The sequence below is a fragment of the Cognatundibacterium oligocarboniphilum genome, assembly GCF_013377855.1.
In the GTDB taxonomy this organism is placed as follows: Bacteria; Pseudomonadota; Gammaproteobacteria; order Burkholderiales; family Burkholderiaceae_D; genus Undibacterium; species Undibacterium oligocarboniphilum.
On the sequence record NZ_JABXYJ010000004.1, the window covers coordinates 173,014 to 230,684 of the forward strand.

Sequence of the window (57,671 nt, forward strand, 5' to 3'; positions counted from 1 at the left end):
GGGCATTGGTATTGCCGCCGATCAGCGTTGGCATGATGGAGGCATCCACCACCCGCAGTCCTTCGATGCCATGCACCTGCAATGCCGGATTCACCACCGCCATCGGATCATTGCCCATTTTGCAGGTGCCGACCGGGTGATACACCGTGTCGCTGGTGGCGCGGATCACGGCGCGGATTTCCTCATCGGTTGTTACCCCGGCGGTCTGGAAATCGCTGCTGCGGGCATTTTGCAGCGCCGGCGTATCCATTAACCGGCGCGTCAGTTTAAAACCCCTGACCATGTTGTCGATGTCATCGGGATGCTCCAGAAAGCGCGGATTAATCAACGGCGCGGCCAGCGGGTCGGGACTGGCCAGCGTGACCTCGCCCACGCTTTTTGGCCGCAGCAGACAGACGTGACAGGAATAACCGTGCCCCAGATGCAGCTTGCGCGCATGGTCGTCCAGCATCGCGGTGACGAAATGCAGCTGGATGTCCGGTGCTGCCAGCGCCGGGTCGGTTTTCAGAAAACCGCCGGCTTCGGCACCGTTGGACGTCAGCATGCCGCGCCGCTCGTTCTGGTAACGGCGGTATTCGCGCCACAGCCGCACGCTGCCGGCAGCGGAGACACCGAGCAGGTCGAGGCTTCTGGCGCGGTATTTGAAAACGAAATCCGGATGATCCTGCAGATTCTGGCCGACGCCGGGCAGATCGTGTACCACGCCGATGCCCATTGCCTGCAGGCGGCTGGCATCGCCCACGCCGGACAGCATCAGCAGTTGCGGGGTCTGGAATGCGCCGGCGGCCAGCAGTACCTCGCGTCCGGCACGCAGGGTTTTCTGCTGGCCGTTCTGGATCATCTGCACGCCGACTGCGCGTTTGCCTTCAAACAGGATGCGGGTGACCTGACAGCCGGTTTCCACCCGCAGATTCGGACGCTTTCCCATGTGTGGTCGCAGGTAGCCACGCGCCGCCGTCCAGCGTTCACCTTCATGCTGGGTGACCTGGTAAATGCCGATGCCTTCCTGGTCGGCGCCATTGAAATCCGGATTGATGCGGAACCCCGCCTGTCTGCCCGCTTCCAGAAAAATCTGCTGATAAGGGTTATCGGTGCGCAATTCGCTGACCCGCAGCGGACCGTTCTGACCGTGCAGCGCATCGTGATGGGTGGCGTTGTTTTCGGAGCGGATGAAATACGGCAGCACTTCCTGATACGACCAGCCGTGGTTACCGAGCGCCGCCCAGTGATCGTAATCGGACTGGTGACCGCGGATATACACCATCGCATTGATGCCGGATGAGCCGCCCAGCATCTTGCCGCGCGGCTGATAACCGCGTCGTCCGTTCAGACCGGGCTGCGGCACCGTTTCAAAGGCCCAGTTGTTGAGCCGGGTCGGCAGCATCGCCACCACCCCGGCAGGCGTGTTGACTACCCAGCTGTCACCGCCGCCGCCCGCTTCCAGCACCGTCACGCTGATTTGGGAATGTTCGCTGAGCCGGCCTGCCACAGCGCAGCCGCCAGCCCCGCCGCCCACTACAATGTAATCGCTGATTTGTTCCATCTGGTCTCCTGTCTGCTCGGTTGCGAACTGGCCTCGCCGGGCCATTGTTGTCGTTGTCGTCATCGTCATATCGAGGATGGTGCACGTGGTACCCGCATCCTGTATCCGGATGCTAGTCCCGGCGGCGGCAGAAAGTAAGGACATTTGCTGCCACGTTGCCGCTAAATCACAGTCGCTTGCCGAAAATCCCGGCTGACGGCATCATGCCTGACAGCCGCCCGTCCTGCGGGTGCCGGACTGACCAAGCGATTAACCCGGACCACCTGCCACCATGCCTGCCCTTGTCACTGTTGCCACGTCTGTTGCCCCGCTGCTGTCGGTGCGGGATGCCGTATTTCCTGCGCATCCGTTCAGCGGCGTGCTGGCGATCGGCCATGAGCAGCGCTGGCGCTGGCAGCAGATGTTTCCGGCATTCGCTGCCGACAGGCACAGCCGCATCAGTTATACACAGGCGCGCGAAGGTCTGCTGCAGGCTTGCCGGTATGGCGGCGCTGATCTGGGATTGCAGTCCGGCCAGCGTAAATCGCTGCCGCACCTGGGCCAGATGGCAGCGGGAATGTGCGCGCAGGCAACGTTGGAGGATGCCTTGCGTTTCGGGCTGGAATATCAGCTGATTGCCGGAGCCATGGTGCACCTGTCGCTGGAGCAGGATGCCGCGTCGCCGCACAGGGTGGCGTTGGTGGCGCATCCCTTGTTTGATGATCCGGAATTACGCGATTTTCTGGAAGCAGATCATCTGGTGACGGCGGTGAATGCGGCGCGCCAGCTGTGCGGCCAGCCGCTGCCGGTTCAGCAGGTGGAGCTGCGCGGCCAGCAAGGGCGCAGCCGGTCTTTGTATGAGGCATTTTTCGGTTGTCCTGTGCGGTTAGGTGCAGATCAGAGCCGCATCGTGATGACGCACAGCGTTTTGCAGCAGCGGTTGGCATCGCCTGATCTGGCGCAGGCGCAGGCTGCGCGCCTGGCCTGCGATGCCGAACTCAGCGCCGCCGGGCTGGCAGGACGGCAGACCTTGCTGCATCAGCTGATGGCATTGCGCTGCGAATTCCACAATGTCAGCCACATGGCGGCGGCGTTGCAGATGAGTCCGCGTACCTTGCAGCGTCTGCTGGCACGCGAAGGCATGTCGTATTTCGAGATCACGGAGCAGGTACGGATAGACCGTGCCCGGCGGCTGTTGCAGCAGGCCGGAGACCTGGAACAGATTGCGGAACAGCTTGGTTATTCCGACAGCCGCAGCTTTCGCCGCGCGTTCCGGCGCTGGACCGGCTTATCGCCCACCGAATACCGCCAGGCTGTGCAGACGGGGCTTGCGGACTGCGATCCGGTCAGCGCGACAGGCAACGCTTCAGCACTATTGATACACCGGTAATTCAAACCAGAAAGTCGAACCCTCACCGGGTGTGCTGACAAAATAAATCTGACCCTGCATTTTTTCCACCAGGGCCTTGGTGATTGCCAGCCCCAGTCCGGTACCGCCCTGCTGACGGGTATTGGTGCCATCGGCCTGGGTAAACGGCTCAAACAGCCGCGACTGGAAATCGAGCGGAATGCCGGAGCCGCGGTCGCTGACGGCAATGTGGTAATACTCGTCTTCCTGGAAAATCCGCACCACCACGCTTTCGCCTTCGGGTGAAAACTTGGCGGCATTCGACAGCAGATTGGCCATCACCTGCATCAGCCGGTCATGATCGCCCAGGCTCCAGGCGTGCATCACCTGCTGTTCCAGCACAAGCCCGACCTGCAGATTGCTGGTGTAAGCCGAATTGGCTTCGAGCGCATTTTGCAGCATGGCGATCAGGTTTACCGGTTCATTCCTGATCACCATTTTACCGTTGGCGAGTTTATCAATATCGAGGATATCGTTGACCAGGCCGATCAGTCGCTTGCTGTTATTGTGCGCAATCCGGATCAGGTGCCGGGCGGATTCCGGCAGCTCGCCGCCGATACCGGAATCAAGCAGGCCGAGCGCACCGCGGATTGAGGTCAGCGGAGTGCGCAGCTCGTGGCTGACGATGGACACGAATTCGGTTTTCAGCTGATTGATGCGCAGCCGGTCGCTGATGTCCATGACGAAGGCAACCCACTCACGCTGCGAATTTTCGACATGACTTAAGCCCACCAGTATCGGAATCGCATGGCCGTCGGCCTGCCGCAGCATGATTTCAAACGGGGCAGTGGCGCCATTATCCATCAGTTCGGTATAGGCCTGATGCATCAGGTACTGATCGGAACCGGACAGCAGTTTGCGCCACACATATTTGCCTGCCAGCAAGTCTTCCCGCGAGTAGCCGGACAGCTGGCAGAACATGCGGTTGACATCAGTTAGGCGCGGACTCTGGTTGCCGGTGAGTATGCCGATCAGACTGGAATTCATCAGTTTTTGCAGGCGGTTTTCGCTGCCGCGCAAAGCGGCCAGCATACGCTGCTGTTCGGTGATGTCTTCGATCATCCAGACGGTGCCGCGGTCATAGGTGCCTTTGGGCAGCGCGCGCCCAACCACACGCGCCATGAAAGGGCGGCCGTCAATCCGGCGCAGCCGCCACTCCAGCTCGACCAGCTTATCGGCGGTCAGCAGCGGAATGACCCGTTGGCCGAAGTCGGTGTAATCGTCCTCGTCCTGATACAGGAAAGTGGTGCGTTTGCCGATCATGGCCTGCGCATCTGGGAAATGACACAGCTCGGCCAGCGTGGCATTGGCGCGCACGATTACGCCATGGTTGACAAACATGATGCCGACCGGTGCGTTGGCGATCAGGATTTCGAGTTCCCGCGCCAGTTCTTTGTAGCGGTTGGTATTGGCGTTGAGCAGTTCCTGATTCAGCCTCAACTGCTCTTCGATACGTTTGCGCTCGGTGATGTCGATATGGGTGCCGACCATGCGCAGGGCACGCCGGTTGGCATCCCATTCCACTGCCGCGCCGATCGACATGATCCAGCGCCATTCGCCGGCTTGATTTTTTTGCCGGAATTCGGCGCGGTAATCGGTGGTGCCGCCGGAGGCGAAATGTTTTTGATAAGCCTGGCGGATCAGCGGTACATCGTCGGGATGCACGACATGCGTCCAGAAGTGCCGCCAGAAATCGAGCGGATTGGCAAAATCGTCAGGTGAGCACGCCACCATCTGCAGATACTCGGGGCTGAAGTTGCTTTCCCCGGTGACCAGGTTGATGTCGTATAAACCCTGATTCGATGCCGACAGCACCAGCCTGCGCTGCGCTTCGGCTGCCAGCAATTTCTGCTCGGTCAGCTTGCGATCGGTATGGTCGCTGAAAAAACCGTGCCACAGCACGCTGCCGTCGCTCTGGCGTTCCGGCGTCGATTCCCCGACCAGCCAGCGTGTGCTGCCGTCATTGCGCCGGATCCGGAATTCATAATGCCAGACTGTCAGCTGTTCGGCAGAAATGCGGATGCTTTGCCGCAAATCTTTCCAGTCTTCCGGGTCGATTTTGCGCAGCAGGATGCCGGCATCCTGATACAGCGTTTCGGCGCTGACCTCGAATAGCTGTTCGACGGCGGCACTGGCGTAGGGGAAGCAGAATTTTTCTGAGGAATGGCGCTGAAACTGAAAAAACATGCCCGGCAGACAGCGCGAAAAATTGTGCAGCAGCGCGTGGCTTTTCAGCAGGTCTTCCAGTTGAACGCCCGGAGGCAGGGCAGGGGGAGGCGCGCCGCTCATTGATTTGCCCGGCTGATAGTGCGCCGGCAACGCAGCCCGGCGCTACCGGTGCCAGACGCCAGTTTCTGTTCAGGATTACTGATGCCGGGTGATGATCTGATTAAAGAAATCATACACACCCTGTTCGCTCATTCTGCGCGCATTCGATAATTCACCGCCCTTGGTGGCATACAGCACGCTGTTGTCGGCCTGCAGCACCACTGCGGCCGGAATGCCTTTCTTGGTCGGATTGCCGTAACCGGCGGACAGATCCATGTTTTTGTCGAACTGACCGACATCGACTTTCACCACCACGAATTTACCGGCGATCAGCGCGGCGCTCTGGCCCTGCATGGATTTATTCAATTCCAGACAATCCTTGCACCAGTTCGCGCCGAAAATCACCAGCACTTTTTTCTTTTGCGCCTGTGCTTCCTGCAATGCCTGCTGGATAGCGGCATGGGCGTCGGCGCTTTCATCGTAAGGGCGGGCGACATCGGCCCTGGCATGGCCAGTCATCAGCCCCAGACAGACCGTCAGACCCAGGATGGTACTGAAAAAGACACTGCGCAAAGTGCTGCGCTGCGGGGAAGAGACGCTGGTAGTTAATGAAGGCATGATGAAAAATTAGTAAATATAAACGATTGAATTTTACGTCAAGCCGGAACACTCTGGGGACTCGTTGTGCGGATAGCCTAAACAGAGGTTACTGGCGTTGCCGATCATAAAATCAGCAGTGGAAGCCGGATTCCATTATACTGATATTGTGTACAGTATTTTCTTGGCGGACGGCTTGACCAACAGATGCGGCAAACATGGCAAATGCGCCCGGTTGACAGTCAGGACAGGGCGAAGTGCCTGCTGCTGGCAGCGCCAAGCCTGTCTGTGTCGGAATACCGGATACCGATGGTGCTGAGTGGGTGAAGAAGTGACGCTGCCCTTAAAAAAAATTATTCATTGCGATTGCGACTGTTTTTACGCATCTATCGAGATGCGGGACAATCCGTCCCTGCGCGGCAGGCCGCTGGCGGTAGGCGGCAGGCCGGACCAGCGCGGAGTCGTAGCGACCTGCAATTACGAAGCCCGGCATTTTGGCGTGCGCTCGGCCATGCCGATGTCGCAGGCGGTCAGGCGCTGTCCTGGGCTGATCATCCTGCCGCCGTCGATGGAAAAATACCGCACGGCTTCGCGCCAGATTCTGGCGATTTACCGCGATTACACCGATCTGGTGGAACCGCTGTCGCTGGATGAAGCCTTTCTCGATGTGAGCCGCGCCACGCAGCACCACGGCAGCGCCACCCTGATTGCACAGGATATCCGCGCCAGAATTGCGGCAACCGTCGGCATCACCGCATCGGCAGGAGTTGCGCCCAACAAGTTTCTGGCCAAAATCGCCAGCGACTGGAATAAGCCGGATGGCCTGCATGTGGTTTTGCCGGAGCAGGTAGCCGGCTTTGTCGCCGCATTACCGGTGAGCCGTTTATTTGGCGTCGGTAAAGTCACGGCCGCCAAACTGCACAGCATGGGCATCCATGAGTGCCGCGATTTACTGCCGTGGTCCTTGCCTGATCTGCTGCGCCACTTTGGCAAGCTGGGCAATAGCCTGTACCAGTTATGCCGTGGGATAGACCGGCGTGATGTGCATGCCAGCAGCGAACGCAAGTCGGTCAGCGTCGAGGAAACCTATGTGCGCGACCTGCCGGATCTCGATACCTGTCTGGCGGAGCTGCCGCCGCTGCTGGACGCGCTGACGCAGCGTACCGCGCGCGCCGGTGCGGGTGAACAGATCCATAAGCTGTACGTCAAAATCCGCTTTGCCGATTTTAAGGTCACGACCGCGGAATGCGTGGGCCATGCGCTGGATGCCGGGGTCTACCGGCAATTGCTGGAAACTGCTTTCCAGCGCCGCCGGATGCCGGTGCGCCTGCTTGGAGTCGGTATCCGGCTGGAAGATACGATTGCCGAACAGCAGCTGGGTTTGTTCTGAAACTGGCCAGCCTGCGTTACCGGCTTGACTGATCCGTTTTTATACTCCAGGGGAGTATTTTAAATGCCCTTTTATTTTCCTCGATATCCGGTCGATTTTTGAATAAACATGGGGGAGTATCTGGTTTTGGCGAAAAAATTTCCGATCACCGGTTGCCGGATATTGCGATAACTGGCCTGGTCCGTAATTGCCGTGTATGCCTCTCCTCAGTTTCAGCGCATGTATTTGAGCCGCAGTTTTTCCAGCAGCCCCGATTGCTGGACTTTGGCGAAAGCACGGCGGATACGCTGTACCAGCGCGGGGTCGCTCTGCTTCTGCATTGCCAGATAATAGCTGTTCGCGCCGTCCAGCAGCAGCACCGGCTCCAGCTCGTCCGGCTTGCGCCCTTCCATTTTCATCAGATACGCGGCGCTCCAGTCCTGCGACACAATCAGATCGACCCGCCCCACCAGGAATTTTTTGATATTGGATTCCACCGTCGGCGCATAATCAATGCCGCTTTCCGGGAAAGCAGTCGTACGCAGGAATTCCTTGGTGGACGCCATTTCCCGCACCAGCCCAACCTTGTAAGCGGCTGCGTCCGCCATGGTTTTAATCTGGATATCTTTGCGTGATTTCAGCTTATATAAAAAAATCTGGCGCGAACTGATCGGGCCGATCCACTCAAACAGCGCATCGCGGTCCGGCAGACGGGTGATGGAAAAAATTAAGGTGTTCGGCTGGGTCAGCGCCATCTGGTAAGCCCTGGCCCAGGGCATGACCTCAATCGGCGCCTGAATCCTGGCTTCCTGCAATACCGCTTCGACAATCTCCACCGAATAGCCGGTGGCGTTGCCGTTTTCTTTATAATTCAGCGGCGGCAGGCTTTCCGTGACCACTGTCAGTTCGGCCGCGCAAACAGCCCCCTGTGCCAGAGTCAGCGGCACACACAGATACAGAGACCGGGCAATGCCATACGCAACAGACAGAAAAGAGTTCGCAGAAAGATACATGCAAAAAATTTTACCTGCTAAATTTGCCGGTTTTATGACAATCGGGAGACAAAAACAGCGGATTAGGTACAACAACACCTGAAATCAGGTCAAGTTAACAGAAACAGGACGCAGGAAAAGCGTGATGCGGGAGTTTTGTGCGTCTATTCCGGGACAATATGCGGAAGTAAACAAGAAAAATCGGGGAAAGAATGGCGCGCCAGACACGAATCGAACGTGCGACCCCAGCCTTCGGAGGGCTGTACTCTATCCAACTGAGCTACTGGCGCGTGCAAATGACTGCAAAGCGCAATATTCTACCCTAAATTCTTGCCGGACTCGTGAAACCTGCATCACTTTTTGTCGCATCGACAGCGTGCAGCTACTGATACCGATCATAGAAACATCACGGAAACACCGCTTTTCGTGCCAAATATCAGCCTTTCGCTCTATAATCAGAAGCTTTGATGCCAGCTTGATAGCAGCGCTGGATGGCAACCGGAATCACTATTTCATTTGCAACGAGGAAAACATGAGCGACGCGCACGACGAACACGAATCAGCGATCAAGACACCGAAGCAACTCATCGTTGCAGTTCTTGCCGGATTTTTAGTCCCCATTATTGCGATTGTCTTATTGGTGCAATACGTGACCAATGACAAGAAAGTCGGCGCAGGTTCCAGCGCCCAGACGCCGGAAGCGATCGCCGCCCGCATCCACCCTGTTGCTGATGAAGGTTTCACGTTTAAAGATGTCAGCGGCCCGAAACAGCTGCAGGCAGGTGAAGCCGTGTACAAAATGGTCTGCTCTGCCTGCCACGATACCGGCGCTGCAGGCGCACCGAAATTCGGCGATGCCGGAGCCTGGAGTCCGCGCATTGCGCAAGGCTACGACAAAGTGGTCGAACACGCTCTCAAAGGTTTCAACGCCATGCCAGCCAAAGGCGGCAATCCTGACCTGGACGACGTCGAAGTTGCACGCGCTGTCGTTCACATGGCCAATGCCGGCGGCGCAAAGTTTAAAGAACCGGAAGTCAAGGCGGCTGCACCGGCTGAGGCGGCAAAATAATGCCGATACTTTGCTGAATAACAGAATAAATCCGCACGTTTAATCAACGACAGCGTTCCAACAAAAAAAACTCGACTGAATATCCGTCGAGTTTTTTTTGCCCTGATCGAGGCCCTGTCTATGTGATCAGTCAAATTGAAAGCGCCATTCATCTTTGGGAAAATTGAGCATCACATAAATTTACGCAGATTAAATCAAAATAGATCAGAGATCAGTAACGTTTTATATCTTACTTAAAGAGGATGTTTGAAGAGATATCCGGAAAAATAAAGTCTCTTTTCTACAACTATTTTTCATTTTTTTGTATTTTTTAAAAAGCAACCTTTTTTTTTAAAGTTTCGCTTTGTATCAAAATAGTTGATTTTTTATGCACCAAAATGATGCATTTGTTTTTTTGAGAGAAATTAATTCTTAGTAAAAAAAAGGATGTCTAAATTTTATATTCGATACAAATAAATTTAGACATTTGCACTAAGGATTCTCTTAAACATAATTTTGCATGAAAACTATTTTACGAAATTTTTCATGGAATAAATAAGAGGTCTTTATTTTTGCACTAAGATTGAGCGAAAAAAGAGATGGTTTTCTTTAATATGTATTCACGTTAATAAAAAATATTTGCTGTGGTTTTTTTGCTCGTACTCTTCAAGGAGCGGCTTGACACTCAAATGAGCAAGATGGTTCCATTGAGCATAAATATTTTTTCAAAAAACTTATGTAACTTACTGTAGTTTATATAAGCAAAAGTCATTAAGTTGTTTCTGACTAAATATTTGTAAAAATCATTTTTTATCAATCAGGGAAAAATCTGGTTGAGCGGAAATTGAAGATTGAGAAGTTAAAAAGAATCTCTTTGGAGGAATATCCGTCATGGTAGAAAAAATAATATCCAGATCCGTGCGTACAATTTTTGCAGGTAGCGTAGCTTTTGGAGCAATTGCGCATCCCGTAATGGCACAGGAAGTGCAACGTGTTGAAATCACAGGGTCTTCGATTAAACGTGTTGAGAGTGAAGGTGTTTTGCCTGTTACTGTCATGAAACGTGAAGACATTGAACGTACTGGTGCAACAACTGCACAAGACCTCGTGAATTTGATTCCGGGCAACTTTGGTGGTGGCGTTGTTGCGAACAACGTCGGCGCTACAGGTGCGCCATCTACAGCCAATTTAAGAGCGCTTGGTTCCAAATACACATTGGTACTGTTGAATGGCCGTCGTTTAGCGAACTACGCTATCGGTAGTAACCCAGTGGATTTGAATTCGATCCCATTGTCGGCTATCGAGCGGATTGAGGTGTTGAGGGATGGTGCTTCAGCGGTGTATGGTGCAGACGCTGTTGCCGGTGTGATTAACTTCATCCTGAAAAAAAATTACCAAGGCCTGGAAGCTTCGATTTACGGTACGAAAGTTGATCAGGGTGGCGGCGATACACGTAGCTTTAATGTGACAGGTGGCTATGGTGATTTAAGCCAGCAAGGCTTCAACGTCCTTTTCAGTGCTAATCATGAAAATGATGATGTCCTCAAGGCAAAGGATCGTGGATTTGCGACAACAGCAAATCGTCCAGACCTGGGAATTAACAAAGCTTCTCCACGTAACGGTATTCCTAACTTCAATTTTAGCGATACGCTTGGAAACAGCTATACGGGTGTTAATCCATTACGTTACAACGGCTGTAATAACACTGAGTTCTCGCTGGTTATTCGTAATGCGAAAGCTTGCGGTACCGATTATGTTAAATATATCGATTTGATTCCAAAACAGACACATGACAATGTGGTTGCACGCGGAACTTTGAAAATCAATGATGACCATGAATTGTTTGCCGAGGTTACTGGCACTCAAGACAAGATGACTGCAACCTATTCACCAGCTCCATATACGGTGAACATGACTTATCCTGTCAATGGACGCTTTTACCCAACAAGTTTTACAATTCCTAAGGGTTATACAGTACCAAAAGACTATAAGTTGGCAAATGGGACAGTATTACCTGCCGGGACAGTATTAACATCGGATATCGTTGTGACTCCGACAGGCCCAATGTCCGGTACCTGGCGTACTGTTGCTGGTGGCGGTCGTCAGGACGTTACCGATACCAAGAGCCAGCGTATTTTGATTGGCGCGAAAGGTGTGATTGCTGGTTGGGATTATGAAACAGCGTTCGCGTACTCTAAAAACGATGTCACGATTTCTTTTGGTAATGGTCAGTTCAGTTACGCTAAACTGACGCCATTAGTGAAGTCTGGGCAGATTAATGTGTTCGGTTCCCAAGATTCACAAAGTCTGGCGGCGTTACAGACCGCATTACTGACCGGGCAACTGGAGAATAACGGTACGTCAAAGGCAAAAGAATTTGATGTTCGCATTTCTAAAGAAATTACCCAGACAAGCTATGGTCCAGTAGGTCTTGCATTGGGAATGAGTTACCGCAAAGAAGATTTGAATCAGTTCTCTGCACCTGTTCTGGCAAGTGGTGACCAGGTTGGTGGCGCTGGTCCAATCCCAAGTGTGGTTGGTGATCGTAACGTGACTGGCTTATTTACAGAAGCGACAATCCCAGTTTATAAAGATTTAGAGGCTAACTTAGCTGCTCGTTACGATTCCTATAAAAATGGTTTTGGAACATCTTTCAGTAAAGTAAGTCCAAAACTCGGGTTGACATACAAACCGAATGCATCGATGCTGGTGCGTGGTTCTTGGGGAACTGGCTTCCGTGCTCCAACCTTGTATGAAAATCTTCGCCCATTCACAACAGGAAATAATACAAATAGTAACTTCAGTGATCCTGTTCGCTGCCCGAATGGTGTGCCGGTTAATAGCGTTAATCCGGTTGGTGCCTTGCAAGATGAATGTAATGTTCAGTTGAATACGGCAACGTCTGGTAATACTAATTTGAAACCTGAAAAGTCCAAGCAATACTCTTTAGGTTTGGTATTCCAGCCGACTTCCAGCTTTAGTGGTTCGATTGACTATTGGAATGTCAGGATTACTGATGCAATTCAGCAATTGTCTGAGAATTCTGCACTGGGTAACCCATCTGCATACTCTGCCAATTATTATCGTTATGACCCAGCTCAGTTCCCGAATGGTTGGGTAGATGACGGTAATCAGACTGGTGCAATTAAAGGCAGCACGAATCCGAACTTCCCATTAGCTTACATTAATTTGCCGTTGGTGAATGCGGGTGCGTTCTTTGCAGCGGGTATTGATGTTAACCTCAATTTCAAAACGAAATTGGAATCTATTGGTAACCTTTCCATCAATTTTGATGGTACTTATTACACAAAACACGGTTATCAGTATGAAGGAAGCCCAGAAGTCAGTGATGTTGGTACTTACCAAGATTTTGGTCCAGCACCAAGATGGCGTCACGCTTTGACATTCGCATTGAATCGTGGCGTGTGGACTGGGTCTTTGACTCAAAACTTTACTGCGGGTTATCATGACTTCACTGATCCAGCCGCTGTCGGTGGCACTAACTATCCTGCAGATAGAATGGTTGCTCCATATGAAACATTTGATGCAACACTGGGCTGGAAAGGCGTGAAAAATCTGGATATCGCACTGGGTATTAAGAATCTGATGGACAAAGATCCTCCATCTTCCCGTACAAGTGCCAACTTCCAAACAGGTTATGACGCTAGCTTCACTAACCCATTAGGAAGAACTTACTATTTGCGCGCGAAGTACAAATTCTGGTAATTTGACGTAAATAAGTAGTTTTTTGTTGAAGCCCCTTCTTTATAGAAGGGGCTTTTTCATTGATATATTGGGTTTAAGAAGTGGTTTAAGAAATATACTTTTTGCCACAGATATAGGTGGCTTCAACACACCGGTCATCCCCCAGCATCGCCAGTACGAATAATTGTTCTTCCAGTGAGTTCAGATGCTGGCTGCGGCGGGCGAGTAGTGGGGTTGCCTGCGGGTCGATCACGATAAAATCAGCTTCGTTGCCGGGAGTGAAGCTGCCTATTGTATTTTCCAGTTGCATGGCGCGTGCCGCGCCTAAAGTCGCCAGATAGAACATCGATGCAGCGGGCAGGTAATGGCCTCCCATGCGGGCAATTTTGTATGTTTCATTCATCGTCTGCAGCATGGAAAAGGAGGTTCCACCGCCGATGTCGGTGGCGATGGACAACGGGATTTTCGCAGCGATGGCGGGTTCAAAATGAAACAGGCCGCTGCCCAGAAACAGATTAGACGTCGGGCACAGTGCAATCGCTGATTGGGTTTCTGCCATCCGTCTGCGGTCGGTTTCATCCAGCCAGATGCAATGCGCATACATGGCTCTGGGTCGCATCAGGCCGCATTGGTCATAGATATCGAGATAGCTGCGCGCTTTGGGAAACAGCGAACGCGCCCAGTGACACTCATCCTTGTTTTCCGCCACGTGGGTCTGGATAAATGTGTCGGGATACTGGCTGGCCAGTTCACCGGTCAGTACCAGTTGCCGTTCGCTGGAGGTTGGTGCGAAGCGTGGGGTGATCGCGTACAGCTGGCGGCCGCGTCCGTGCCATTTCCGGATCAGCGCTTCGCTTTCGTGGGCGCCGGTTTCTGCCGTATCTCGTAAAAAATCCGGGCAATGCCGGTCCATCATCACTTTGCCTGCCACCATGCGCAGATTTCTTTGTTCGCTCTGGATAAATAAGGCATCGACAGATTCAGGGTGGACTGTGCAATACACCATAGCGGTGGTGGTGCCGTTGCGCAGCAGTTCATCCAGAAAAAAGTCGGCGACTTCATGCGCATGCTCGCTGTCCTGAAACCGGCGTTCGGTCGGAAAGGTGTAGGTCTCCAGCCACGGCAGCAGACCGGGCGCAGGGGAGGCGATCATGTCGGTTTGCGGGTAATGCACATGGGTGTCGATGAACCCCGGGCAGAGGATTTTTCCGGGCCAGTGGCTGACGGTCAGTTCAGGTGGCAACTGTGTTTTGAGCAGGTGGTAGTCGCCCGCAGCAGCGATCTTTTCACCGCTGAGCAGTAACAGGCCGTCGCTGTGCCAGTGCATGGCATCTGGATTACAGGCGGGGTCATCCGTGAAATACAGGATGCTGGCGCGGAAGGCGTCGGTAATGGTCATAAGGCATGTATTGTTTCAGAGTTCATTCGGAAGTGTGCATGGCATGGATTGCCCGCAGAATAGATTCCGCCGTGGCGGGTGCCGTCAGCGGCGGGCTGCGCCGGTGCACCGATACGCTGGCGATGGCATCACGGATGGCGAAAAATACCGAAAAGGGCAACAGTAATGGCGGTTCGCCGACCGCTTTTGAGCGGTGAATGCTGTCAGTGACATTACGATTGGCAAACAGTTTCACACGAAAATCGGCAGGGCAATCGGAGATGGCCGGAATTTTATAGGTTGACGGTGCGTGTGTGGTGAGTTTGCCCTGACTGTTCCACACCAGTTCTTCGGTAGTCAGCCAGCCCATGCCCTGTATGAAGGCTCCCTCGATCTGGCCCTGATCGATCGCCGGATTCAGCGATTGCCCGGCATCGTACAGAATATCGGCCCGCAGCAGCTTCCACTCGCCGGTCAGCGTGTCGACGATCACTTCGGATACCGCTGCACCGTAAGCATAATAAGAGAAGGGATGTCCGGTCATGGTATTGCCATTCCAGTGCAGATCCGGGGTGGCGTAAAAGCCGTCGGACCAGAGCTGCACCCGTGCCAGGTAGGCATGCTGTATCAGTTCCAGAAAGCTGCACCGCTGCTCATTGCACACCACTGTGCCGGCGTGAAAACGAACCTGATCCGGCATACCGCCAAACCGGCTCGCCGCCAGCTGCGCCAGTTTTTGCCTGATCTGGCGCGCGGCATCCTGCGCTGCCTTGCCATTCAGATCCGCACCGGTGGATGCGGCGGTGGCGGAAGTGTTGGCAATCTTGTCGGTATCGGTAGCGCTGACACGCACCGCAGACAAGGGGATACCCAACTCATGCGCCACGACCTGGGCAACTTTGGTGTGCAAACCTTGTCCCATTTCTGTACCGCCGTGGTTCACGCTGACCGAGCCATCCAGATACACATGCACCAGCGCGCCAGCCTGATTCAGATGCGTGACGTTAAACGCAATACCGAATTTGTGCGGTGTCAGCGCCAGACCTTTTTTGAGAACCGGGCTGGTAGCATTAAATGCCGCAATCGCCGTGCGCCGTTGCCGGTAATCACTGCTGCTTTCCAGTTCGGCGACCAGCTCATGGATTACGTTATCGGCCACTTTCTGACCATAATGCGTGATGTTGCGGCCTTCGTCATCATTGCGACCGTAGAAATTATGTGTGCGCACATCCAGCGGATCCATGTCAAGCTGACGGGCGATTTCATCGATCACATATTCAATCAGAATCGCACCCTGTGGCCCGCCGAAGCCGCGGAATGCGGTATTCGACTGCGTATTGGTCCGGGCGCAGACTGCACGGATATCGACATCGGATAAGTAATACGCATTGTCTACGTGGCACACCGCCCGCGTTGCAACCGGGCCGGATAAGTCGGCGGAAAAACCCGCCCGGGCAATCATGCCGATACGGGCGGCAAGAATGCGCCCGTCGGCATTGAAACCGATATCGTAATCGTAATGGAAGTCATGCCGCTTACCGGTGACCAGCATGTCGTCATCCCGGTCTGCCCGCAGTTTGACCGGACGGCGCAAATGATGCGCACACAGGGTGGCAACCCCGGCCCACAGGGCGGATTGCGATTCCTTGCCGCCAAAACCGCCGCCCATACGCCGGCATTCAACCCGCACCGCATGGGAAGCCAGTCCAAGCGCACGGGCGATCACATGCTGCATTTCGCTGGGATGCTGGGTCGAACATACGACATGCATCCCTTCGCCTTCCGCCGGAATGGCATAGGCAATCTGTCCTTCCAGATAAAATTGTTCCTGACCGCCGACCTGCCACTGACCGCGCAGCCGTAATGGCGCCTGTTCCAGTGCCGTCTCCGGGTTGCCACGTTGCAAGTGCATTGGCGGCAGCACATAGCTGCCGGCAGCATCGGCTTCCCGCGCATGTAACACGGCGGGCAAAGGATGATAGGTGATATCTGCCAGACGCGCCGCCCGGCGCGCCTGCTCGTGCGTCTGGGCCACCACCGCAAACAGGGGCTGTCCGGCGTAATGCACTTTTTCTGCTGCCAGAATCGGATCGTCCCGGATGATAGGACCGCACTGATTGTCGCCGGGAAAATCCGCCGCGGTGAATACGGCAACCACGCCCGGCACCTGCCGCACACGTTCCAGATTCATATTACCGATCACCGCATGCGCCTGAGCAGACAGCCCGAGTGCAGCGTGCAGCGTGCCTTGCAGTTCCGGCAGATCATCGGTGTAGTTGGCGTTGCCGCAGACATGCAGCACGGCGGATTCATGCGGATGCGGGCGGCCTGCTTCTGTCCATTCCAGCTCTGTTGTGGGAGAGAGATTGCTTGTCTGGCTCATACCGGCTGCTCCCTGATTTCTGTGCCCGATACCTGCAGGGCATGGGCTGGCAATGGATTCTCCGGCCTGGTTTCCAGCCAGAAGCGACGCAGCAGGTTTTGCGCTGCCTGCAGGCGGTATTCTGCAGAAGCACGCATGTCCGACAACGGCGTGTAATCAGCGGCCAGTGCCTGCATTGCCTGATGCACGCTATCCTCATTCCAGACTGCCTGATTCAGGACTGCTTCGGTTTTTGCGGCGCGCTTTGGTGTGGCTGCCATGCCGCCGAATGCAATCCGTACCTGATGCAGCCTGCCGTCTTCCAGCGTTGCGCAGAACGCGGCACAGACGGCAGAGATATCCTGATCAAACCGCTTCGCCAGTTTATAGGTGCGGAAAATCTGCTTGCTGACAGGTAAAGGTACCCGGATTGCCGCCACGATTTCGTCTGGCCGCAGGTCTTTCTGCTGATACGCCAGATAAAAATCTTCCAGCGCCAGTGCACGTTCGCCCTGCTGACCGCGCAGGATCACCTGACTACCGAGCGCAATCAGCCAGGGCATGGAATCCCCGATCGGCGAACCGTTGGCAACATTACCGCCCAGCGTTCCGGCATGACGGATCGGCAGCGAGGCAAAGCGCTGCTGCAGCTCACCGAGTTCTGCCGGGTAGTAGTGGCACAGCGCGCGATATGCCTCATCCAGCGTGACGGCTGCACCAATCGTCAGCCAGTACGCATCCGCTTTGAGCGACCGGAGTTCGGCCACCTGCCCCAGATAAATCAGGTGCCCGAGCTGGCGGAATTGCTTGGTGACCCATAAGCCGATATCGGTGCCTCCGGCCAGCAGACAGGCATCGGGATATTGCTGGCGCAGCGCGAGCAGCGCTTCGAGTGAATGCGGGGCAAAAAAATGTTGCCCCTGATGGGTATAGCAAAAGGTTTCGCCAAGTTCCAACTGGTGCAGCGCGGCTGCGACGGGTTGTGTATCAAAATGCTGACGCGGTAATTCTTCCATGCGGTAAGCCGCATCAATGATAGGCCGGTAGCCCGTGCAGCGGCACAGATTGCCTGACAGTGCCTGATTGATGTCCTGCCGTTGCAATGGAGCGCTGTCTTCCGCTCGCCGCAGATACAAATCCCATAAGGACATCACGAACCCCGGCGTGCAAAAACCGCATTGCGACGCATGGCATTCGACCATCGCCTGCTGCACTGGATGCAGTGACTGGCCCCGCCGCAGATCCTCAACGGTAAAAATGGCTTTACCGTTCAATGCTGGCAACAGTTGCAGGCAGGCATTGACTGATTTCATGCGGACCTGACCCTGATGCAATTCCGCCGTCACGACGGTGCAAGCCCCGCAATCTCCTTCCGCGCAGCCTTCCTTGGTGCCGGTGCAGTGCAGATCTTCCCGCAGATGCTGCAGCAGGGTGCGGGTAACCGGCAAATCCCGGATTTCGTGAATTTGATGTTTAAAAAAATAACGAATCGGGTCAGACATGGAAATTCCGAATAAAAATAATCATGAAATACCGTTGTGAAATCGCAGATGATGCGGATTTCCGATGATTTTTAAGATTAGCATCCCGATAAGCGCAATCTATATCAAAACCATGATGCCGCATATCAAAAGAAAAATGAAAGCCTGATGCGCACTGAAAAACACAGCGAAAAACAAAGAAAGTTCAGTGGACGGGAAAGATCGCAGGGGATAATTTATTTGCTTAAAAAACAGGCATTCATTTTTGAATACGACCCGGGATAATGATTACGTGTCACATTCGAAAAACGGGGTTCGTGAGAGTGAAATTCCATAAAAAAGCCATTGCTATGAAGCAAAATTACAGTATATTTGTCACTTGCAGTTACAAATTGATTGATTGCTCCGTCACGGTGTGGTGTTAAAGCCGGACAGTGGGCTCAGGTAAAAGTGCAGCAGCATCGCCGCTTTTTGTTTTAACTCTTTTTTCAGACCCGACACGTAAATGAATTTATCCAAAATGACCGTCAGCAAACGTCTGGGGCTGGGTTTTGCTCTGGTTCTGGTATTCCTGATTGCACTGACTGCCGTCGGTGTTGTGCGCATGGCGCAGATTCAGGGGCGACTCGACAACATCGTCAGTGTCAGCAATGTGGAAACCCGCCTGGTGCTGGATATGCGGGCGATCGTGTATGACCGCATGGTTTCGCTGCGTAACCTGACTTTACTGAACGACGCCGCCGATATGGAAAAGGACCTGGCAAAAATTGCCGACCAGTCCAAGAAATATGCCGAAGCCAACGACAAGTTGCAGAAACTGGCGCTGACCGAAGCGGCTTCCTCCAACGGTAAAAAAGCATTGCTCGACAAGCTGAAAGAGCGCGAAGTTGCAGCCGCTTCATTGCCGGCGAAAGCCCAGGAACTGGGGCTGGCGAATAATCCGGAAGTCGCCACCATCACACTGATCAAAAAAGTCCGTCCGGTGCAGCAAAGCTGGCTGGATGCGCTCGATGAGCTGGTCACTCTGGAAGACAAGCTCAATGCGCAGGTCGCCGAAGAAGCGAATTCTGCGTTCAAGGCTGCCACCACGATGATGCTGATCCTGGGTGGGCTGGCGCTGGCAGGCGGTATTGCTGCGGCGTTTTACATCAGCCGCAGCTTGCTGAAACAATTAGGTGGCGAGCCGGATTATGCGGCACAGATCGCTGGCCAGATTGCTGCCGGTGAGCTGACTGCACCGATCGATGTCACTTCCGGTGATCAGTCCAGCCTGATTTATGAAATGAAAAACATGCGCGACAGCCTGGTGAATATCGTTTCTCAGGTTCGTTCCGGCACTGACACGATTGCGACAGCATCCAGCGAAATTGCGACCGGCAATCTGGATTTGTCTTCCCGCACTGAGCAACAGGCCAGCTCGCTGGAAAAAACCACCTCGTCCATGCGTGAACTGACCACGACAGTGAAGCAGAACGCAGATAACGCACGTGAAGCAAACCAGCTGGCAGCATCCGCTTCGGAAGTCGCCCGTCAGGGGGGGGTGGTGGTGGCGCAGGTGGTTGATACGATGGGTGCCATCAATGAATCCTCGAAAAAGATCGTGGATATCATCAGCGTGATTGACGGCATCGCGTTCCAGACCAATATTCTGGCGCTGAATGCCGCGGTGGAAGCGGCACGTGCCGGCGAACAGGGCCGCGGTTTCGCGGTGGTGGCAGCAGAGGTGCGCAATCTGGCGCAGCGCAGCGCAGCCGCAGCGAAGGAAATTAAAACGCTGATCGATACCTCTGTTGAAAAGGTGGAGATCGGTACTAAACTGGTCGGACAGGCCGGTGTGACGATTGATCAGGTGGTCAGCAGCGTCAAGCATGTCACCGATATCATTGCTGAAATTACTGCGGCCAGCCAGGAGCAAAGCGCCGGGATTGAGCAGGTCAACCATGCAATCATTGAAATGGATGGTGTGACCCAGCAAAATGCGGCGCTGGTAGAACAGGCAGCGGCAGCAGCACAGAGTTTGCAGGATCAGGCGGCAGAGCTGGCGAATGTGGTCAGCGTATTCAGACTGGACGTGAATGAGCACCATCTGTTCAAACCGGCAGCGCCTGCTGCGCAGGCCGCACCCGTTGCCCCGTCACTCAGAATCGAGCCGGCGGCAAAGGTCGTGAAACCAAAATCCAGAGTGAGCCGGGCAAAGTCTTTACCTGCAGCGAAACCGGCCGCTAAAAAAGCGGCACCGCAGCCGACTTCTTCCGATGATGGCTGGGAGGAGTTCTGACAGGCGTGATGCTCCGGCATAAAGGCCATATAGCGGGATTCACCGGCATGGATTGTTACTGATCTGAATACAACCATCGAAACTAATTTATTTTTACCAGAAAAGACATGATGATGAAATTTTCACCTTCTTTATTCATATCCACATTACTCATGACGACAGTGGTATCGGTCATGGCGGCAGAAACCGCTCCGGTCATGGACAATAAGTCCTGCGATCCGCCTAAGTATCCGAAAGCAGCGCTGATGAACGAAGAAACCGGCACAGTGACGATGGGATTCCTGGTCGGAACGGACGGTAAAGTGATGGATTCCAAGATCGAAAAATCCAGTGGTTCCAAGAGTCTGGATAAGGCGGCCATCACAGCCCTGAGCCAGTGCAAATTCAAACCCGGCACCAAAGACGGCAAGCCGGATCAGACATGGGCGAAGGTGGATTTCGTCTGGAAACTGGAATAATCCGTTTCAGATCGCAGGAATAAAAACAGGGAGGGCGCTGTCATGGCGTTCTCCCTGTTTTTATTCCTGGAGCCTGCAGGTGCAAGCTCTTGTCATAGAACTCAGTGTGTCATGGTGACTGGCGTCAGGCCACGTCGCTTTAGTAGCGGGGCGATTTGCGGATCGCGGCCACGGAACTGGCGGAAAGAATCCATCGGATCGATACTGCCGCCGCGCGACAGCAATTGCTGACGGAACCAGTCGCCATTCTGTCGCGTCAGCCCGCCATGCTCCCGGAACCATTCTACTGACTCGGCATCCAGCACTTCGCTCCACAGATAGGCGTAATAACCGGCCGCATAACCGCCACCGAAAATATGGGAGAAATAGGTACTGCGATAACGTGGCGGCACCGGCGCAAAATCGACACCGGCTTCCTGCAGCGCCATTTTCTCAAACGCTAAGGCATCTGTCGGGATCTGTTCCGGCGTCAATTGATGCCAGCGTTGATCAAGCAGGGATGCCGCCAGATATTCAGTGGTGGTGAAGCCCTGGTTAAACTGATGGCTGGCGGTGATTTTGTCGACCAGTTCTTGCGGAATCACCTGACCGGTCTGATAGTGTTTCGCATAATTTTTCAGGACTTCAGGCCAGGTGGCCCACATCTCATTGACCTGAGACGGATATTCGACAAAATCGCGCGGCACATTGGTGCCGGAAAAACGCGGGTAACGCACATGAGAAAACAGACCATGTAATGCGTGGCCGAATTCATGGAAAGCGGTTTTCACTTCATCCGGCGTCAGCAGCGTCGGCTCGCCGGCCGGTGGCTGCGGGATATTGAGATGATTCGCGATCACCGGTTTTTTACCCAGCAGGGCGGATTGTTCCACATAAGAATTCATCCATGCGCCGCCGCGCTTGTTGTCGCGTGCATACATGTCGGCGATGAACAGTGCCATGGACTGGCCGTCGGCATCGAAAATTTCAAAGATGCGCACGCTGGGGTGATACACCGGTAAATCTTTGCGCTCCTTGAACTGAATGCCATACAGCTTGCTGGCCGCAAAGAACACACCCTGCTGCAAGACATTATTCAGCTCAAAATACGGGCGCAGCTGGTTGTCGTCAAACGCGTATTTCGCCGTGCGCAATTGCTCGGTGTAATAGGCCCAGTCCCAGGCGGCAAGCTGGAAACCGCCGTTTTCCGCATCAATCATTTTTTGCAGTTCGGCTGCTTCGTTTCTGGCATTCGCAACGGCTGCCGGTGCCAGTTCTTTCAGCATTTGATTGACTGCGCCGGTGGTTTTGGCGGTTTCGTCTTCCAGTCCGTAAGCAGCGTAATTAGGATAACCCAGCAGTCTGGCGCGTTCAGCGCGCAGCTTTGCCAGCTGGATTGCGACGGCACGGTTATCCGATGCGCCGCCCTGGCTGCCGCGCCGGATGGAGACTTCATACAGACGCTGCCGCAGGGCGCGGTTTTTCAGGCTTGCCAGATAAGGCTGACCCGTGGTGTTCATCAGCGGAATCAGGTATTTGCCATCCATCCCCTTGGCTTTGGCTGCTGCGCCCGCAGTATTGATTTCGCCTTCCGATAATCCGGCCAGCTGTTGCACATCATCCACCACCACGGCTCCGGCGTTGGTTTCTTTCAGCACATTCTGGCTGAAACGGGTACCGAGACTGGCCAGCTCCGCATTCATAGCTTTCAGTTTTTGCTTATCACTGTCCGGCAGTTTTGCACCGGCGCGGACGAAATCGGTGTAATAACGATCCAGCAGGCGGGCTGATTCCGGGTCGAGGGACAGCTGCTGTTTTTGTGCCATGACATTGCTGATGCGCTTGAATAAACGGGCATTGAGCGAAATGAAGTCCTGATGCGCAGCCAGTTGCGGCGCCAGTGTGGCGGATAGTGCTTCGAGCGTCGGGTTGGTGTTGGTGGCGATCTGGTTGAAGAACAGGGCGCTGACACGCGCCAGAACCTGGCCGGAGCGCTCGAGTGCTACCAGCGTATTGTCAAAGCTTGCCGGTGCCGGATTATTGGCGATCGCATTGATTTCATTGACATGCAGCCGGATGGCTTCGGCAAAGGCCGGGGCATAGTCTTCGTTATGAATTTTGTCGAAGGGCGGCAGTTCGTAAGGCAGGGTGCTGGCCGCCAGCACCGGATTGACTGCCAGCGCAGCTTTGAGCTGGGACGGCGCAGCCGTGGCGGAATTGGCGGAGACAGGAGAAGCCGCCTGATCTGCAGCGGAACTGGATTGGATGGCCAGCGCCGAACACAGCAGCATGAGCAGTGGTTTGTTCATGGGGATCACGGGTAGAGTCGATGAGACTGAAAAGAATAGCATCAGACTTTATTTTATGAAAAAAATTTTTCATAAAATATCGATGATTTACCACATTGTTATTGGATATACCGCTTATTCCAGTTTATCCGGCAGCAGATAGCGCGGTCAGCCGCCAGCCCAGTGCTGCCATCAGCACAGCACAAAACGGTTGGCGAGATCGAGGATGAAAGCCGGTTGCCGGTAGGCCAGGAACGTGATGATCAGCACTGCAGCCAGCAGTACCAGCAGCAGTGCGGATCGGAGTTTCTGGCGCAATGGTTGCAATGCTTGCATATCAGGCTGCCAGCGCCGGCTTGCGCGTGATTGGGTTCTCATTGATCGGCAGATTGATCAGCGCAGCAAAAATACCGAGCGCCAGCGTAATGCCCCAGACGAAATCATAGTTGCCCATGCGGGTATAGATGTAGCCGCCCAGCCATACACCGAGAAAGCTGCCGACCTGATGTGAGAAAAAAACGAAACCGGACAGCATCGACAGGTATTTGAGACCAAAGATGCCGGCAATCACGCCATTGGTCAGCGGTACGGTAGAGAGCCACAACACGCCCATGGCAGCGGCAAACACATAGACCGAATACGATGACAGCGGTGCCAGCAAGAACAGGCCGATCACTACGCTGCGGCTGATATAGATCGATGACAGCAGATAACGTTTCGGCAGCAGGCCACCGAGTTTGCCTGCATAGTAAGAGCCGAAAATATTGAACAGGCCGATCAGCGCCAGCGCAGACACTGCTACGTTCGGGTCCATGATGCCTTTGTCTTTCAGGTAGGCCGGCATGTGAACGCCGATGAACACCACCTGGAATCCGCACACAAAATAGCCGGCAACCAGCAACAGGAAAGACCGGTGGGAAAAGGCTTCGTGAATAGCCTCGCGGATGCTTTGATGGGGGCCGTGATGATGGGTGATGTCCGGTTCGCGCAGCTTCCATGCCATCGGCAGTATGACCAGTAACAGCAATGCCGCCAGCAGATAAAACGCCGTTTGCCAGCCAGAATGTGAAATCAGCTGCTGCTCCACCGGCATCATGACAAATTGTCCGAACGAGCTGGCTGCAGAAGAAATGCCGAATGCCCAGGAACGTTTGTCCGCCGGTGCGGTGCGGCCGATAATGCCGCTGACTGCGCCAAATGCAGTACAGGCCAGCGCAGCGCCGAGCAGAACGCCGGAACCGATGACAAACAATAGCGGATCGTTAATCAGTGCCATCCAGAGCAAACCCGCTGCATACATGATGGCGCCAAAAATCACGATGCGGCTGGTGCCGAATTTATCAACGGCAATGCCGGCAAAAGGTCCGAACGCGCCCCACAGCAGATTTTGCAGCGCCTGTGCCATGGAATAGGTTTCGCGGGTCCAGCCGTGCGCCTGGGAAATCGGCTGCAGCCAGAAACCGAAACCGTGCCGTACTCCCATGGCCAGTGTCAGCACCAGACCGCTGGCAATTAAGACGGTTTTCAGATCGGGGGCTTGTCTGGCGGTCATGACGGTCTGCTTTCTGTCAGAGACGGTGTAGGGTAGCGGGAGCTTATTATTGTAATAGATGGGGGGAGAGTCTGCCGGAGGTGGCAAAACCTCAGATTTCCTGTGGCAGGTGCAGCGGCAGCACCAGTGTAAAACTGGTTCCGTGGCCGGGGGTGCTTTGCACGGTAATGCTGCCCTGCATGATGCTGGTGACCAGGTTATGCACGATACTGAGTCCAAGGCCGCTGCCGCCCTGACCGAGTTTCGTGGTGAAGAAGGGATCAAAAATCCGGCGCAGATGATCTCCCGGTATACCGCATCCATCGTCCGCAAACAGGATCGTGACCTCGCCGGCGCCGCTCTGGCAGGCCTGCAACCGCATCTGCCCTGAGCTGCGGCCTTCAAAGGCGTGCAGCAAGGCATTGTGAATCAGATTTGTGATGATCTGGCCGTAAGGGCCGGGATAGCTGTCGAGCGTGATTTGCGGCGGTATATCCAGCACGATATGGTGTCCCTGTTTTTGAATCTGGTTTTGCACCGTGCGCAGGATTTCTGTGCTGGTTTGTAACAGATTGAACGAGCGCCGCTGCTGACTGGCCTGATCGGCGGATACCTGTTTGAAACTGCTGACCAGTTCGCTGGCGTTCATCAGATTGCGTAACAATAATTCCTGCGCATCGGCCAGCATGTCTAAAAAATTCTCCAGTCCGGAACGCCGCAACTGATTAGCATTGAAGATTTTCGTCAGTTCCTGGGTTTCTTCCTGCAGTGTGCTGGCGGTCAGCAGGCTGTTGCCGATCGGCGTATTAAGCTCATGGGCGACGCCGGCTACCAGCGCGCCGAGTGCCGCGAGCCGTTCCTGTGACACCAGAATCTGCTGTGCCTGTGCCAGTTGTTGATAGGTATCGGCATTGTCAATGGCGATCGCCGTGTAGGCGGCCAGAGTTTTAGCCATGTCCAGATGCATTTCCTGAAACGCATTGGCGTGCATGCACTGAATCGCGATCAGGCCGGTGGTTTTCCCCTTCAGCACCATCGGTACATAAATGTGCGAGGTCGGCAGGACTTCGTGCATGCCTTCCGGATAAGCTTCAAAAACGGTGAGCTTGCGCAAACCGTCGGGACCGATATAGCGTGCATATTCCCGGTGAATATCGTTGATGAAAACTTCTTTCTGATGCTGTATGCACCAGACGGACAATAAGTCCGTGTCGTTGGCATCGCGCACGTAGGGCAGCATGCGCCGTCCGCGCAGGAGATTGCAGGGGAATTCGATCAGAGATTTTTCCGGGCGGTACAGGCCGACGGCAAACACTTCGGCGCCGATCAGCTCATGCACATGCCGGTACACGATGTTCATGATGGTATCGCGGTCCAGGCTGGATGTGATTTCCCTGCCGATTTCACTCAAGCGGTGAATGGTGTTGTGCGCCCGCTCCAGTTCGCGCAAGGCTTCTGCCGGTGGCAGTGCCGTGGGCGCTTTACCAACCCTGATCGCATATTGCCTGAACAAATGCAGTGCCAGCTCCGGATGGCGGCTGGCGATCCGGTTAATTCTTTGCAAAGTGTGCGACACATTCTTCACGGTGGCAGCTTTACTTGTTTGTCCGAAAATGGCTAGAGCAAATGCGTTGGGGCGCGTATAAAGAGAACTGAAAAAATCACTGCGAAAGCAATCATGTCGGCAACAGTGACAACAACATGATGAGTAGTTATGACCGGAGCCGTATTGATCCATAGTAAAACAGATTGTCGACGGATAACCAGTCCATTCAACGATCATTGACATGAAAGATATTTGTCCGGCTATTGCAGCCAGGCATGACTGAGCAAAATGAAAACTTCTGCTTCACACCTGCCGTTCTCTGATAGTGCCAGATCCGGCGATGAGGCCGGGCGTCAGCACTATTACCGGGCACTGACAGCGAAAGACAGTCGCTTTGACGGCGTGTTTTTTACCGGCGTCAGCACGACCGGGATTTACTGCCGCCCGATCTGCACGGTTAAAACCCCGCGCCTCAGTTCTTGTACCTTTTTTAAGTCCGCCGCGGCCGCCGAAGCTGCCGGTTACCGGCCCTGTCTGCGCTGCCGTCCCGAGCTGGCACCATATGCTTTGCAGCAGAATCTGGCGCATGCAATCTGGCGTCAGATTGCGGCAGGTGCATTGAATGAGGACGGGCTGGAATCTTTTTCCGCCCGCATCGGCCTGTCGTCCCGTCAGGTGCGGCGGGTGCTGCTGCAGGAATTCGGGGTGAGTCCGGTTGAGCTGGCGCAGACCCAGCGTTTGCTGTTTGCCAAGAAACTGCTGCAGGAAACCCGGCTGGGTATGGCGGAGCTGGCGTTTGCCGCCGGCTTTGGCAGCGTGCGGCGTTTTAATGCGCTGTTCCAGAGCCGCTATCAACTGGCGCCGGGGGAAATCCGGCGCGCTGCAGGACAACGCGGTGACGGCATCCTGTTGCGTCTGGCATACCGCCCGCCGTACGACTGGGAAGCCGTTGCCGCTTATCTGCAAGGCAGAGCAATGCCGGGGCTGGAGTGCGTGACCGGTCAGGGCGGACAGCGCAGTTACGTCCGCAGCGTCCGGCTCGATGGCCATGAGGGCTGGTTGCAGGTCAGCCATTGTCCGGAAAAAAATCAGCTCCAGTTGCAGGTGGCGCCGGAACTCACGCCGGTGCTGATGCCTCTGCTGGCCAGGGTTCGCCAGCAATTTGATCTTGAGGCGAATCCGTCGGTGATCTGCCAGCATCTGACAGCCGACAGCCTGCTGGCACCGGTGGTACAACGTTATCCCGGGTTGCGGGTGCCGGGCGCATTTGACAGTTTTGAGCTGGCGATCCGGGCCGTGCTCGGTCAGCAGGTCAGCGTCGCTGGTGCTACCACAGTGGCCGGGCGGCTGGTGCAGCGTTTCGGCACGCCCTGCACGACGCCGTTTCCCGCCATTACGCACCACTTCCCGGAGCCGGCGACGCTGGCGGCATTACCGCCCGAAGTACTGGCCGGTATCGGCATTCCGGGGGCGCGTGCCGCCAGTTTGCAGCAGGTCGCCCGGTTTGCGCTGGATGGTGGTTTTGAGCTGGCGCCAGGCAGCACGCTGGAACAGGTGCTGGCGAAACTGAAAGCTATCCGCGGTGTCGGCGAATGGACGGCGCAGTACATCGCCATGCGGGCATTGCGTTTTCCGGACGCATTTCCGGCGGGTGACCTGGGCTTGCAAAAAACGGCAGCGGCATTGCATCCCGGTCATCCTCGCTGTACCGAAAAGCAGCTGCTGGCGCGGGCCAGCGACTGGTCGCCATGGCGTTCCTATGCCGCACTGTGGCTGTGGCAATCTCTTTCTATGTAGGTGACTATGATGAAATATATGCAATGGATGAGTCCCTTAGGACAACTTTACCTCGCTGCCAGCGAACGCGGACTGGCCGGCGTGTATTTTGAACGGCACCGGCATTTCAAAGGTCTGCAGGACTGGCAGCAGACGACGGGGGATGCCCTGTTGCTGGATACGGCAGCGCAGTTGCAGGATTATTTTGCCGGCAGCCTGCAGGAATTCACGATTCCACTCGATTTATCGGCGGGCACGGTGTTTCAGCAGGCAGTCTGGCACGAGCTGCTGCGTATTCCCTATGGCCGGACCTGCAGTTATGGCGAACTGGCCAGCGCGCTCGGCAAGCCACAGGCAGTGCGGGCAGTCGGGGCGGCGAATGGCAGGAATCCGGTCTCGGTTATCGTGCCTTGTCACCGTGTGATCGCTGCCAGCGGTGCATTGACCGGTTATGCCGGCGGCTTAAAAAATAAGCAGGCATTGCTCAAATTAGAGGCAGAAAAAGAAGATTTTTCAGAAAATTTACTGACCTGAAAAAATGCTCTGAGTCATCCGGAAAGCCGCATGAATAAAGGCTTGTTGTACTAATGAAAAGCCGGTGTCGGGAAATTATTTTAAAATATTTTGCTGCAATGCACAAAAAGTGCTTGACCGATACAAAAAGACGTGTAGAATCGTGATTGTTGCGGTGCACCATAAGTTGAAATCATGGAAGGCGCTGCCAATTTTAACCCCCCACACCGGAGCATAGCCATGACAACGACACCTGAACAATTTATCGCCACCACCAAAGCCAACCTGGAAGCCCAGTTTGCCTCCCTGACTGCATTGAACAAAAAAGCATTCGAAGGCCTAGAGCAACTGGTTGCCCTGAACGTCAACGCAGCAAAAGCCAGTATCGAAGAAGGTACAGCCACTGCCAAGCAACTGCTGAGCGCAAAAGACCCACAGGAATTCTTCAACCTGAGCGCAGCACAGGTACAGCCAAGCGCAGAAAAGGCGCTGGCATACGGCCGTCATCTGGCAAGCATCACTTCCGCCACCCAGCAAGAATTCACCAAGGCAGTTGAAGCGCATATCGCTGAAACCAACTCCAAAGTGATCACGCTGATCGATGAAGTTACCAAGAACGCACCGGCAGGTTCCGAGCAGGCTGTGACCGCACTGAAAACCGTAGTCGGCAATATCAATGCCGGTTACGAGCAACTGTCCAAGACAAGCAAGCAAGCTGTGCAGACACTGGAAGAAAACCTGACCAAGGCCACTCAGCAATTTACACAGGCTGCTGAAAAGGCAACTGCCAAGAAGAAATAAGCCGGATCAATACACCGATCTGGTCTTGACCGAAAGCTCCCGTCTCCCCCGGGAGCTTTTTTTCGTCCGGAATTCCGGCGCGTCAGCAGACCAGGGTCAAGCTGGTGTAATCTTTGGCGGATATAGTCCAGGCTGGCGTTCCACATCAATTATTATTGCAATTACCGTGTCATTTGATAAAAACAGGAGAATGAATATGCAAGACGTCGTTATCGTAGCTGCCGGCCGCACTGCCGTCGGTAAATTTGGTGGCTCACTGGCAAAAATTCCGGCATCCGAATTGGGCGCCATCGTCATCAAAGGATTGCTGGCGAAAACCGGCCTCTCCGGCGACCTGATCAATGAAGTCTTGCTCGGTCAGGTGCTGACTGCGGGTGTCGGGCAGAATGCTGCCCGCCAGGCGGTGATCAAAGCCGGTTTGCCGGACATGGTGCCTGCCATGACGATTAACAAAGTCTGCGGCAGCGGCCTGAAAGCCACCCATCTGGCGGCACAGGCCATCAAGGCTGGCGACGCCGACATCATCATTGCCGGTGGTCAGGAAAATATGAGCGCTTCGCCACACGTGCTGAACGGCTCGCGCGACGGCTTCCGTATGGGCGACACCAAGCTGGTTGATACCATGATCGTGGACGGTCTGTGGGATGTGTACAACCAGTACCACATGGGCATTACCGCTGAAAACGTCGCCAAAAAGTACAGCATCAGCCGGGAAGAGCAGGATTTATTTGCGCTGGCTTCGCAAAACAAGGCGGAAGCCGCGCAAAAGGCCGGCAAGTTCAAGGACGAAATCATTCCGGTCGAGCTGGTATCCAAAAAAGGCACAACCGTGTTTGATACCGACGAATTCATCAAGCACGGCGCGACACTGGAATCGCTGGCTGGCCTGCGCCCGGCTTTCGATAAAAACGGTACTGTTACCGCCGGTAATGCTTCCGGCCTGAACGACGGCGCTGCAGCCGTGATCATGATGTCTGCCAAAAAAGCTGCAGAACTCGGTCTGCCAGTGCTGGCGCGCATCAAGGCCTATTCTTCTGCCGGTATCGATCCGACCATCATGGGCATGGGACCTGTTCCTGCAGCGCAGTTGTGTCTGAAAAAAGCAGGCTGGACGCATCAGGAAATCGATCTGATGGAAATTAACGAAGCGTTTGCTGCGCAAGCGATCGGTGTGAACAAGGAAATGGGTTGGGACACCAGCAAGATCAATGTGAACGGCGGTGCGATTGCGATTGGTCATCCGATCGGCGCATCCGGTTGCCGTATTCTGGTCAGCCTGATCCACGAAATGATCCGTCGCGATGCCAAGAAAGGTCTCGCCAGCCTGTGTATCGGCGGCGGCATGGGCGTCGCGCTGGCGATTGAGCGTTGATGTCAGCCTGCATTCAGCAGGCGCTTGATTTCGGGATTTCCCCAATAAAAAACCCGCCACGGATAATGGCGGGTTTTTTTAACAGACGTATCCGTCACGGTGAATCTTAGTGGATGCCATGCATTTTCTTCGCCATCCATTTGTTCAACAGCATCATCACAATCCCTGCTGTGATCGGGATGACCGTAAAGATCAGGAAGAAGGTGGACAGCGAATAGGCTTCCGAGATTTTATCGATATAGCTACCGCTCAGACCGGCGAGTTTATTAGCGATCGCCGTGTTCAGGAACCAGACGCCGAACATCAGGCCCAGCAGGCGCGGCGGTGCCAGCTTACTGATGTATGACAAGCCGACCGGCGACAGGCACAGCTCGCCCATGGTGTGGAAGAAGTAAGCCAGGATCAGAAAAATCATGCTGACTGACGCGGTTTTGGCACCCGCCGGAATACCGGCAGCACCGTAAGACAGCGCTGCAAAACCCAGACCCAGCAGAACCAGGCCGGTGCCGAACTTGACCGGGCCACTCGGGCTCCAGTATTTGTCCCACATTTTCGAGAACATCGGCGCCAGAATCACCAGGAAGAACGAGTTCAGCACGCCGAACCAGGTCGCGGGTACGTTCGATTGCGACAGTGAGAATTCACGGTCCAGCATCCACAGCACCAGCGCCCAGATTAGCCCCAGGCAAACCACCAGCAGCAGATTGGACAGCGGATAGCGTTTGGCCGTGCCGGAGGCCAGTTTCACCAGCAGCCAGCTCAGGATCATGGTTGGAATTACCGTCATCAGGCTGTTGATGATTTTGAAGGTCATGCCCGCCGTGCCGACCAGCGTGCGGTCAGTATAGTCTGCGGCAAAGATTGTCATTGAGCCGCCAGCCTGTTCAAACGCAAACCAGAAGAAAATCGTGAAGAAAGAAAATACGGCAATTGCTTTGATGCGATCAGCTACGATGTGTGCTTCGGGCTCCGGTTCAGCCGGTGCCGCCACCTGCGCGGTTTGTTGCGCGCGGGATAAGCCGATATTGCCGAAAATACCCTGGCCCAGATAGAACTGGATCGCACCCAGAATCATGAATGCCCCGGCCAGACCGAAGCCATAGGACCAGGAGATTTTTTCACCGATATAGCCGCACAACAAAATGCCGAAAAACGCACCGGAATTCACGCCCATATAGAACAGGGTGTAGCCAGAATCCCGCGCATGCTCATTGTCCTTGTTATACAGCTGGCCGACGATGGCGGAAATATTCGGTTTGAACAGACCGGTGCCTGCCACGACCAGCGACAGACCGGTATAAAACATGGTTGGCGTATCAAACAGCAGCGAAGCATGGCCAGCCGCGATGATGAAGCCGCCGAGTACGACTGAACGGCGACTGCCGAGGAAGCGGTCAGCGATATAGCCGCCGAGGATCGGGGTCAGATAGACCAGACCGGTGTACCAGCCGTACAGCGAGGTGGCATCAGCGCGGGTCCAGCCCCAGCCGCCTTTGGCGGTTTCCGTGACCAGGAACAGCACCAGCAGCGCGCGCATCCCGTAGTAAGAAAAACGTTCCCACATTTCTGTGAAGAACAGGACGAATAAGCTGTCGGGGTGCCCTAAGATAGTGTGCGTCCCGTTGTTTTGAATTGTGTTCAAACTGCGCTCCGTTTTTGGTTTAATTAGATCATGACTCGTTAGCAAATATATTTTCAGTGCCAACGCCAGAATGGTGTGAATTGAGTCAATTCGGCGCGTAGCTTACCACGATGAAAAACTCATAAAGAAAGACATATGCTGCGACGCAGCAAAATGTATGCCAGGAGTGCTGGAATCAAGCGTCATCAGGACTTTGAAGCCAGTTTGCCCTGCAACCGGACTGTTGTATGGTGTGCACGGTCAGCCGGAAAAACCGGCAAACCGGACGGCTACCTGAGCGATGCGGTCTGACTGAAAGATTTTGGTGCAGCCAGGTACGGTGCTATGCTTTGCTCTGAGCGGCAGGGGACTGCCACGCGATATGATTCAAATTTCCATCATTTTCATTTTCCGGAGATGCATTTGCTGTTAACCCGAAAAACGCCTGTGCTGCTGATGACAGCGCTGGCACTGTTCGCCGTTTCGCCAGTCTCCAGCCTGGCGACCAATGCCGCCGGCACTGCACAGACGGTGGAGCCCGGTGGATACCGGTTGCCGCCACCGGAATTGCAGGCGATTGTGGATGCGCCGCGCGGACCGCTATTCAAGCTGGGGCCACAGAAAAAAAATGCCCTGCTGATCAGTCTGCCAGGTTTGCCCGGGATTGCCGAAGTGGCGCAGCCCGAACTGCGGCTGGCCGGCCTGCGTATCAATCCACGTACCCGCGCTGCCAGCCAGTTTGATTTCGGTACCGGTTTAAGTCTGCTCGATATTCAGACCGGCCAGATGCGCGAAGTCAGCGGCCTGCCCGCCAGGGCGCGGATTGCCGAAACGCTGTGGTCGCCGGACGAACGCTGGGTCGCGTTCAGCCGCTGGACCGACGACGGCGTCGAATTATGGCTGTTGGATGTGCGCAGGGCGGCCGCGCGCCGCCTCATCACTGAGCGGCTGAATGCGGTTACCAGCGCCGGATTCAGCTGGTGCAGCGGTTCGGAACAGTTGTTTGTGCGTCTGGTGCCGTCGCGTCAGCAGCCGCTGCCGCCGGCAGCGCAGATTCCGGCAGGGCCGAACGCGCTGGAAAGTAAGGGCGGCCGGCTGACGCAGAACCGGACTTATCCCGATATGCTGAAAACGCCGGCGGATGCCGATCTGCTGGACTGGCAACTGCAGACCCAGCTGGCTTTGGTCAGTCTGCAGGGACAGGTACGCCGCACCGGTCCGGTGATGACGCTGAGCAAGGCGCAGGTGTCGCCCGATGGCAGGCTGATCCTAGCCACCCGGTTGCGCCGGCCGTATTCCACCACCTTGCCGATCGACCGGTTTGGTCAGCTGGTCGAGCTGTGGAGCGATACCGGGAAAAAAATCAGAACTGTGGCAGAACGACCCATGCGTGAGCGTCTCCCGGCCGGGAATGATGCTGTCCAGGCCGGACCGCGTGATTTTGGCTGGCGGCATGACAAGCCGGCGACGCTTTATTGGCTGGAAGCGCAGGCGGGTGGCGACCCGGAGGTGCATGCTCGGGTGCATGACGTGATTTTCCAGCAGGCCGCGCCGTTCGACAGTCCACCGCAAAAACTCATGGAACTGGCCTGGCGCTTTGGCAGCATCCAGTGGGGCAGCGATCAGCTGGCGCTGGTGACGGAAAACTGGTGGAAGTCGCGCGATACCCGCACCTGGCGTATCCGTCCCGGTGTGCCGGATGCCAAGCCGGAATTGCTGTTCAGCCGCAAATCGGAAGACCAGTATGCGCATCCCGGCAATCCGGTGATGCAGGTCAATGCCGCCGGGCGTTCCGTGTTGCGGACCAGTCCCGATGAGAGGGCGATTTTCCTGACCGGTGCCGGCGCCAGTCCGGAAGGCGACCGGCCGTTTCTGGACCGTTATGACCTGAGCACGAAACAGGCGATACGGCTGTTCCGTTCCCAGGCGCCGTATTACGAAGAAGTGATTGCCGTACTCAACGACAAGGGTAGCAGCGTGATCACCAGCCGCGAATCGAATGAGGAGCGGCCGAATTTTTATGTGCGCGATCTGGCTGGCGGCGAAGCGCCGCGTGCGCTGACCCAGTTTGCGCATCCGTTGCCGCAGTTGCGCGGCGTGAAAAAGCAGCAGATCCGCTACGAGCGGGAAGACGGAGTGGATCTGAGCGCCACCCTGTATCTGCCGCCCGGCTATGATCCGAAACGGGACGGCCCGCGTCCGGTGCTGATGTGGGCATATCCGCGTGAATTCAAGACCGCCGAAGCCGCCGGGCAGGTAGCCGGCTCGCCGTACCGGTTCAATCGGATTTCCTACAACGGGCCGCAGGTGATGCTGGCGCGCGGCTATGTGGTGCTGGATGGCCCGACGATGCCGATCATCGGCGAGGGCAAAAAAGAGCCGAATGACACGTATCTGGAACAGCTGAAAATGAGCGCCGAGGCAGCGATCGAAGAAGTGGTGCGGCTCGGTGTGGCCGACCGCAACCGGATTGCGATCGGCGGCCACAGCTACGGCGCTTTCATGACCGCCAACCTGCTGACGCATACCCGCCTGTTCCGGGCCGGTATTGCACGTTCCGGCGCGTATAACCGCACCCTGACGCCGTTTGGTTTTCAGTCGGAAGACCGGAATTTCTGGCAGGCGCGCAAGACGTACCAGGACATATCGCCATTTAATTTTGCCAACCAGATTAAAGATCCGCTTCTGTTGATTCATGGCGAACAGGATAACAACAGCGGCACGTTTCCGATCCAGAGCGAACGCATGTATCAGGCACTGCAGGGGCTGGGCGCCGTCACACGGCTGGTGATGCTGCCCAACGAAAGTCACAGCTACCGCGCCCGCGAGTCGATCCTGCACATGCTGTGGGAGCAGGATCGCTGGCTGGATCTGTATGTGAAAAACGCCAAAGGTGAGGCGGGGAACTGAGGCTGCGCACCGTGCCTGCGGTCCGGATGCGGCAGATCAGGAAGTTTTGCCGGCAAAGAAAATTCTGGCAGGATGTTGCTTTCTTTGTCTTTTTTCACCTTTCCGGAAAATTTGCATTAAGATGCAAAAAGCTTTTCTTTCTACAGGTTTCTTATGCTCAAAGCGGTCATTCTGGATGCCAATGCCGTCGCCCGTAACCTGCTGACCTCGGTGTTGAACAACGGCGGGCATGAAGTGGTAGGCGACGCCAATCTGGCGCCCGCCAGTCTGGCGCGGGTGATCAAACTCAAACCGCAGATCATCTGCATTGACATCGGCGAGGCGAATGAGGAAGGCATGCTGCTGATCGACCAGCTGCGTGCAGACCTGCCGAAATCTCTGGTGTTCATGGTCTCGGCAACCATTGACGCGGCGACGTTGCAGGCAGCGCACCGGCGCGGTGTGCATGGGTTCATCGTCAAACCGTTCAATTCCGTTGCCGTGCTGGCGTCTATTCGCAACACCATCCTGCGCATCGCCCGCCAGCAAAAGGCGGCCACGCAGCTTGCCGTACCGGAATCAGAAGCGTCTTTACCGCCAGCCGGGCGTCAGTCCCATTCCTGACTGATCCGGTGAAAACAAGCGTTTATCCCCTGAAGCGCTGTTTCGTCGCGTCGCCCACCCGTTGCCGCTGATCGTTGCGTAGACTGAGCGCTTCTGAGGGAAATCATCATGACTGACAGCACTATTTCAGCGTCACACACATCGGAGCACGATCAGCCTTTACCGACGGAAGTGGCGGCAAAGAGCGAATTCTGGCTGACCCGCGCCCGCAACTATCCCGTATTTTCGCGAACCTGGTATCGCTACCGTGCGATTGCCTGGCTCGGCACCCTGGTTCCGGTGATGCTTTATTTGCTCTCGGTGCCTCTGGTGCGCGGCAGCGACTGGCGACCGATGTTTATTTCATGGGTGCCGCTGGCAATTGCTGGCACCAGTTTTCATCTGGTCGGGCCGGCATTGGCAGTCTGGGTCAGACAGCGCGCCTATCCTGAGAAGAAGGAATGGCACGGTCTGGTGTTGGCAATCGTGATGGGCATGATATTCAGCCTGGGCATATTTAGCCTGTCCCGCGAGCTGACCCAGAATATGCTGCATCAGCATGTCCCGGTATTGACTGCCTTGAAAATGAATAGCAGAGGTATTTCCATTGAAAAGCAGGGGGATATTTTTGCTGAGGAAACACAAACGCATGTGATCAGCGATGCCTTCCGCGATTTCTGGAAAGGATTTCAGGATGGCTATCACGGTCATGCGTCCAATGTGCCGGAAACGGCGCTACCGGATGATTTCTGGCAGGGATTCTATATTGGATTACTGATTTCAGGGCTCAGTATTTTTATTGGCGGCGGCTATGACTTATGGCTGTTCTCCAGACAGAGAAACATGCTCAAGGCAGCGAACAGTCAGCGTGAAGCCGAACGGGCGAAGGCGATCCAGCGCGAAGCCGAGCTGCGGCTGTCGGTGCTGGTGGCGCAGGTGGAGCCGCATTTTCTGTTCAATACGCTGGCTGGCGTGCGTTCCGCGATTGCGACCGAACCGGAACGGGCGGTCAGCATTGTCGATCATCTGGTGGATTATCTGCGCGCTACCATTCCACAGTTACGCGATGACGGCAGCTCGGTGCAGGCACGCCTGAAAAAACAGCTGGATGCGGCCAGGTCTTATCTGAGCCTGATGCAGGCCCGCATTCCGCGTCTGAGCTTCAGTGTCGAGAGCGATCTGGATGATGCTGCGGTGCCGCCGCTGATGCTGATCTCGCTGGTGGAAAACGCCGTCAAGCATGGTGTGGAACCCAAGGTCGGCGCGGCGCATATCCGCATCACGGCGCGCCGCAGCGTGGAGCAGGGCGCGCCGGTGCTGGAGCTGCGGGTCGAAGACGACGGCGTCGGTTTCGGCGGCAGCAGCAGCGGCAGCGGAATCGGGCTGGCAAATATCCACGAACGACTGGCTTCGATGTACGGTAACCGGGCTGCGCTGGTGTTAAAGGCGCGTCCGGCAGGCGGTGTCGCAGCGATCATCACACTGCCGCTGGAAGCATGAGTTCTGATACGAAGAAAATAAGGAGAACAAAGCATGATCACTGCCGTGATTGCAGAAGACGAAGATTTACCGCGCAAGGAACTGTGCCGCATGCTGGACGCGTTGTGGCCGGAGCTGCAAATTGTGGCGGAATGCGAACACGGCGCCGATGCGCTGGAGGCGATTCACCGGCATCAGCCCGATGTGGCGTTTCTCGATATCCGCATGCCGGGCATGTCGGGACTGGACGTGGCACATGCGGTCAAAGGCCGTTGTCATGCGGTGTTCACCACTGCCTACGACAGCTATGCGATGGATGCCTTTGCCGCCGGAGCGATTGATTATCTGCTGAAGCCGGTTGCCCAGCCGCGGCTGGCGGAAGCGATTGAACGGCTCAAGGCGCGGCTCGCCAGCAAACAGGCAGCGCCGGATATCAGTCAGTTGATGGCTGAGCTTGACAAGCGTATCCGCGGGCAGGCGGCAGAGCGCATCCGCTGGATCAGCGCGAGCGTCGGCGACACCATCAAGATGTTCCCGGTGGAGAAAATCCTGTTTTTCAGTTCGGATGAAAAATACACCCGCGTCGTCAGTGCGCAGGACGAAGCGCATGTCCGCAAGCCGCTGAAGGAGTTGCTGGACGGCCTCGATCACGATCAGTTCTGGCAGATCCATCGCGGCACCGTGGTGCGCGCCGACGCGATTGCACGCGCCCAGCGCGACGACATGGGGCGCTATATCGTAGAGCTGCATGGCAGTCCTGAAAAACTGCGCGTCAGTCAGGCATACGTCTGGCGTTTCAAACCGATGTAAAACCCCGCCGCCGGATAACCGGATTGCGGCATCACCTGTCCGGAAGCGGCCAGCGGTGATTCGGCTTCTTTGTTAAGCTGATGCCCGGTTTTCATTTTCAGGGGATGGTATGCGCGGTAGCGATCTGATGCGCCTGTTGGCGCTGGCGGCAATCTGGGGAGCATCATTTTTATTCATGCGGGTGGTAGCGCCGGTATTGGGCGCGTTGTGGACGGCAGAAATCCGCGTCACGCTGGCAACCCTGGCGCTGATGCTGTATATGCTGGCCAGCCGCAAACCCTTGCAGCCCGGACAGAACTGGCGCGCTTATCTGGTGCTGGGTACGGTCAATTCGGCGTTGCCGTTTGTGATGTATTCCTTTGCCGCGATTCATATGCCCGCCGGCTATTCCGCGATTGTGAATGCGACCAGTCCCTTGTGGGGAGCAGTGATGGGGGCGCTGTTCCTCGACGAGCGCTTCACCCCGCGTAAGGTGCTGGGCATGGCAGCTGGTGTGACGGGCGTTGCCCTGCTGGTGCGGCTGGGACCGGTGGAATTCAGCGGCACGCTGCTGCTGGCGGTGCTGGCCTGCGTCGGCGCCACGGTCTGCTACGCCTTGGCCGGGATTTACTCCAAAAAAGTGTCGGGCCAGATCAGTGCCATGCAGATGGCAACCGGCTCGCAGCTCGGGGCGGCAGCGGTATTAATGCCTTTCATGGCGCTGACACCGCTGCAGGCGGTGCCGCCCATGCCGGTCGTGCTGGCGGCAGCAGCGCTGGCACTGTTGTGCAGCGCAGTGGCATATCTGATTTATTTCCGGCTGATGAGCGATGTCGGGCCGACCAAGGCGCTGACCGTGACTTTCCTGATCCCGCTGTTTGCGCTGTTGTGGGGCTATCTGTTTCTGGGCGAAGCCATCACTCTCAGCACGCTGGCCGGCTGCGCAGGCGTGGTGCTGGCGACATGGCTGGTGGTGTATGCGCCGAAAAGCGCGGCCTGAGTATCATCTGAATCGCTTTTAATGGTGAATATACTCAGGGGGAGTATGTATAATCACCCCCTTGTTTTATGAAGGCGTCAGCCTGTTTTTGGCAGATACTCCCTCATCAGATAAAAAATGCCCGGACTGGCCGGGCAGGGTGGAGCAGAACAGCATAGTGCGGCGGGGCGCGTAAGGCACACCCACCGCATCAGCCGCTCCCCCCGGATTGCCGGGTGGTGATTACGGTGCCGCAGCGGCATCCGGTGACGGCAGCACCCGCACCTTCAGGGCGCTGGCCTGGCCGCTGCTGTGATACACACGTTGCGTCGCTTTCACGAAGTCGCTGTCTTTGGCCTCAAAAATATTCGGCACAAACGTCTGCGGATTCCGGTCGATGAACGGGAACCAGCTCGACTGCACCTGCACCATGATGCGGTGACCGCGCTGGAAGGTGTGGAATACATCGTTGATGGCAAACTGTACCGGCGTCACCGCACCTGGCACGAAGGCTGTGGGCTTGTCAAAACCTTCGCGGTAGCGCGCACGGAACGGTTCGCCGCGCACCAGCGTCTGCTGATTGCCGCGATTCACGCTGCCGTCTTTCAGATCCGGCGGATTGAGGTCAATCAGCTTCACTACGAAGTCGGCATCGGTGCCGCTGGTGCTGACGAACAGGCTGGCTTGCAGCGGCCCTGCCAGCGTCACATCCTTGTCCAGCACCTCGCTCTGCCAGCTCAGCACATCGGGCCGGCGGCTGGCAAAGCGCTGGTCGGCGGCGATGTATTCCTTGCTCCAGCGCGTCATGATCTCGGTGGTGTACGGCACCGGTTTTTGCGGATCGCTGATGTATTCATCAAATCCGCCGTCTTCACCGGCAGCCGGCGGCGTGAAGTTCAGGCGGCCGTTGGCATGAAAATACAGTGTCTGCTCGCGGCTGTCTTTCGGCGGCCAGCTGTCAAAGCTGCGCCAGCGGTTGGCGCCGGTTTCAAACATCCACGCTTCCGGCAGCACGGGTTGCTCGCCGTCTTTCAGGTAATGCCGGAAAAAAGCCAGCTCGACCGGCTGGTAATTTTTCACCGTCTTATAGCCGAAACCGGCATCGCCCACCCGGTCGCCATCGGTACGGGTCCAGCCGCCGTGCGTCCACGGGCCGACCACCAGCGTGTTACGGATGCCGGGGTTTTGCTTTTCAATAGCGCGGTAGGTTTGCAGCGGACCGTACAGGTCTTCGGTGTCATACCAGCCGCCCACGGTCAGCACGGCGGCCTTGATGTTTTTCAGATGCGGCAACAGGTTGCGGCTTTGCCAGAACTGGTCGTAATCCGGATGCGCGATGATATCGTTCCAGAACGGAATGCCGTTTTTAAAATGCAGCCGGTTCACGTTCGACAGTGGCCCCAGATCGAGGAAAAACTGATAACTATCCGGCGTGCCGAAAGGAAAATCTTTCCAGCCGCGCTGATCGGTCGGTTGCGGTCGCGGCTGGCCGAAATTGTAGAAAAATCCGAAGCCCATCTGCAGGTTGAACGCGCCGTTGCGATGCATGTCATCGCCGCGAAACCAGTCGGCAATCGGCGCCTGCGGCGATACCGCTTTCAGTGCCGGATGCGAATCAATCGCGCCGGCAGACGTGTAAAAACCGGGATAGGAAATGCCCCATTGCCCGACCTTGCCGTTGTTGTGCGGAATATGTTTGACCAGCCAGTCGATGCTGTCGTAAGTATCCGAGCTTTCATCAATATCGGCACTGGATTTCTTGACGTCGATATGGGGTCGCATGTTCACAAATTCGCCTTCCGACATATTGGTGCCGCGCACATCCTGAAACACGAAGATATAGCCTTCTTTTTCATATTCGGCTGTCGGGCCGAGCTGGGTTTTGTAATTGTCGGCGCCATATGGTGCGACCGAATACGGGGTACGCACCAGCAGCATCGGATAGGTTTTTCTGGCGCTGGCATCCAGCGGCATGTATACCGCAGTAAACAGGGTTTTGCCGTCCCGCACCGGAATGCGGTATTCAAATTTGCTGTAATGCTCGCGGATGAATTCGGCTCGCTGTTTGAGCGCACTGGTCAGATCGTCGCTGCTGTTTCCCTGGCCTTGCACGGCAATGCTGGCTGCAGTGGCGGTAGTAGCGTTTGCTGCACCGGCTTGTGCGGTGAGGCCGGTGGCGAACAGCGTTGCCAGCAGCAACGCCAGCATACTTGGTCTGATCATGGTATTCCCCGTATTGTGATGGATGTTGTGCGTACCGGGCCGGCTGCGGCGGTTGCGCTGCTGTCATCCGGCGACATGGACTGATACAGCTGGCTTGGGCAAGCACCGGCGCGATAAGTTCCGCTGCCAGCAGGGTACCGGTTTTGCGCCGGCATGGCGGCGTGTCTGAGGCCCGTCACAGTGTTCAGTCATGCGCATCCGGATCGAAATCCGGCAAGGGCAGCTCGGCCTCCGCCAGACTGTCCGGGCCTTTTGCTTTGGCTTGCATCAGCGCTTTGGTGGCACGCTGCAGCATGCTGTCGGCGCTGTCTTTGATGGCGTTGGTGGTCACGCCGGCCGAAAAACTGACCTGCAACCCGACTGCCAGCGTGTGCCAGTCGCGTTCTGTCAGCCGCTTGCGGACGCGGGCAAGCGCCTTCAGGCTCTGATCGAGCCAGGTGGTCGGCATCACGATCGCAAATTCATTGGCGGCGACCCGACCAAACGAATCGAGCGTGCGCAGGATATCCAGCGCATCCTGCGCCATCAGTTGCAGGACTTTTTTGGCGATGGCTTGTCCGTGCTGTTCCAGAATCTGCTCCAGCCCGTCGATGCTGATGACGGCCAGCGTGAAGGTGTGGCCGGTGCGGTAAGAGCGAGCCAGTTCGGCTTCCAGTGCTGCCAGCAGCGCGCGCCGGTTCAGTGCGCCGGTCAGATGGTCGTGCTGGGTCAGGCTGTCGAGCTGGGTCAGCACGGTTTCCAGCGTCGGCAGCAGATTATCCTGCTGGCCGGTTTCTTTAATCTGCTGTATCAGTTGCGATAATTGTTGTCTGGCTTTCGTCAGGGGCTGATTCAAATCGGCAGGCATATCCTCTCCAGGAAAAATCCGGCTTTGCGGGCATTCAGGTGAATGCCCGCGGCAGTGCGTTCCCGCAGCGCGCATTGCCTGCCAGTACCGGAATGGATTGCCGGCAGAGGACGTGCAATGTCAGCGTACAATGCCACTTTACCATTGAGTGACTTCCTTTCGCACCGTGTTTTCAGCCACCGCTTCACCCTGCCAGCGTATCGACAGCAGCCTGTTTCCCGGATTGCAGGTATGGGTCAAACGCGATGACCTGTTGCATCCGCAGGTGTCCGGCAATAAATTCCGCAAGCTCAAATATCCCTTGCTGGCGCTGAATGGACGCCGTGCGCATCTGGTCAGCATGGGCGGCATCTGGTCGAATCATCTGCATGCGTTGGCGCACGCTGCCGTGTTGCACGGCCACAGCGCAACCCTGCTGGTCAGGGCGGCGCCGGGCATGGACAGCGCCATGCTGCAGGATTGCAGGGCGCTGGGCATGCAGCTGCAGTATGTAAGCCGCGACGATTACCGTCGCTTGCGCGAGGAACCCGACGCATGGCGGCGTCATGTGGCACAGCCCGGTCCGCAGCATGTCTGGCTGCCGGAGGGCGGCAGCGTGGCGGCGGCATTGCATGGCGTGGCGGAGCTGGCGGACGAGGTCATCACGCAGTTGGGGTTCGTGCCTGAGCAGGTGGCGCTTGCCTGCGGCACCGGCGCGACGCTGGCCGGCGTGCTGGCAGGGCTGGCGGGGCGCAGCCAGGTGCTGGGTGTTGCTGTCCTGCGCCAGGCAGAGTATCTGCATCAGGATATTGCCAGGCTGCAGCGCGAGGCCGGTTACCCGGTACAGCGGAATTATCAATTGCTGACGCAGTTTCACCACGGCGGCTACGCTAAAATCAGTCCTGCCCTGAGCGTATTTTGTCAGCGTTTTGCCGAAGAAACCGGCATTCTGCCGGAACCGGTATATACCGGAAAAATGTTCTATGCCTTACATCAGCTGGCGCTGGAAAACGTGCTTCCGGCAGGTAGCCGGTTGCTGGCGGTGCATACCGGCGGCTTGCAGGGTTTGCGCGGTTGGGCAACATAAAATCAGCACCAATAACATGCAGGTCGTGCTGCGTTTGTGGTGACGGTCATCTGTGAGCCGCCTGTACAAGGCAGCTTTACCGCCATTGACTGCTCCTCTTTGCCGTTCTCTGAACTCATTAAATCGTGGCAGCCGTCAGCCAACAGCGAAGCGGGGGCAATATCCCGTGTGTTCCTGACATTTAAACCGGTTTTCAGCGCATTTCCGCAGCAGATTGCCGCTGTTTTCGCCCTGATTGCATGACAAGGGAGTAAACTGCGGGTTTGTCTGTCGCATTCTTGTCGCATCCCGCGATTCGAGCGAACTTGCGAGTATCGCCATGTCTGAATCCACTTCCCCCCTCTCTTTTTCCGATCTGCAACTGAGTGACGCGATTTTGCGCGCCTTGCAGGATGTCGGTTACGAAACCCCGTCGCCAATCCAGGCGGCCACCATCCCTTATCTGCTGGATAACCGCGACGTACTCGGTCAGGCGCAGACCGGTACCGGTAAAACGGCGTCCTTTGCCTTGCCGGTACTGTCGCGCATCGACACCCGTCAGACTGCGCCGCAGGCGCTGGTGCTGGCGCCGACCCGCGAACTGGCAATCCAGGTCGCCGAAGCATTCCAGACGTATGCCCGCTATATTCCCGGCTTCCATGTACTGCCGATTTACGGCGGCCAGAGCTACGGACCGCAATTATCGGCACTGCGGCGCGGTGTGCATGTCGTGGTCGGCACACCGGGCCGGGTCATTGATCATCTCGATAAAGGCTCACTCGATCTGTCCTCACTGAAAACCCTGGTGCTGGACGAAGCCGATGAAATGCTGCGCATGGGTTTCATTGACGATGTCGAACGCATTTTGCAGGAAACACCGGACACCCGGCAGACTGCCTTGTTCTCCGCCACCATGCCATCGGCCATCAAGCGCATTGCCCAGACCTATCTGAACCAGCCGGCGGAAGTCACGATCGCCGCCAAAACCGGTACGGCCGACAATATCCGTCAGCGTTACTGGCTGGTCTCCGGCATGCACAAGCTTGATGCCCTGACCCGCATCCTGGAAGCTGAAACCTTTGATGGCATGATTATCTTCACCCGCACTAAACAAGGTACCGAGGAGCTGGCAGAAAAGCTGGATGCGCGCGGGTTTTCTGCCGCTGCGATCAACGGTGACATCAACCAGCAGCAGCGCGAACGCACTATTCAGCAACTGAAGGACGGCAAGATCGACATCCTGGTAGCAACCGATGTCGCCGCCCGTGGCCTGGATGTGGAGCGCATCAGCCATGTCATCAACTATGACGTGCCGTATGATCCCGAAAGCTATACCCACCGTATTGGCCGCACTGGCCGCGCCGGACGTAGCGGCGAGGCGATCCTGTTCATCGCCCCGCGTGAAAAAAACCTCCTGAAAGCCATTGAGCGCGCCACCCGTCAGCCGGTGGCGCCGCTCGAGCTACCGACCATCCAGACCGTCAACAACGTGCGGATCGCCCGTTTCAAGGAACAGATCACCACCACGCTGGCGCAGGGCGGACTGGAAGAATTTGCCGCAGTGATCGAAAGCTACGAGCAGGAGCATAATATTCCGGCGCTGGAAATCGCCGCCGCGCTGGCAAAAATGGCGCGTGGCGATGAACCGCTGCTGCTCGATAAAAACCGCCGCGAACCGAAGGCCGACGACAGCTGGCGCGATGAACGTCCGGCCCGCGGCGAGCGCCCTGTACGCAACCGTGGCGACCGCTTTGAGCACGGCGAACGTGGCGAACGCGCGCCGCGCCGCGAACATAGTCCGCGCGTAGCCGAACCCGGTATGCAGACTTACCGGATCGCGGTCGGCCATGAGCATGGCGTCAAGCCGGGCAATATCGTCGGCGCGATTGCGAATGAAGCCAATATTGAATCGAAATACATCGGCCGTATCGATATCTACGACGATTACACCGTACTCGACCTGCCGGACGATCTGCCTGCCGACATGCTCGACCATCTGAAATCGGTGCGCGTGGCGGGCCAGTCATTGCGGATTCAACCGGTCGGCGGGCAGGACGGAAAAGCTGCCGCGCCAGCACCGACCCGCAGCCCGTCAGCACCGGTAGCAGTCAGAAGTCCGGCCGTGGAAAGCCGCCTGAACCAGGTAGTGGAACGCGCTGCCCGTCATGTTCCGGCAGCCCCGGAAGCAGAGCGCGCCGCCAAGCCCCGTAAGGAAAAAACGCCGAAAGCGGATTTCCCGATGCAGACTTACCGCATCGAAGTCGGCAGCGCCGATGGCGCGACACCTTCCAATATCGTCGGCGCGATTGCGAATGAAGCCGGACTGGAAGCCCGTTACATCGGCCGCATCGAGATTGCCGATCATCACAGCATGATCGATCTGCCGGATGGCATGCCAAAGGATTTACTGAATTATCTGAAGGGCGTCTGGGTTGCAGGCAAGCAGATACGCATCAGTCCGGCAGGTGCCGGCGGGCATGAAAAGCCCGATTTCCCCGTCAAGCCGCGGGTGGCCGGGGGTGATCGCCGCGTGATGGAAAAACAGCAGGGCAAGCCTGCCGCCAAAGCGAAACGTCCACCGAAAAAATAAGCCGGCAGCGCAGTCTGGCACGGCACCATCAAGCCGGCAGGACAGGGGAATTTCTCCTGTCCTGCTGGTTTTTTTATATCGATTCACCGATAAAATGTAATCAAACTACGTAAATTATTTATTCGTTAGTTTTGAAAAAAGGAAGAAATTTTCCACTTTTAATCAATTATTTTCTGGTTTTTCTTGTCTTCGCGATTATGTTAATGTACCTTTACTACAAAATATAATTTCTGTTGCCGGCTGATTCACAGTCGCCGGTATCACCCTCTGACCCGCGGAGACAAGTATGAACACCCGTCTGATCCTGGCTTTACTGAGCGCCCTGTGTTTGCCTGCGCAGGCGCAAACTGTTTCAACCGTGCACCATCCCGACTGGGCCGGTAACGCCAGCATTTATGAGGCCAATATCCGCCAGCATTCGCCGCAGGGCAGCTTCCGTGAATTTGAGAAATACCTGCCTGAGCTGAAAAAAATGGGCATCGGTATTATCTGGGTGATGCCGATTAATCCTATCGGTGAAAAAAATCGCAAAGGCCCGCTGGGCAGCTACTACGCGGTGCGCGACTACAAAGCGGTGAATCCCGAGTTCGGCAGTGCTGAAGATTTTCGTCATCTGGTGCAGGCGGCGCATGCGCTCGGCATGAAAGTTATTATCGACTGGGTTGCCAACCATACTGCCTGGGACCATGACTGGGTCAGGACGCATCCTGAGTATTATCTGAAAGACGACAAAGGGAATTTTGTACCGCCGGTGGCAGACTGGCATGATGTCATCAAGCTGGATTACCGCCAGCCCGGCTTGCGGCATGACATGATTGACGCCATGCGTTTCTGGGTCACGGATTTTGATATCGATGGTTTCCGTTGTGACGTCGCCGAAATGGTGCCGACCGATTTCTGGAATGAGGCGCGGGCGGCGCTTGAGCAGATCCGCCCGGTGTTCATGCTGGCCGAAGGTGAAGCGCCCGACCTGCAGGAAAAAGCGTTTGACATGACGTATGCGTGGCAGCTCAAGGATGTGTTCGGCGACATCGCGCAGGGCAAAAAAAATGCGAATGATCTGGCCGCGTATTACGTCGGACCGGAACAGCGCTTTCACCCGAATTCCTACCGCATGGTGCAGACCTCCAACCATGACCTGAACTCCTGGGAAGGCACGGAATACGAGCGGCTGGGCGATGCGGCAGAGAGTTTTCTGGTCTTGTCGACGCTGCTGCCGGGCATGCCTTTGCTGTATTCCGGTCAGGAAGCAGGCAACCATAAACGGCTGGAATTTTTTGAGCGCGATCCGATTGTCTGGAAGCCACATCCTTTCCGCGATTTATATACCCGCCTATTCCATCTGAAACAGCAGAATCACGCGCTGTGGAACGGCACGGCAGGCGGTGCGCTGGTGCGGATTCCCAGTTCGGTGGACAAGGCTGTGTATGCCTTCCGGCGTGAGCAGGGCAAGGACCGGGTAGTGGCGATTTTCAATCTGAGCGGGCAGCCGCAGCAGGTCAGTTTTGCCGGCAACCTACCGGCCGGTCAGTATCATTCGCCATTCAGCCAGGGCAACATCAGTCTGAAAGCAACGGAGCAGATGACCCTCAAACCGTGGGAATACCGGGTGTTTGTGCAATAAGAACGTTCTGTCGGTCAGTCTTATGGCCGCGCCAGCAAGGCTTTTCTGCCGCGCAGGCGCTGTAGCAGGGCGCCGAGCAGATCCAGATCGAGCGCCAGTGCTGCGTGGCTGACCGGCTGTTCGCCAGACACCGTGCGCAGCGTGCGGCGGCTGATCAGATGCAGGCGCTGTTGCTGCGCCGCTGTCAGTCCGGTATTGGCGCGGCTTCCGGCGGCGGCAGCGATCGGAATATTCTTGCCCCAGAACTGTTGCTGCCACTGCTTCAGCGCGGGCAGGCAGGCCGGATTCCAGCGGTTGCGGGAATGGTCCCTGTGTTCCTGATCCGCCGCGAAAAAACTGTCCGCCAGACCGATCAGCGGCGTCTGGCAACGGTCTTCCAGCGCATTTGAAATCAGCGTCAGCAGTGAGTGGCGGTAAGTCCCGGAAAACGCATCCTGCTGTTCGCGCTGTGCATCCAGCACATCGATATGTAGTTGCGCAGGGCGTAGCTGGCCGCGCCGCATCGCTTCGCCAAAATACCGGCCGGCATCCTCCGTATTGCATGCCGGTGCAATCAGGGAACAACTGACCACCGGCATATCGCGCAGGCCTTCCAGCAGCTGACCGCACAGCAGGGCGCCTGCCGAGTGGCCGATCAGATGCAGCTGCGGCCGGCTGGCCGGCGATGCGCTACGCGACAGCGTTTGCAGTGCGCGGATCAGCACATGCAATGCGCGCGGCGGATCGTCCGCTGCCGTCGCCTGCTGCGCCTGATGCCGGCACTGGGTCCAGCTGGCCCGGAGGCCGGCGGCATCGGCTCCGGCTTCTGTACGGCGGTCCAGCGCGGCCTGTTCCTGCGCTGACAAATGCGCCGGGATACTGTCGCCGGACATTTGCTGCAGGCGTTCCGGCAGCGTCTCCATGCCATTACTCCAGTTCAGGAAAATCGGGTAGATCTGATTGGCCAGAAACCACGGTGCGAGCGCTGCGATCTGCTGTGCCTGCTGCTCTTCGCCGGCCAGACCGCTCATGGCGTAGATTGCCAGTTGCAGACGTGAGCGCAATCCTTGCGTGCGATGCCAGTCCTGTGCCGCCTGTACCACATGAGTAATGCTGTCGGCAGCGCTGGCGAACGCCACCAGTCGCTGGATGCCGCGGGTGCCGCTGTCCATGATCACGCTCAGGTTATAAGCCTGATCAGTGGTCAGCGGGCTCAGCGCATGCTGGCCGCGCTGCATGGTGCGGGCAGCCGGCGTGTAGCGGTAGGCGGGTAATGCCGGCAGTCCGGCGTCGATGGGGATGGCGCTGCGCGCAGCCGCCGGTTGCTTGCTGCTGACTGCCAGCGATACGCTGGCCTGTGCCGGGACGCCCATGGCAACCGTCCAGACATCGCTGCCATGGCTCAGCCAGTCGTCGTAGCCCAGAACCGCAAAACCCTGCTGTCCCCAGTTAATGCCCCAGGAATTTTGCACCACAAAACCGTCCTCTGTATAGCCGGTCAGCGCAAACGCATGACCGCCGGTATGCAGGCTGTGCGCGGGAATTCGCGGCAGCTGCGACAGTGTTGTAAATGGCTGTTTCAGGTTGCGTACCTGGTTCCAGCCCGCATGGATGGTGGCCGACACATAAATCGCGCCGGTCTGGGCAATCGCCGCCTGCATCGCCGTGATGTCACTTTTTTCAATCCGGTAATACACGCCCAGCGTGTGTTGCAAGGCGTCTTCCGCCCAGCCCGCATGCGGCGCTTCAAAGGCGGGCACGCTGCCGTCTTTCCTGACCGTGTAAGGCCATAAACTGCGGCGGCAGACGCCATGTTTGTGCCAGCCTTTGAGCGCGCCGCGGCAGCTTGAGCCGCTGTAATCTTCGCCCGGCCATTCATCGTAAAACTGCGCCAGGTGGTAAATCATGCGCGGACTGACCTGGCGGTGCTCCGCATCGCGCTGCCAGTACAGATAATTGATGACCGCCGCAAGTCCAAAGCCGGTGCAGGCGCCATCGCTGCCCTGATCCAGCACCATACCGGCCTTAACATAAACGGGAAGCCGTTCGGCAAACCAGGCATCGTCCGGACACTGCGGCGGCAGATGCAACACCGCCGGCGTGAACCAGCGGTCGCGGATATCGAGGCGGTCGGCGCGGGCATCCAGCCGGACGGTAGCGCGGGCGGGCAAACGGGCAGGTCTGGCAGCAGGCATCGGGTTTCTCCGGAACAGACGGCGACCAATCGGGATTAGCTGAGGATAATCCGGGCCGCGCTCAGGTTACGTTTAAAAAAATGCCCCGTGCTGAGTAACAAAGCAACGGGGCAGTGATGCATGGGGCGCGCGGGACACAGGTGTCTGCCGCGCAGCCGGATGCTTATTTTTTTGCAGCTTCTGCCGCAGCCGATGCCGGGGCAGGTGTCGCAGCAGCAGCGCTGGCGGGTGCGGCAGCCGGTGCTGGTGTGATCTCGATCTTCGCTTTCGCTTTCAGATCATCCAGCAGTTTTTTCAGATTCTGCTGTTGCAATTGCTGGGTCAGACCCGGTTTCACATCGTCGAGTGCAGGTACGGTGACCGGACGGCTGTCTTCCAGCAGGATGACGTGATAGCCGAACTGGGATTTGACCGGCTCCAGCGTGAATTTGCCTTTTTCCAGCTTGGCAACGGCATCGCCAAATTCCGGCACCATGCTGTGCGGATTGAACCAGCCCAAGTCGCCGCCTTTGTCTTTGGAGCCGGGGTCTTTGGATTTGGCTTTGGCCAGCGCATCGAAAGATTTGATGTCTTTCTTGATTTTTTCAATGATGTCTTTGGCTTCGGCTTCGGTCGCGACCAGAATGTGGCGTGCCTTGAATTCATTACCGCCGGCGGAGGTCTTGAATTTTTCGTATTCCGCTTTCAGCGCATCGTCGCTGACAGTCGCGGTCTTCATGTAGTCCTTGACATAGGAATTCGCCAGAATCGACAGGCGCGCCATTTCGAGCTGTTCCTTGATTTCAGGTGTCTTGTCCAGACCTTTATTGGCGGCTTCCTGTGCGACTACGATCTGCATGGCCAGATTATCGATCACCATCTTGCGGGTTTCCGGCGTGTCCGGCATGCCTTGCGCTGCCTGCTGCTGCATGATCTGGTCGAGCTGTTTTTTGCTGATCGGCGTGCCGTTGACGGTGGCAGCAACCGCTTCCTTGCTGTCGCTGGCGGAGACGGAAGCGGTGGAAGCGCTGGCAGATGCGGCCTGGTCTTTATCGTTGCAGCCGGAAAGTGCAAACAGCGCAATCGCGCTGCCCAGAATGACACGGGATTTGATCGACATGAATTTTTCCTTCAGGTTGTATTGCTTTGCAGCGTGAATAAGGTGATTTGTCCCGGACTGGCTACCGTCACCGGCATCCGGTTGCATACCGGTTGCGGCCGGCAGACAAAATAAAAATGACGCTGAATTCTACCTGTATCACTGCCGGCTTGCCAGATTTTCACTTTTCGTTACTTTTCAGACAGCATAGACGCCCGGCGCGGCATTGGCGCGCGATGGATTGTTCTACAATGCCGCTATACGCTGCACTGCCTGTACCAACGGAACAGGGATCAGCGTCAATATCAGAAACAGATCAAGAACAAATCAGAAGCGGGGGGGTGACGATGGACGATCATGATACGCTGCCAGCCAGTCTGGCCGGGATGCTGCCGGTCGGCATGATCAGTGCGGGCGGCACGGCAGCGGCGGCCATGGCGCAGGTCGCGCAGCGCAAGCGCGGCGTGCCGGGCTGGGAAGCATTTCACTACGAGCGGCTGGCGAGCGGGGAATATGAGGTGACCGGCGGGCTGGCAGTGAATATCGGCGGCGTGAAAAAATTCCAGGGCGCACACGATGTCATTTTCGTCAGCGAAGAAGAAATCCTGGCCGAAATGCGCGCTGCGCTGGAGCCGGTGATGGCAAGGCCAGTGCCGCCGCCGGGCTTGTTGCAAGCCGTTGCCGCGCAGCCCGTATCGCCGCTGGCCGCCACTCTGCTGGAACAGAATCTGCTCGCCGCCGACATCGGCAGCCAGCGCGGCGCATACCATGCGCCTTACCTGAAAGTGGTACTTAGTCTGCCGGAGGACGAGGCGGGTCGCCAGCGCGTGCTGCAGGCATTTCATCTGCAAGCCAACCTGTTCGGCGCCCGGGTACAGGCCTGTGCTTTACAGGATAAACCGGACTAAAGCCAGCAACGCTTAATCACCTCAATTCGCGGGCATCGCCCGCAAGCTTCCTATCATGCAGCGCAGCAAGCCGCCAGCGGCTTGCGCCAGCGCAAATGCGCGGCATTTTCCGGTCTGTGCCCCGTCCTGCGCAATGCAAAGGCATTTGTGAGCATGCCGATATTGGAGGATACTGGCGCCTGATGCTGCAATGATCTTGCCATTCTTTTTTCGTCTCTGCCCATCCATAGGAGAACGTATGTCCACATCGCATTTCGCAGAGCTGCTGGCTTATGCGCAAACCCATGCCGGTCCTGCCACCGTGCGCCAGGGGCCATTCATCAGCGTGTATTTTGAAAATACCGATCCCGACGAAATCATTGCCCGCGGCCCGGCCACACTGTTTGCCCAGGCCAATGCGCACTGGCGCCTGCTGGAACGTCCGCGGCATGACGGCCTGCCGGTCGTCCGGGTATTCAATCCGACGCTGGCGGAAGATGGCTTCGTCAGCGAGCACACGGTGGTGCAGATCGTGAATGACAACATGCCTTTCCTGGTCGATTCGGTCACGATGGCGATCAACCGCAGCGGTCGCACCGCGCACTGGATCGTGCATCCGCTGATGCATGTGCAGCGCGACGCGCAGGGCTGTGTCAGCGCAGTTGCCAGCGTGGCGGCAGATCTGGCGGCGGACCGCGATACGCCGGTCGAATCGCTGATCATGGTCGAATGCGACCGCATCGTCAGCGCGGCAGATCAGCAACTGCTGGCGCAGGAACTGCAGCAGGTGCTGGCCGATGTGCGCAGCGCCGTCGATGACTGGCGGGCGATGCTGGAGAGGGTGCGCGCTGCCGGCGACAGTTGCGAGCGTTATGCCGTCGTGGACAGTGCGGACGAGGGCGTGGCGTTTTTACGCTGGCTGGAAGACCGCCATTTCACCTTTCTTGGTGCGCGCGATTATGCCCTGCAGCGCGACGGCGAGCAGCTGACGCTGGTCGCGATACCGGAATCCGGACTGGGAATTTTGCGCGGCAAAGTGCAGACCAGCCTGGCGCAGCTGCCGCCGGAAGTGGTCGCCATCATGGATTCGCAGGAAACCGTGCTGGTCACCAAGGCCATGACGCGCGCCACGATTCACCGCCCGGCATGGCTCGATTATGTGGCGATCAAACGCTACGACGAGCAGGGCAAGGTCATCGGCGAGTCGCGCTTCCTCGGGTTGTACACGTCCACCGCATATTCGGTGCCGGTCAGCGACATTCCGCGTGTGCGGCAGCGGGTTGCCGCCGTGATGCAAAGCGCTGGCGTGGTGCCGGAAAGCCATGCCGCCAAAGCGTTGCAGGCGATTCTGGACGATTATCCGCGTGATGAGCTGTTCCAGATCGATACCGCCACCCTGACCGAACATGCGCTTGGCATCCTGCGTTTGCAGGAGCGGCAGCGCACCCGGCTGTTCCTGCGGCGCGACCCGTTTGGCCGGTTTACCTCTGCCCAGGTATTTGTGCCGCGCGACCGTTACAACACTGAATTGCGGGTCAGGATCAGCAATGAACTGATGATCGCGCTCAATGGCCAATCGATTGAATTCACCCCGATGCTGACCGACAGCCCGTTGGCCAGGATTCATTATCAGATCCGCGCCAGAGACCGCGCTCCGCAGAACGTCAATCTCAGCGCGCTCGAAGCGCGCATCGCCCGACTGGCGCAGCGCTGGGAAGACGACTGTACCGCCGAGCTGCTGCGTACTCACGGCGAAGGCAACGGCCTGACGCTGGCGCACCGTTTTGCCAATGCGTATCCGACCGCTTACCGCGAGGATTTTTCGGCGCTGGTCGGTGCCGAAGACGCTGAAATGCTGGCCAGCCTGAGCCCGGCGCAGCCGATGGTGGTCAAGCTGTATCGTCCGCTGGATGCCGAATCCGGGCTGTTGCGCTTCAAGATTTATAACACCAGCAAAGTCGCTTTGTCGGATTCCCTGCCGGTGCTGGAACACATGGGTGCACGCGTGCTGGACGAACATCCTTACCAGATCGTGAACGGCGAGGCGCATCTGTGGATTCATGATCTCGGGCTGCAACTGCCGCCGGACACCGACCTGGCAGTCATCAAAACCCGTTTTGAAACCCTGTTTTCGCAGGCATGGAAAGGCGAGGTCGAAAGCGACGACCTGAACCGGCTGGTGCTGGTCACCACGCTCGACGCGCGCTCGATTGCGGTGCTGCGCGCCTGCTCCCGCTATTTCAAACAGCTTGGTTTTGCCTATAGCCAGAGCTATATCGAAGCAGCGTTGAACAAAAATGCCGCCATCACGCAGCTGATTGCCGAGTATTTCGGCGCCCGTTTCAAACCGGATTTTGCCGGTGACCGCGCCAGCGCGCAGCAGCAGCTGGGCAGCCGGATCGAGGCCGAACTGGCGCAGGTGGCGAGCCTGGACGAAGACCGGATTCTGCGTCAGTTTTTTGCCACCGTGCAGGCGACCTTGCGTACCAATCTGTGGCAGACCACGGCGGACGGCAGCTTCAAATCCTATATGAGTTTCAAGCTCAATCCGCGCGAGGTGCCCGGCGTGCCGGAGCCCAGGCCGCTGTTTGAAATCTGGGTTTATTCGCCGCGTGTCGAAGGTGTGCATCTGCGCGGCGGCAAGGTCGCGCGCGGCGGTTTGCGCTGGTCGGACCGGCGCGAAGATTTCCGTACCGAGATACTGGGTCTGGTCAAAGCGCAGCAAGTCAAAAATACCGTGATCGTGCCGGTCGGCTCGAAAGGTGGTTTCGTGCTGAAAAATGCGCCGCCGGCGGCCGAGCGCGATGCGTATCAGGCAGAAGGCGTGGCCTGCTATAAAATCTTCCTGTCCGGCCTGCTCGATATCACGGACAACATCGTGAAAGGCGCGGTGGTGCCGCCTGCACAGGTAGTGCGGCATGATCCGGATGATCCGTACTTGGTGGTGGCGGCCGACAAGGGCACCGCCACGTTTTCCGATATCGCCAACGGTGTGTCGGCAGATTATGGTTTCTGGCTGGGCGATGCGTTTGCCTCCGGCGGCTCAGTCGGCTATGACCATAAAAAAATGGGCATCACCGCACGCGGCGCCTGGGAATCGGTGAAACGCCATTTCCGCTCCATGGGCATCAATACCCAGAGCACGCCGTTCACTGTGGCCGGCATCGGCGATATGTCGGGTGACGTATTTGGTAACGGCATGTTGTTATCGGAACAGATCAGGCTGGTCGCAGCGTTTGATCACCGTCATATTTTTATCGATCCGTCGCCGGATGTTGCCGCGTCGTTCAAAGAACGCCAGCGCCTGTTCAATCTGCCGCGTTCCAGCTGGGATGATTATGATAAGAGCCTGATTTCGGCTGGCGGCGGCGTGTATCCGCGCAGCGCCAAATCGATCCGGCTGAGTGCCGAAGCGCGCGCCGTGCTCGGTATCGATACTGAAGAGCTGGCGCCGGTGGAATTGCTGCGCGCGGTGTTGCAGGCGCCGGTCGATCTGTTGTACAACGGCGGCATCGGCACCTATGTCAAGGCCACGTTTGAAACCCATGCGCAGGTTGGTGACAAAGCGGGCGATGCATTCCGCGTGAATGGCAGCGAGCTGCGCTGCAAGGTGCTGGCCGAAGGCGGTAATCTCGGTTGCACCCAGAACGGTCGCATCGAATTTGCGCAAAAAGGCGGCCGCATTTATACCGATGCAATTGATAATTCCGCCGGCGTGGATTGCTCCGACCACGAGGTGAATATCAAGATTCTGCTCGGCGCGATTGTGGAAGCCGGCGACCTGACGCTCAAGCAGCGCAACGATCTGCTGGCGTCCATGACGGATGAGGTCGGCCATCTGGTGCTGACCGATAATTATTACCAGACGCAGGCGCTTGACATCGCCACGCACCGTCCCTTGTATGTGCTGGACGGTCAGCAACGGCTGATGCAGACGCTGGAAAAACAGGGCAGGCTGAACCGTGCGATTGAATACCTGCCCAACGATGAGGAAATTTTCCACCGCAAGGCGCGCCGGCAGGGGCTGACCGCGCCGGAAGGCGCCGTAGTGCTGGCCTACGCCAAGATGTCGGTGTTTGATGAACTGGTCGCTTCCAATCTGCCGGATGACCCGTTCTTCAGCCGCGCGCTGAAAGCGTATTTCCCGCAGGTGCTGTCAGAACGCTTCGCTACCGCAATTGCCGCGCATCCGCTGAAACGCGAAATCATTGCAACCTACATCACCAATACCGTGGTGAACCGCGCCGGCGCCACCTTTGTCAATTTCATCGCTGCCGAATCCGGTGCCAGCGCGGCGGACGTGATTCGTGCATTCACACTGGCGCGTGAGATTTTTGATCTCGAACCTTTGTGGGATCAGATCGACGTGCTCGATTACAAGGTTGACGCCCAGCTCCAGCTCGATCAGTTGTCGAAACTGATTGCCATCACCCAGCGCGCTTCACGCTGGATGCTGCGCATCCGTTCCCAGAACAGCGATCTGCCGACGCTGATCCAGCGCTACCAGCCTGCGGCCCGCGAATTGCGCTGGCAACTCGACAACTGGCTGCCCGCCAGCGCGCACGCCGCCTGGCAGCAGGAAGCGCAGGCATTGGTGCAGGCCGGCGTTGAATCGACCCTGGCGCAAAACCTGACGGCGCTGGAATACATTTTCCCGGCGCTCGATCTGCTGGATCTGTCGGTGCATACCGGCAACGATATCGAGACCGTGGCGAGAGCGTATTTCGGGGTCGATGCCGAACTCGGCCTGTCCGACTGGCGTACGCAGATCAACCGTCTGCCGACGGACACCCTGTGGCAGACTCAGGCTCGCGGCAGTGCGCGCGATGATGTGTATTCGATCGCCAGCCAGATCACACGCGGCCTGTTGTCACGCGAGGAAGCGTTGCCGGTCTGGCGCGAACGGCATGCCGCCGCGATTGAACGCCTGACGCTGCTGCTGACCACTATCAGTGCTCAGAGCCCTGATCTGGCGCCGGTGTCGGTGGCGCTGCGCGAGTTGCGACATCTGGCGTGAACTCCTGCTCATGCTCCGCTGCCACGGAGCATGACGGGCAGGCTGGTTGGTTCATTCTGCGGTAGTGCCAGTTCAAAAGCGTCACTGGCTCTTTGCCGCAGAAAACCGCGATTTTCGTAAAAACGGTGCGCCGGTTCGCGCTGTATGCCGGAACACAGCCTGACCCGTTGGTAACACCGGTTCTGCGCCCAGCTGACCGCCTGTCCGAGCAGACTGGTGCCGATGCCGCGGCGATGATAGTCGCTGTGCACCACCAACGCCGTGATTTAGGCGTAACCATTACTGGCGATCAGCCTGACTCTGTGTACCTGGCACAGCCCGGCGATTTCCCCCTCTTGCTCGGCGACAAATACCGCATTGTCCGGCCAGGCCAGCAGCGCCTGCAGGCGCGCCGCGATGTCCGCCTCCGTTGCCGCTACCGATATGGCACACTGTGAATCCTTGTAAAAATAACAGACGCAGCCGGAAGCGATCGCGTCGCAACAAGACCAAGAATAACAATCCTCCTGGAGAAAATTATGTCGATATTCCGTTTATCCCACTTCCGCCTGCGCGCCGGCTGGCTGTTGCCGTTGTTGCTGGCCTTGCCGCTGCAGGCAAGCTGTGCGCAGGAACTCAGCGCCGCTGAAATCGCTGCCGTCCGTGGCGATGGCATTGACCGTAATACCGCGCCGGGCAACGATTTTAACCGTTACGCCAATGGCGGCTGGGCCGACAGGGCAGTGATCCCCGCCAGCAAAACCAGTGTCGGCGTGTTTGATATGCTGGCCGATGAATCCGATGCCAGTGTGCTGGCCATTATGCGGCGCGCAACGCAGGCAGCAGACGGCAGCCCGGAGCGCAAAATCGGTGACTTTTTTCAGGCTTACCTGAATACCGAACGCATTCAGCAACGCGGGCTGGCGCCGTTGCAGCCGCGGCTGGACGCGATTGCCGCAATCAACAGTCAAAAGGAGCTGGCACGCTATCTGGGGCAGAATCTGCGCGCCGATGTTGATCCGATCAACAACACCCATGTCGAGACGGAAAATCTGTTCGGCCTGTGGGTGTCGCAAGGCTTGCACGATCACAAAAAATATCTGCCGTATCTGCTGCAAGGCGGGCTGGGGCTGCCTGACCGTGAGTATTACGTATCGCTGAATCCAAAAATGATC

At 56.8% G+C, this 57,671-nt stretch carries 41 protein-coding genes and 1 tRNA gene (2 of these 42 only partly in view); 23 read left to right on the top strand and 19 right to left on the bottom strand.

What is annotated here, in order from left to right:
• On the bottom strand, positions 1–1,543 hold the 5' portion of the coding sequence (locus HV832_RS08095; RefSeq protein WP_176803504.1) for a GMC family oxidoreductase. It extends 56 nt beyond the left edge of the window; the window shows 1,543 of its 1,599 coding nt (coding positions 1–1,543); the start codon lies at positions 1,541–1,543; the stop codon falls past the left edge of the window.
• Positions 1,544–1,814: 271 nt separating this feature from the next.
• Here HV832_RS08095 and HV832_RS08100 point away from each other — a divergent pair, with 271 nt between their 5' ends.
• Positions 1,815–2,912 (top strand): AraC family transcriptional regulator, encoded by a 1,098-nt coding sequence (locus HV832_RS08100; protein WP_176803055.1) that lies wholly within the window; start codon positions 1,815–1,817, stop codon positions 2,910–2,912.
• Here the strand turns inward: HV832_RS08100 and HV832_RS08105 are convergent.
• The gene (locus tag HV832_RS08105; protein ID WP_176803056.1) at positions 2,895–5,219 is read right to left on the bottom strand and encodes a PAS domain S-box protein; all 2,325 of its coding nucleotides are present in this window, start codon (positions 5,217–5,219) and stop codon (positions 2,895–2,897) included. The two genes, HV832_RS08100 and HV832_RS08105, sit on opposite strands and share 18 nt — an antisense overlap.
• A 75-nt stretch (positions 5,220–5,294) precedes the next feature.
• Positions 5,295–5,816: a thioredoxin family protein gene (locus tag HV832_RS08110; RefSeq protein WP_223827176.1), complete on the bottom strand. Its 522-nt coding sequence runs from the start codon at positions 5,814–5,816 to the stop codon at positions 5,295–5,297.
• 310 nt (positions 5,817–6,126) lie between these two features.
• Between HV832_RS08110 and dinB the strand changes: the two genes are divergently transcribed.
• Entirely contained in the window at positions 6,127–7,185 is a 1,059-nt protein-coding gene (gene dinB / locus HV832_RS08115) for a DNA polymerase IV (protein ID WP_176803057.1), read from the top strand.
• 212 nt (positions 7,186–7,397) lie between these two features.
• Here the strand turns inward: dinB and HV832_RS08120 are convergent, their stop codons facing one another.
• On the bottom strand, positions 7,398–8,177 hold the full coding sequence (locus tag HV832_RS08120) for a substrate-binding periplasmic protein (protein ID WP_176803058.1): 780 nt from the start codon (positions 8,175–8,177) through the stop codon (positions 7,398–7,400).
• A gap of 192 nt (positions 8,178–8,369) precedes the next feature.
• Positions 8,370–8,446, bottom strand: a tRNA-Arg gene (locus HV832_RS08125).
• Between the two features lie 242 nt (positions 8,447–8,688).
• Between HV832_RS08125 and HV832_RS08130 the strand changes: the two genes are divergently transcribed.
• Both HV832_RS08130 and HV832_RS17495 read left to right on the top strand, forming a co-directional pair.
• Entirely contained in the window at positions 8,689–9,225 is a 537-nt protein-coding gene (locus HV832_RS08130) for a c-type cytochrome (protein ID WP_176803059.1), read from the top strand.
• Between the two features lie 870 nt (positions 9,226–10,095).
• Positions 10,096–12,930: a TonB-dependent receptor gene (locus HV832_RS17495; RefSeq protein WP_176803060.1), complete on the top strand. Its 2,835-nt coding sequence runs from the start codon at positions 10,096–10,098 to the stop codon at positions 12,928–12,930.
• Positions 12,931–13,015: 85 nt separating this feature from the next.
• Here the strand turns inward: HV832_RS17495 and guaD are convergent, their stop codons facing one another.
• From guaD to xdhA, 3 genes are read right to left on the bottom strand one after another with little or no spacing between them, the layout of a single operon-like run.
• The gene (gene guaD, locus HV832_RS08140) at positions 13,016–14,308 is read right to left on the bottom strand and encodes a guanine deaminase (protein WP_176803061.1); all 1,293 of its coding nucleotides are present in this window, start codon (positions 14,306–14,308) and stop codon (positions 13,016–13,018) included.
• Positions 14,309–14,330: 22 nt separating this feature from the next.
• Positions 14,331–16,670, bottom strand: coding sequence for a xanthine dehydrogenase molybdopterin binding subunit (xdhB, locus tag HV832_RS08145; RefSeq protein WP_176803062.1), 2,340 nt, complete (start codon positions 16,668–16,670; stop codon positions 14,331–14,333).
• Complete coding sequence (gene xdhA / locus HV832_RS08150; protein WP_176803063.1) at positions 16,667–18,151, bottom strand: xanthine dehydrogenase small subunit; 1,485 nt, start codon at positions 18,149–18,151, stop codon at positions 16,667–16,669. The genes xdhB and xdhA overlap by 4 nt, the downstream gene beginning before the upstream one ends.
• Positions 18,152–18,635: 484 nt before the next feature.
• On the opposite strand from xdhA, the gene HV832_RS08155 reads away from it, so the two are divergent.
• A complete protein-coding gene (locus HV832_RS08155) occupies positions 18,636–20,408 on the top strand; it encodes a methyl-accepting chemotaxis protein (RefSeq protein ID WP_223827177.1) in 1,773 nt (590 codons plus the stop codon).
• Between the two features lie 110 nt (positions 20,409–20,518).
• Positions 20,519–20,866 carry an energy transducer TonB gene (locus HV832_RS08160; RefSeq protein ID WP_176803511.1) on the top strand — a complete coding sequence of 116 codons (348 nt, stop codon included), beginning with the start codon at positions 20,519–20,521 and terminating at the stop codon, positions 20,864–20,866.
• Positions 20,867–20,967: 101 nt separating this feature from the next.
• Here HV832_RS08160 and HV832_RS08165 read toward each other — a convergent pair whose 3' ends face one another.
• From HV832_RS08165 to HV832_RS08180, 4 genes are all read right to left on the bottom strand, one after another.
• Positions 20,968–23,154, bottom strand: a complete 2,187-nt coding sequence (locus HV832_RS08165) for a M3 family metallopeptidase (RefSeq protein ID WP_176803064.1) — start codon at positions 23,152–23,154, stop codon at positions 20,968–20,970.
• Between the two features lie 171 nt (positions 23,155–23,325).
• On the bottom strand, positions 23,326–23,469 hold the full coding sequence (locus tag HV832_RS08170; RefSeq protein WP_176803065.1) for a hypothetical protein: 144 nt from the start codon (positions 23,467–23,469) through the stop codon (positions 23,326–23,328).
• A gap of 1 nt (position 23,470) precedes the next feature.
• Entirely contained in the window at positions 23,471–24,685 is a 1,215-nt protein-coding gene (locus HV832_RS08175) for an MFS transporter (protein WP_176803066.1), read from the bottom strand.
• A gap of 91 nt (positions 24,686–24,776) precedes the next feature.
• A complete protein-coding gene (locus HV832_RS08180) occupies positions 24,777–26,249 on the bottom strand; it encodes an ATP-binding protein (RefSeq protein ID WP_176803067.1) in 1,473 nt (490 codons plus the stop codon).
• Positions 26,250–26,498: 249 nt separating this feature from the next.
• Between HV832_RS08180 and HV832_RS08185 the strand changes: the two genes are divergently transcribed.
• The 4 genes from HV832_RS08185 to HV832_RS08200 all read left to right on the top strand — a co-directional run bounded on the left by HV832_RS08185 (position 26,499) and on the right by HV832_RS08200 (position 30,672).
• Positions 26,499–28,007, top strand: coding sequence for a DNA-3-methyladenine glycosylase 2 family protein (locus HV832_RS08185; RefSeq protein WP_176803068.1), 1,509 nt, complete (start codon positions 26,499–26,501; stop codon positions 28,005–28,007).
• 6 nt (positions 28,008–28,013) lie between these two features.
• On the top strand, positions 28,014–28,520 hold the full coding sequence (locus HV832_RS08190; RefSeq protein ID WP_176803069.1) for a methylated-DNA--[protein]-cysteine S-methyltransferase: 507 nt from the start codon (positions 28,014–28,016) through the stop codon (positions 28,518–28,520).
• Positions 28,521–28,739: 219 nt separating this feature from the next.
• Positions 28,740–29,300, top strand: a complete 561-nt coding sequence (locus HV832_RS08195; protein WP_176803070.1) for a phasin family protein — start codon at positions 28,740–28,742, stop codon at positions 29,298–29,300.
• Positions 29,301–29,496: 196 nt separating this feature from the next.
• On the top strand, positions 29,497–30,672 hold the full coding sequence (locus tag HV832_RS08200; protein ID WP_176803071.1) for an acetyl-CoA C-acetyltransferase: 1,176 nt from the start codon (positions 29,497–29,499) through the stop codon (positions 30,670–30,672).
• Between the two features lie 106 nt (positions 30,673–30,778).
• Here HV832_RS08200 and HV832_RS08205 read toward each other — a convergent pair whose 3' ends face one another.
• Positions 30,779–32,314 (bottom strand): peptide MFS transporter, encoded by a 1,536-nt coding sequence (locus HV832_RS08205; protein ID WP_218131994.1) that lies wholly within the window; start codon positions 32,312–32,314, stop codon positions 30,779–30,781.
• A gap of 135 nt (positions 32,315–32,449) precedes the next feature.
• Between HV832_RS08205 and HV832_RS08210 the strand changes: the two genes are divergently transcribed.
• The 6 genes from HV832_RS08210 (at position 32,450) to HV832_RS08235 (ending at position 39,053) form a co-directional block, all read left to right on the top strand.
• Positions 32,450–32,605, top strand: coding sequence for a hypothetical protein (locus HV832_RS08210; protein WP_176803072.1), 156 nt, complete (start codon positions 32,450–32,452; stop codon positions 32,603–32,605).
• A gap of 111 nt (positions 32,606–32,716) precedes the next feature.
• A complete protein-coding gene (locus HV832_RS08215; protein WP_223827178.1) occupies positions 32,717–35,203 on the top strand; it encodes a S9 family peptidase in 2,487 nt (828 codons plus the stop codon).
• A gap of 153 nt (positions 35,204–35,356) precedes the next feature.
• On the top strand, positions 35,357–35,806 hold the full coding sequence (locus HV832_RS08220; RefSeq protein ID WP_176803074.1) for an ANTAR domain-containing response regulator: 450 nt from the start codon (positions 35,357–35,359) through the stop codon (positions 35,804–35,806).
• A 108-nt stretch (positions 35,807–35,914) separates the two neighbouring features.
• A complete protein-coding gene (locus HV832_RS08225) occupies positions 35,915–37,285 on the top strand; it encodes a sensor histidine kinase (protein ID WP_223827179.1) in 1,371 nt (456 codons plus the stop codon).
• Between the two features lie 33 nt (positions 37,286–37,318).
• The gene (locus tag HV832_RS08230; RefSeq protein WP_176803076.1) at positions 37,319–38,074 is read left to right on the top strand and encodes a LytR/AlgR family response regulator transcription factor; all 756 of its coding nucleotides are present in this window, start codon (positions 37,319–37,321) and stop codon (positions 38,072–38,074) included.
• Between the two features lie 109 nt (positions 38,075–38,183).
• Positions 38,184–39,053, top strand: coding sequence for a DMT family transporter (locus HV832_RS08235; protein ID WP_176803078.1), 870 nt, complete (start codon positions 38,184–38,186; stop codon positions 39,051–39,053).
• A 222-nt stretch (positions 39,054–39,275) separates the two neighbouring features.
• Here the strand turns inward: HV832_RS08235 and HV832_RS08240 are convergent, their stop codons facing one another.
• Together HV832_RS08240 and HV832_RS08245 are read right to left on the bottom strand one after the other, a co-directional pair.
• Complete coding sequence (locus tag HV832_RS08240; RefSeq protein WP_223827180.1) at positions 39,276–41,255, bottom strand: CocE/NonD family hydrolase; 1,980 nt, start codon at positions 41,253–41,255, stop codon at positions 39,276–39,278.
• 184 nt (positions 41,256–41,439) lie between these two features.
• Positions 41,440–42,102: a GGDEF domain-containing protein gene (locus tag HV832_RS08245; RefSeq protein WP_176803080.1), complete on the bottom strand. Its 663-nt coding sequence runs from the start codon at positions 42,100–42,102 to the stop codon at positions 41,440–41,442.
• Between the two features lie 166 nt (positions 42,103–42,268).
• Between HV832_RS08245 and HV832_RS08250 the strand changes: the two genes are divergently transcribed.
• The 3 genes from HV832_RS08250 to HV832_RS08260 all read left to right on the top strand — a co-directional run bounded on the left by HV832_RS08250 (position 42,269) and on the right by HV832_RS08260 (position 47,361).
• The gene (locus HV832_RS08250) at positions 42,269–43,168 is read left to right on the top strand and encodes a 1-aminocyclopropane-1-carboxylate deaminase/D-cysteine desulfhydrase (protein WP_176803082.1); all 900 of its coding nucleotides are present in this window, start codon (positions 42,269–42,271) and stop codon (positions 43,166–43,168) included.
• Between the two features lie 319 nt (positions 43,169–43,487).
• Positions 43,488–45,737 (top strand): DEAD/DEAH box helicase, encoded by a 2,250-nt coding sequence (locus HV832_RS08255; RefSeq protein ID WP_176803084.1) that lies wholly within the window; start codon positions 43,488–43,490, stop codon positions 45,735–45,737.
• 286 nt (positions 45,738–46,023) lie between these two features.
• Positions 46,024–47,361, top strand: coding sequence for an alpha-amylase family glycosyl hydrolase (locus HV832_RS08260; protein ID WP_176803086.1), 1,338 nt, complete (start codon positions 46,024–46,026; stop codon positions 47,359–47,361).
• Between the two features lie 20 nt (positions 47,362–47,381).
• Here the strand turns inward: HV832_RS08260 and HV832_RS08265 are convergent, their stop codons facing one another.
• Complete coding sequence (locus HV832_RS08265) at positions 47,382–49,535, bottom strand: C1 family peptidase (protein ID WP_176803088.1); 2,154 nt, start codon at positions 49,533–49,535, stop codon at positions 47,382–47,384.
• A 163-nt stretch (positions 49,536–49,698) separates the two neighbouring features.
• Positions 49,699–50,634, bottom strand: a complete 936-nt coding sequence (locus HV832_RS08270) for a peptidylprolyl isomerase (RefSeq protein WP_176803091.1) — start codon at positions 50,632–50,634, stop codon at positions 49,699–49,701.
• 326 nt (positions 50,635–50,960) lie between these two features.
• Between HV832_RS08270 and HV832_RS08275 the strand changes: the two genes are divergently transcribed.
• On the top strand, positions 50,961–51,521 hold the full coding sequence (locus HV832_RS08275; protein ID WP_176803093.1) for a hypothetical protein: 561 nt from the start codon (positions 50,961–50,963) through the stop codon (positions 51,519–51,521).
• A 53-nt stretch (positions 51,522–51,574) separates the two neighbouring features.
• On the opposite strand, the gene HV832_RS08280 is transcribed toward HV832_RS08275, so the two are convergent.
• Positions 51,575–51,724, bottom strand: coding sequence for a hypothetical protein (locus tag HV832_RS08280; protein ID WP_176803095.1), 150 nt, complete (start codon positions 51,722–51,724; stop codon positions 51,575–51,577).
• Between the two features lie 35 nt (positions 51,725–51,759).
• Between HV832_RS08280 and HV832_RS08285 the strand changes: the two genes are divergently transcribed.
• Entirely contained in the window at positions 51,760–56,517 is a 4,758-nt protein-coding gene (locus tag HV832_RS08285; RefSeq protein ID WP_176803097.1) for an NAD-glutamate dehydrogenase, read from the top strand.
• Positions 56,518–56,525: 8 nt separating this feature from the next.
• Here HV832_RS08285 and HV832_RS08290 read toward each other — a convergent pair whose 3' ends face one another.
• The gene (locus tag HV832_RS08290; protein ID WP_176803098.1) at positions 56,526–56,768 is read right to left on the bottom strand and encodes a GNAT family N-acetyltransferase; all 243 of its coding nucleotides are present in this window, start codon (positions 56,766–56,768) and stop codon (positions 56,526–56,528) included.
• Between HV832_RS08290 and HV832_RS08295 the strand changes: the two genes are divergently transcribed.
• Both HV832_RS08295 and HV832_RS08300 read left to right on the top strand, forming a co-directional pair.
• Positions 56,763–56,954 (top strand): hypothetical protein, encoded by a 192-nt coding sequence (locus HV832_RS08295; protein WP_176803100.1) that lies wholly within the window; start codon positions 56,763–56,765, stop codon positions 56,952–56,954. The two genes, HV832_RS08290 and HV832_RS08295, sit on opposite strands and share 6 nt — an antisense overlap.
• A gap of 81 nt (positions 56,955–57,035) precedes the next feature.
• Positions 57,036–57,671, top strand: the beginning of a protein-coding gene (locus tag HV832_RS08300; RefSeq protein WP_176803105.1) for a M13 family metallopeptidase. 1,434 nt of this gene lie beyond the right edge of the window; only the first 636 of its 2,070 coding nucleotides appear in the window; it begins with the start codon at positions 57,036–57,038; the stop codon falls past the right edge of the window.

Bases quoted from the DNA above. Each gene is read 5' to 3' on its own strand.
- HV832_RS08185 (WP_176803068.1), top strand. From the start codon at position 26,499: ATGAAAACTTCTGCTTCACACCTGCCGTTCTCTGATAGTGCCAGATCC.
- HV832_RS08280 (WP_176803095.1), bottom strand. From the start codon at position 51,724: ATGGCAAGATCATTGCAGCATCAGGCGCCAGTATCCTCCAATATCGGC.
- HV832_RS08175 (WP_176803066.1), bottom strand. From the start codon at position 24,685: ATGACCGCCAGACAAGCCCCCGATCTGAAAACCGTCTTAATTGCCAGC.
- HV832_RS08195 (WP_176803070.1), top strand. From the start codon at position 28,740: ATGACAACGACACCTGAACAATTTATCGCCACCACCAAAGCCAACCTG.
- xdhB (WP_176803062.1), bottom strand. From the start codon at position 16,670: ATGAGCCAGACAAGCAATCTCTCTCCCACAACAGAGCTGGAATGGACA.
- HV832_RS08210 (WP_176803072.1), top strand. From the start codon at position 32,450: ATGCTGCGACGCAGCAAAATGTATGCCAGGAGTGCTGGAATCAAGCGT.
- HV832_RS08200 (WP_176803071.1), top strand. From the start codon at position 29,497: ATGCAAGACGTCGTTATCGTAGCTGCCGGCCGCACTGCCGTCGGTAAA.
- HV832_RS08240 (WP_223827180.1), bottom strand. From the start codon at position 41,255: ATGATCAGACCAAGTATGCTGGCGTTGCTGCTGGCAACGCTGTTCGCC.
- HV832_RS08130 (WP_176803059.1), top strand. From the start codon at position 8,689: ATGAGCGACGCGCACGACGAACACGAATCAGCGATCAAGACACCGAAG.
- HV832_RS08170 (WP_176803065.1), bottom strand. From the start codon at position 23,469: ATGCAAGCATTGCAACCATTGCGCCAGAAACTCCGATCCGCACTGCTG.
- HV832_RS08260 (WP_176803086.1), top strand. From the start codon at position 46,024: ATGAACACCCGTCTGATCCTGGCTTTACTGAGCGCCCTGTGTTTGCCT.
- HV832_RS08105 (WP_176803056.1), bottom strand. From the start codon at position 5,219: ATGAGCGGCGCGCCTCCCCCTGCCCTGCCTCCGGGCGTTCAACTGGAA.
- HV832_RS08160 (WP_176803511.1), top strand. From the start codon at position 20,519: ATGATGAAATTTTCACCTTCTTTATTCATATCCACATTACTCATGACG.
- guaD (WP_176803061.1), bottom strand. From the start codon at position 14,308: ATGACCATTACCGACGCCTTCCGCGCCAGCATCCTGTATTTCACGGAT.
- HV832_RS08225 (WP_223827179.1), top strand. From the start codon at position 35,915: ATGACTGACAGCACTATTTCAGCGTCACACACATCGGAGCACGATCAG.
- HV832_RS08220 (WP_176803074.1), top strand. From the start codon at position 35,357: ATGCTCAAAGCGGTCATTCTGGATGCCAATGCCGTCGCCCGTAACCTG.
- HV832_RS08265 (WP_176803088.1), bottom strand. From the start codon at position 49,535: ATGCCTGCTGCCAGACCTGCCCGTTTGCCCGCCCGCGCTACCGTCCGG.
- xdhA (WP_176803063.1), bottom strand. From the start codon at position 18,151: ATGTCTGACCCGATTCGTTATTTTTTTAAACATCAAATTCACGAAATC.
- HV832_RS08110 (WP_223827176.1), bottom strand. From the start codon at position 5,816: ATGCCTTCATTAACTACCAGCGTCTCTTCCCCGCAGCGCAGCACTTTG.
- HV832_RS08285 (WP_176803097.1), top strand. From the start codon at position 51,760: ATGTCCACATCGCATTTCGCAGAGCTGCTGGCTTATGCGCAAACCCAT.
- HV832_RS08235 (WP_176803078.1), top strand. From the start codon at position 38,184: ATGCGCGGTAGCGATCTGATGCGCCTGTTGGCGCTGGCGGCAATCTGG.
- HV832_RS08120 (WP_176803058.1), bottom strand. From the start codon at position 8,177: ATGTATCTTTCTGCGAACTCTTTTCTGTCTGTTGCGTATGGCATTGCC.
- HV832_RS08270 (WP_176803091.1), bottom strand. From the start codon at position 50,634: ATGTCGATCAAATCCCGTGTCATTCTGGGCAGCGCGATTGCGCTGTTT.
- HV832_RS08275 (WP_176803093.1), top strand. From the start codon at position 50,961: ATGGACGATCATGATACGCTGCCAGCCAGTCTGGCCGGGATGCTGCCG.
- HV832_RS08190 (WP_176803069.1), top strand. From the start codon at position 28,014: ATGATGAAATATATGCAATGGATGAGTCCCTTAGGACAACTTTACCTC.
- HV832_RS08245 (WP_176803080.1), bottom strand. From the start codon at position 42,102: ATGCCTGCCGATTTGAATCAGCCCCTGACGAAAGCCAGACAACAATTA.
- HV832_RS08155 (WP_223827177.1), top strand. From the start codon at position 18,636: ATGAATTTATCCAAAATGACCGTCAGCAAACGTCTGGGGCTGGGTTTT.
- HV832_RS08230 (WP_176803076.1), top strand. From the start codon at position 37,319: ATGATCACTGCCGTGATTGCAGAAGACGAAGATTTACCGCGCAAGGAA.
- HV832_RS08255 (WP_176803084.1), top strand. From the start codon at position 43,488: ATGTCTGAATCCACTTCCCCCCTCTCTTTTTCCGATCTGCAACTGAGT.
- HV832_RS17495 (WP_176803060.1), top strand. From the start codon at position 10,096: ATGGTAGAAAAAATAATATCCAGATCCGTGCGTACAATTTTTGCAGGT.
- HV832_RS08100 (WP_176803055.1), top strand. From the start codon at position 1,815: ATGCCTGCCCTTGTCACTGTTGCCACGTCTGTTGCCCCGCTGCTGTCG.
- HV832_RS08165 (WP_176803064.1), bottom strand. From the start codon at position 23,154: ATGAACAAACCACTGCTCATGCTGCTGTGTTCGGCGCTGGCCATCCAA.